This window comes from Streptomyces sp. NPDC058231 (assembly GCF_042882275.1).
Taxonomy (GTDB): domain Bacteria; phylum Actinomycetota; class Actinomycetes; order Streptomycetales; family Streptomycetaceae; genus Streptomyces.
The window spans coordinates 1-53231 of the sequence record NZ_JBHVWN010000054.1 but is presented as its reverse complement, the minus strand read 5'-3'; the positions used below and the strand labels follow the sequence as shown (position 1 = coordinate 53231).

Here is a 53231-nt window from a genome sequence, read left to right as displayed (position 1 = left end):
ACTGCGCACACGGGCTACGCAATGCGTCGGGCACTCGATCTCCAAGCTGACGCGCTGCGTGACGTCCTCCGCGACGTGTAGCAGCGTGCCCGTTCGCATGACTGCACCAGAGGCCTCGTCGCGAAGTCAGTACGGTCGAGGGATCTCGTGCGCTTCCAGCGCAGCGGTGTAGCGCGCGAGCAGCGCGTCGAGGCCGTCCAGGAGAAGGCCGGCGGCCTCTCGAGTCGAGCTGTGCTTCACCCCGACGAACGCCTCCTGGGCCAATCCGATCGAGGCGCACTTCGGGCCGCTGCGGCAGTTCACCCCGGCCAACTCGAACCACCCCAACCACACCGTTCAGACCCGCGCGCTGCACCGCCATCTGCGCTGGCGCAATGCCAACGCCCGCCACCCCGACCTCCTGGCCGCCCAACGCCGCAACCGAGCCCGCATCCGCAGCGAGAAGGGCCTCCGCTGGGGCGGCCGACCGTTGGCCGCGGCCTGAGGCTTCCCGCCACGACGGCCTACTCGGCCAACTCCTCGGGAGAAAGACGAGTGATCTTCTTTCCCGCCTCGGTCTCGACCAGGGTCAACGCGCCAATCCAGTTCCCGTCTTCGGGATACTCCCAGTTGGCCGCGTCTTCGAGAATCGCCGGAAGCTGATCACGAGGCACCAGCTCGCCGGGCTGGAACCCGCTTTCCCCGGCGGGGGAGGTCCACGGCGTGAGTCGGTGGACCTCGATCCACCCACGATCGATGAGAGCGAGCAAGATTCCCGCCAGCTCGTTGACCGGTCGAGACTGGTCGGCTTCGTCGAGATCGCCCCAGACACCAGCCAGGATGTCAATCTCATAGGAATTGACCATGAAGGCTTCTTCGGACTCGGTCAATGTGTCCCACTCTTGCTTGCTCACTCAGCAATCGTCGCAGAGCCGGGGCACGACAGGCTCCCCATACCGCTGACCAGACCATCCCAACTCGGAGCTCACCCTGACCGCCCGGACCCGGTGAACCTTCGCGGTCACAGCACTAGTTGGCCGGGATGCAGCTGGGCACCTGGTGCACCAGCGTGATGGCCAGCGCCTTCAGCGGGCTGCTCTCCGTGTCCACGATGAACAGCAGGTGGTCCCCGGTCTGCATAGCACTGGGTTTGATGTCGCGGACCCCGTTGCGGTGGAAGCCGGACGGCGGCATCACCTTCAACAGGCTGCCATGCGGGCTGTTGTCGGTGTGGCCGGTGGTATGGCAGGAGGCCGAGGGCACCATCACCTTCGCGGGGATACCGGCCTTGTCCAGCGCGGCCTGCAGGCCGGGGATGCCCTTCACATTGAACAGCTGCACGGAGACCATGCCGCCCGGCTTGGACTGCACGGCGTAGTCGGCGTTGACGATGTTCAGGCTGGTGCTCGGGGTGTTCGGAGTGCTCTGCGGTGTCTGCTCGGCCGATGTGCCGAGGCCGGTGCTCGCGGTGCTGTGCGGTGCGGGCGCGGCCTGCTGCGCGCTCGGCGACCCGGACGCCAGCGGGAGGGCGACAGCCACAGCGGCGGCTGCCGCGGCGACGCCCACGGTGAGGGCCACCCGGCGACGCGGCGTGCGGAGCCGGAGCAGAGCCCGGTGGCCTGCGGGGGCGGACAGAGATGTCGCGTGGGCGTTCAGCTCGTCGGCGAGCTGCTCCTTGAAGTGCGCGGGGGCGTTCACTGGGCGGCCTCCAGAAGGGTGTCGTGGGTGGCGGCGTGGGTCTGGCCGGCGGTGCGCAGGGCTTTGCGGGCGCGATGCAGTCGTACGCGAGCGGTGGCCGAGCTGATACTCAGCGCCTGAGCCGCCTCGCGGCTCGTGAGCCCGTCCAGGGCGACCAGGTCGAGCACCTCGCGCAGCGGGTCGGAGAGCGCGGCGTGGGCGGACGCGAACTGTCGGGCGGCCCGGTCCGCGTCGATCCGCGCCTCGATGGCGCTGACGTCCTCGTCGTCCAGCAGCCGCCGCCCGCAGATCCGGGCGACCGCCTGCTGCTCGCGGGCGGTGCCGTGGAAGTGGGCATAAATGACGCTGCGGGATATTCCGTAGAGCCATGCGATGGGTGCGCCGCGCCGGGCGTCGTAGGTGTGCGCGCCCTCCAGGGCAGCCACGAAGATGTCCGCCGTCAGGTCGGCGGCCAGGTGTGCGTTGTCGACGCGCCGGGTGACGAACCCGAGCACAGCGTCGAACTGCTGCTCGTAGAACGTGGCGAACCCGGCCGGGTCCCGCGTGGGTGGTGCTGTCGGATGCTCCGCTGGCACGGAAGGCTCCTCAAGACAGGTCAAAGGTGCGATGCCTTACACCCGGTACTAGTCCAAGGCGCCCGAAAGCGTTACATCCGCAGTCCGCCGGCCGTCCTTCGCCCCTGCACACAGACATGCCTGCCCAGCCATGGAGGGTTGAGGGTGAGCCTGCGGAACCGACGTGACCACTCCCGTGGCCTGCCGACGCCCACCATGCCGACGGGCTTCCCGGGGCCCGTGGGAAGACCGCCTTGACACGTACGGCCCCCTCCGCACTCGGACCGGCCACCCGGGGGCCGCGACGGCCCGCTTCCATAGTCGCCTGCGTGCTACCCGCGCCGGGGCGACGTGTGCAGCGCGATGACCAACTGGGCGCCGGTCGTGCTCCTGCCCAAGATCAACGACACGTCACCCGTCGCCCTGCACCGGCCTCAGCCCCTCTGGCGGAACCGGCCTTCCACTTGCCCCCAGTCAAGCGGAAGTTCACCTACCTGACGACCCGTCGCACGCACGATGGGCGCCCCGCACAGGTGCGGGACGCTCAGAGGCGCTTGGCTCGCCAGAGCCACCCGCAGCCAAACACAGTTGAGGCGAACGTCAGGGCGATGAGGGCCCAGCGCCACGCGTCGCGTGCAGGGATGTCTGCAGGGATTCCGAGGTTCCAGATGATGTGCGTGGCGCCAGGGACGATAACGGTCAGCGCGAGCCCGATCCACTTCTGATTCACCTTCCAGTGACGGGAGCGGCACACCATCACGACGGCGATTATCTGCAGGACCACGGAAAGGAAGGAAAGGAGAACGACCCCCGAAATGATAGGCAGGACACCGCCGCTGAGCAGCAGGAACAGTATCGACAGCCATGCCGGGGATCGGGGCCGGCGGGGCTCGTCGACGCGCGTGTCAGGGCTGTGGCCGAGCTCCTGGAGTGCTGTGGCGACGATCGTGCGCGGTTCGCCCATTTCATGGAGGATCTCGCGGATGCTGCCGGGCCGTTCGGCGAGCGCGACCTGGATGTGCTCGCCGAGGTCGGCTATGAGTTCTTGGCGCACGGCCGGAGGCAGCGCCGTGCTCTCGCGTTCGACGGCCGCGAGGTAGTCCTGGACGAAGGTGCTGTCCGTCTTCATGGGTGTGCCCTTCCGAGATCGCGCCGATGCCCGGTGATCGGCGCGAGGACGTGATCGACGGTGTCGCGAAATCCTGGCCAAAGGGCGGCGAGGGGCTCAGTTTACGAGGTTCGACTTCGACGAGATCGGCGCGCCCAGGACTGCCGCGCTCGAAAGGATCCGCCGCTTCCTTGACTCCTACCCCCAACTGGCAGTCATACGACGAGCCGATCCCACTCGCAGCGACTTGACCCTTGAACGAGCGGGGTAGCTCCCGCGCCTGGTACAGCACGGAAGTACAGCAACCGTCACCGCCCAGCAGGGTCCTTCGGCGCCTTGAAAGCGTCCACTGCGGCCGGTGCTGACCCATCCGCATAGAGCTACGGATCGGAAGGCTTCTGACATCCACAGCTGACATCAACGACGCCGGACGGAGGCGTACACCAGCGTCTCTGTCCGGCCGTCACACCAGTCGAGGGCAGCAGCTGGAGCGGGCTCGGATCGAACTCCTAAGGCGGTGCTCAATCCCGTCGCGGTGGGCCGAGTCGTCGCACCCTTACCGGGCCGTCTCTGGGCCGTCGGAAGGCAGCCGGCGGTGACCATCGACGACCCCTTCAACTGCGCTCCACGCTGCTGCTATAGAGATCGGCCGAGGGTGCTGCCAGCCCCCGCAACTTCCGCGCAACAAGAAGCAGGAGTGGGAGGAGTACCTCAGCGAGGTCACGGCCTTCGAGCTGAAGGCGCTGCTGCCGGTGCTGTAACCGCAGTTCAGCGCTCTTCGAGCGAACGCAGGCGGCTTCGGGCAGACGGTTTCGTACCGTCGGCCCGAAGCCGTTTCGGCGGCCCGGGCCGTCCGGCGCCGATCCGCAGCTCCGCCCTTGCCGGTCAAGTCCCGGCGCCCGCCCGCCGGTTCCGTCGATGACCGGCCCGGGGCACCGAGCCGTGGCCCCGCACCGCCCCGCCGTTCCGGTCAGGCGCGCCGGGAACGCCGCGCGTCATGTTCCCGATCGTCCGGACCGTGCGGGGATGCACCCCGCGCCGGTGCTGGCGGGAAGGTGCCATGGCAGCTTCCCGCCAGCACCGTGCAACTCACGGGCAACACCGCCGCCCCAGACTCTTCGCAGCACACCGGTACCCCCGACCGGCTGACGAAGAGAGGGCTTTCATGACCAGAGCACCCGTATGGCGAAGGGCGAGCCTGCTGCCCGCCGGGCTCGCGCTCGTCCTGCTCCCGGGCGGACAGCTCGTCCACGCGGCCGACGCGGCCGGGCAGCCCCGTGCGGCGGCGGCCGGCTCCGCTGCGGTCTCCGCCGCGCGGACCGTCACGCTCGTCACCGGTGACAAGGTGACTGTCACCACGCTCGGTTCGGGCAAGAAGGCGGTCTCCGTCGACCGGGCCGCGGGTGCGACCGGAGCGGTCCGCACCGACGTCGTGAACGGGCACATCAACGTGGTGCCGGCCGAGGCGCAGCCCTATCTCGACGCCAAGGTGCTCGACCCCAGGCTCTTCGACATCACCGAACTCCTCGCGCAGGGCCTCGCCGACGCGCGGGGCGGGTCCGGCCGGCAGGCCACCGAGGGGCTGCCGCTCATCGTCACCTACGGGGCCAGGGCGAGGAGCGCCGCGAGCACCCCGCCCGGCACCGCCGAGGTCCGCTCCCTGCCCAGCGTGGACGGCATGGCGGTACGGGCCGCGAAGCCCGGCAGCTTCTGGTCCTCCGTGACCGACGGCGCCGCGGGGACCGCACGTTCCCGGTCCGCGCTGCCGGAGAAGGCCGCATTCACCGACGGGATCGCGAAGGTCTGGCTGGACGGCAGGGTCACCGCCGACATGGCCGAGTCCAACGCACAGATAGGCACCCCCGAGGCGTGGGAGGCCGGACTCACCGGCAAGGGCGTGAAGGTGGCGGTCCTGGACACCGGGATCGACGCCGACCACCCCGATCTCCAGGGCAGGGTCTCCGCCTCCAAGAGCTTCATCGAGGGCGAGGAGGTCGCCGACGCCAACGGCCACGGCACCCACACCGCCTCCACCGTGGGCGGCAGCGGCGCCGCCTCGGACGGCAAGGAGAAGGGCGTCGCCCCCGACGCCGACCTCGCCGTGGGCAAGGTGCTGAGCAACGAGGGCTCCGGCTCCGAGTCGCAGATCATCGCCGGGATGGAGTGGGCGGCGAAGGACATCGACGCCAAGGTCGTCTCGATGAGCCTCGGTTCGCAGGAGGCCAGCGACGGCACCGACCCGATGGCCCAGGCCGTCAACACCCTCTCCGAGGAGACCGGCGCCCTCTTCGTCATCGCCGCCGGCAACACCGGCACCCCCACCTCGATCGGCTCGCCCGGCGCCGCCGACGACGCGCTCACCGTCGGCGCCGTGGACTCCGCCGACCAGGCCGCCTACTTCACCAGCGCCGGCCCCCGGCTGGGCGACAACGCCCTCAAGCCCGACGTCTCGGCGCCCGGCGTGGACATCCTGGCCGCCCGCTCCTCGCTCGTCGAGGGCGAAGGCGCGTACCAGACCATGAGCGGTACGTCGATGGCCACCCCGCATGTCGCGGGCGTCGCCGCGCTCCTCGCCCAGCAGCACCCCGACTGGGGCTGGCGGGAGCTCAAGGACGCGCTCATGTCCACCTCGAAGGAGCTGGACGCCTCCGCGTACACCCTCGGCTCCGGCCGGGTCAGCGTGCCGGACGCGATCGACGCGAAGGTCACCGCGACCGGCAGCGCCGACCTGGGCTTCTACGGCTGGCCGTACGAGGGCAACAAGCCCGTCACGCAGACCGTGACCTACACCAACTCCTCCGACGCGCCCGTCACGTTGAAGCTCTCCGCGAGCGGCGCCGCCGACGGCGTCGTGACGCTGGCCGACTCGACCCTCACCGTTCCGGCGCACGGCACCGCGCAGACCACCGTCACCGGGGACGGCGCGAAGGCCCCGGTCGGCAACACCTCCGGGCAGATCCTTGCCGAGGCCGACGGGAAGGCCGTCGCCCACACCGTCTTCGGGCTGGTCAAGGAGGAGGAGCGGTACAACCTGACGGTGCACGTCAAGGACCGGGACGGCGCCGGGGTGCCCGCGTCGCTCGTCGTGCAGACCCTGGCCGCGGGCGGGGACATCTTCCCCGCCGCGGTCGGTGAGTCCGGCACGCTGGAACTGCGCCTCAAGCCCGGCTCGTACGCCGTCAGCACCTTCCTCGACGTGCGCGGCAGCCACGGCGAGGACTCGCTGGGCCTCGGCTACCTGGCCGACCCCGAGATTAAGCTGGACCGCGACCGCGAGATCACCCTCGACGGCCGGACCCTGCGCGAGATCAGCGCGAAGGTCGCCAAGCGCACCGAGACCCGCCAGCTCCTCATGGAGGCGGACCGCTCGGCGAACGGCTCGGAGTACAGCGCCGTCGCCCAGGTCCCGCTGACCTACGACAGCATCTTCGCCGCGCCGACCGCAAAGCCCGCGAGCGGCAGCTTCGAATACCGCACGGTGTGGCGCCTGGGCAAGCCGCTGCTCGCCGCGAAGGCCGGCAGCACCGAGATCGGCGAGGCCACCGTCCAGAGCGGCTCGAGCCGCTTGGACGGCACGCTCAGGACAGGGCTGTTCGACGCCGGCAACGGTGCCCCGTCCGCGTACGAGGGCAAGGACGTCAAGGGCAAGGCCGTCCTCGTGCACGCCGACAAGACCATCGACTCGACCGAGCTCGCGCAGCACGCGGTCGACGCGGGGGCCGTCGCCCTCTTCGTGACCGACGACGACCGGGGCCGGCTCATGGCCTGGTTCGGCACCGCCGACTACACGGACCGTGAGATCCCCGTCGCGACCGTGAACGCGGCGGACGGCGCCAAGCTCGCGAAGGCCGCCGCCAAGGGCCAGAAGCTCCAGCTCACCGGTACCCCCTACACGCCGTACGTGTACGACCTGTCGGAGGGGCACCCCGGCGCGATCCCGGCGAAGGACCTGACCATCGCCACCGGCGCCAAGGACCTCGGCGTCGTCGACACGACGTACTACGCGCCGAAGCAGCTGCCCGGCGGGGAGTTCCGCTACTCGATCACCGACACCTTCCCGATCGGGTTCGGCTTCCCCGAGCAGATCTCCTACCCGGGCAAGCGCACCGACTACGTGAGCACCGGCAAGGGCCTGAGGTGGCACGAGTCGCTCACCGCCGGTCCCGGCTACTCCCTGGAGCAGCGCGGCGGACTGGTCACCTACCCGGGCGGCAAGCACACGAAGCTCAACTGGTTCAAGCCCGTCCTGCACCCGTGGCTCGGCACCGGTCTCGGCTGGGGCCAGACCCGTGCCGGCAACAGCCTCGCCTTCAACACCCCGGGCTGGGGCGACTCAGGGCCGGACCACACGGGCTTCGGCGACGTGTGGAGCGACGACTCGCTGACCCAGACCACCGAAGTCCTCGTCGACGGCGTGAGCACCGGGAAGATGACCAGTTCCGGGGTCAACCTGTGGGACGTGGACCCGGGCGAGCACACCTTCAAGGTCGTGACCGACACCACCTTGGACCCGAAGGTGTGGGGCACCGGCGTCAAGGGCCACTCGGCGTGGGAGGTCAGGTCCGCCGAGACGCCCGATGACCGGTACACCTACCTGCCGATGATCAACCTCGGTTTCGACGTGGACACCGCGCTCGACGGCACGGTCAAGGCCGGCAAGCGACTCCCGATCGGCATCGACGCCGAGTACATCAAGGGCGCCTCGGACACCGGGACGATCAACACCGGTGCGCTGGCCGTCTCTTACGACCAGGGGAAGACCTGGACCTCGGTGGACCTCGCCAGGAAGGGCACCTCGTGGACGGGCAGCCTCTCGGTTCCGCGCGGTGCGCAGACCGTCTCGCTGCGCGCCTCCGTCCGTGACGACCAGGGCGGTGCGGTGACCCAGGTGATCACCGACGCGCTGAGCGTCAAGTGACCGGAGCCTGAGCAGGACCCGCACACGGCGGCGCCGCCTCCCCCGGAACCGGGGGAGGCGGCGCCGTTCCGTGCCGAAAAGGCAGGGGACGCACCGCGTGCGCATCGGGTAGTGTTGCCGACCCCAGCAGGGGGACATACCGAGGAGGTGAGACCCATTACCGCTGCATCAGGCTGGGTGCTCACCTCTCGCGATTGCGTGGCCGGACCGGCATAGGCGACCGCGGAGCACCCATCGGCATTCCGAAAGGCTCCGCTCCATGTCGCTCAACCCGGCATCACTGTCTCATCCCGCCATCGTCAGCAGACTTCGCGCCGCCGGCTGTGTATTCGCCGAGGACGAGGCGGAGTTGATCCTCTCCACGGCCGCGGATCCGGCCGAGACCGCCGCCATGGTCGAGCGGCGGGCGGCCGGACACCCGCTGGAACACGTCCTCGGCTGGGCCGAGTTCCGTGGTCTGCGGATCGCCGTGGACCCCGGTGTCTTCGTCCCCCGCCGCCGGACCGAGTTCCTCGTCGACCAGGCCGTCGGCCTGGTCCGCGGCACGGACGGACCGGTGCTGGCCGTCGATCTGTGCTGCGGTACCGGTGCGCTGGGTACCGCGCTCGCCGCGTCCCTCGGCCGCGTCGAACTGCACGCCTGCGACGTCGAACCCGCCGCGGTGCGGTGTGCGCGCCGCAACGTCGCCGGTGCGGGGGAGGTGTACGAGGGCGACCTTTTCGAGCCGCTGCCCGGGTCGTTGCGCGGCCGCGTCGAGATCCTGCTCGCCAACGTGCCGTACGTGCCCAGCGAGGACGTCGAACTGCTCCCCGCCGAGGCCCGGGTCCACGAGCCGCGGGTCGCGCTCGACGGGGGCGGTGACGGTCTCGACGTGCTGCGCAGGGTGACCGCCGAGGCTCCCCGGTGGCTGGCGCCGGGCGGGCACCTGCTGGTCGAGACGAGTGAACGCCAGGCCGCCGGGGCGGAGGAGACGGTCGCCCGGAGCGGCCTGGTTCCGCGGGTGGTCACCTCCGACGAGCTGTACGCCACCGTCGTCATCGGCACGAAGCCCGGACCCGGGAACGACAGGTGACCGTGGCGCGGGGAGCCGTGCCGCTGCTCCCGCGCGCCGAGTGCCGCCGGACGCGGTCACGTCCGGCGGCGACGGAGGCTCAGCCGAAGAGCCAGCGGGTCTGGCTGAACGGCTCGCCCTTGCCGAAGCCGAACGCCTTGCGCGGAGCCACCTCGAACACCTCCGCCCGGTCGCCCGCCACGTTCGTGAACGCGCCGGCGTGGACCTCGAAGTGCCAGTCCGCGCCGTATTTCGCCTCCCAGAGTTCCGCCAGCCTGACCAGCCGGGCCTCGTCCGTCACCGGAACGGCCCGTCCCTCGACCACCACGTCGAGCCCGCGCGACAGTGCGTTGTCGCCGGTCGTCACCACGACCTCGGGGTTCTTCGCCAGGTTCCGGGCCTTGCGCTCCAGCGGACCGGTGCAGAAGTGCAACGCACCGTCCGACCAGAGCCCGATCAGCGGGGTGACATGCGGCCGGCCGTCCGGCCGGACCGTCGACAGCCAGAACACCTCCGCCCGGGTCAGCACGTCCACCGCCCGCGCCCACGGCAGGGCCGTCGCGCTCCTGTCGCTGTAGTCGGGGTGCAACTCGGCGAGAGGTCCGTGTCCGGACATGGTGCCGTCCTCCTGTACGCGTCCTGAAAGCGATCGTGCCTGCCAAGTGCGGACCGCGCACCCGCTCCGAATTCATCGGCGCGGGGCTAGGCTCGGAATGCTGGGACAGGGATCGGGCGGCGAGCAGGAGAGCACGGAATGACGACGGTGCCGGGGCGCAGAGGCAGTACGTTCACCCGACTGCTGCGGCACGGCTTCACCGATCCCTCCGCTGCCGAGCGGCTGCTCGATCTGCCCGGTCTTTCGTCCGTGCGCGCCGATCCGGTGCTCCTCGAGGCGCTCGGGGCGACCGCCGACCCCGATCTGGCGCTGCGCGGACTCGTCCGGCTGGTGGAGGCGGAGGACGCCGACGAGCGGCAGATCCTGCTGGACACCCTCGTCACCGCCAAACCGCTGCGGGACCGGCTGCTGGGGGTGCTCGGCGCTTCCGAGGCGCTCGGTGACCACCTGGCCCGGCACCCCCGTCACTGGCAGGCCCTCGTCACGTACGAGGCCACCGATCTGCACCCGGGCGTGGCCGAGTTCGAGCACGAGCTCGCCGAGGCCCACGACCCGGACTCGCTGCGCGTCGCCTACCGCCGGTGCCTGCTGGCCATAGCGGCCCGTGACGTGTGCGGCACGACGGACGTCGCCCAGACCGCCGCCGAACTCGCCGACCTGGCGACCGCGACCCTGCGTGCGGCGCTCGCCATCGCCCGTACGGCCGCACCCGCCGACGCCGCCCTGTGCCGGCTCGCGGTGATCGCGATGGGCAAGTGCGGCGGACACGAACTGAACTACGTCTCCGACGTCGACGTCATCTTCGTGGCGGAGCCGGTCGACGGCGCGGAGGAGAGCAAGGCGGTCCAGGCCGCCACCAGGCTGGCCGCGCACATGATGCGGATCTGCTCGGAGACCACGGTCGAGGGCACCATCTGGCCGGTCGACGCCAATCTCCGGCCGGAGGGCCGCAACGGACCGCTGGTGCGGACGCTCTCCTCGCACCTCGCGTACTACCAGCGCTGGGCCAAGACCTGGGAGTTCCAGGCCCTGCTCAAGGCCCGGCCGGTGGCCGGCGACCCGGAGCTGGGCGCGGAGTACGTCGACGCGGTCTCCCCCCTGGTGTGGCAGGCCGCGGACCGGGAGAACTTCGTCGGCGACGTACAGAAGATGCGCCGCCGCGTCGTCGACAACATCCCCGCCGACCGCGTCGACCGCGAGATCAAGCTGGGCCCCGGCGGGCTGCGGGACGTCGAATTCGCCGTCCAGCTGCTCCAGCTCGTCCACGGCCGCAGCGACGCGGCCCTGCACAGCGGCTCGACGCTGGACGCACTGCGGGCGCTGGCCGCGGGCGGCTACGTCGGGCGGGTGGACGCCGCGCATTTCGACGACGCTTACCGGTTCCTGCGCGCCATGGAGCACCGCATCCAGCTCTACCGGCTGCGCCGCACCCACCTGGTACCCGAGGACGAGCCGGATCTGCGGCGGCTGGGACGCTCCCTGGGGATGCGTACGGACCCCATCGCCGAGCTCAACCAGGCATGGCGGCGGCACGCCTCCGTGGTGCGGCGGCTGCACGAGAAGCTGTTCTACCGGCCTCTGCTGGACGCCGTCGCCCAGCTGGCCCCCGGCGAGACCCGGCTCAGCGCGAAGGCCGCCGGGGTACGGCTCGAAGCGCTCGGATACGCCGACCCGGCCGCCGCGCTCCGCCATCTGGAGGCGCTGTCGTCCGGGGTGTCCCGCAAGGCCGCGATCCAGCGCACCCTGCTGCCGGTGCTGCTCGGCTGGTTCGCGGACTCCGCCGACCCGGACGCCGGGCTCCTCGGCTTCCGTCAGGTCTCCGACGCGCTCGGGAAGACCCCCTGGTACCTGCGGCTGCTGCGCGACGAGGGCGCGGCCGCGGAGAATCTCGCCCGGGTGCTGTCCGCCGGCCGGCTCGCCCCCGACCTGCTGCTGCGCGCTCCGGAGGCGGTGGCGATCCTCGGTGACCCGCAGGGACTGAAGCCGCGCACCCGGAACCACCTGCAGCAGGAGGTGCTGGCCGCGGTGGGGCGGGCGGAGGGCGCCGAGTCCGCGGTCGCGGTGGTCCGCGCCGTCCGGCGGCGCGAACTGTTCCGTACGACGGCGGCGGACATCATCGGCTCGTACGGGACGGAGGAGAACCCCGCGGAGCCCGACCCGGGCGCCCTCGTCGACCGGGTCGGCAACGCGGTCACCGACCTCAACGCGGTCACGGTCGCGGGCGCGCTGCGGGCCGCGGTACGCGAGCGGTGGGGCGACACCCTCCCCACCCGGTTCGCCGTCATCGGCATGGGCCGCTTCGGCGGCCATGAGCTCGGTTACGGATCCGACGCCGACGTCCTCTTCGTGCACGCGCCGCGCGAGGGCGTCGACGAGCAGGAGGCGGCGCAGGCCGCCAACACGGTCGTCGCCGAGATGCGCAGGCTGCTGCAGCTGCCCACCGCCGACCCGCCGCTGATCATCGACGCGGATCTGCGGCCGGAGGGCAAGAGCGGACCGCTGGTCCGTACGCTGAAGTCCTACGAGGCGTACTACCGGCGCTGGTCGCTGGTCTGGGAGAGCCAGGCCCTGCTGCGCGCCGAACCGATGGCGGGCGACGCGGACCTCGGCCGCGAGTTCACCGATCTGATCGATCCGCTGCGCTACCCGATGGAGGGGCTGGGGGAGGACGCGGTCCGCGAGATCCGCCGCCTCAAGGCCCGTATGGAGTCCGAACGGCTGCCGCGCGGCGCCGACCCGACGCTCCACACCAAGCTGGGGCGGGGCGGGCTGAGCGACGTCGAGTGGACGGTTCAGCTGATGCAGATGCAGCACGGCTGGGCGGAGCCGGGGCTGCGCACGACCCGTACCCGGGAGGCGCTGGCCGCGGCCTGTTCGGCGGGCCTGATCCCGGGCGAGGACGCGCAGACGCTGGACGAGGCATGGGTGCTGGCGACCCGGGTCCGCAACGCGGTGATGCTGGTACGCGGTCGCCCCGGGGACACGTTCCCCTCGGGGCCGCGCGAACTGACGGCGGTCGGCCGGTACCTGGGGTACGAGCCGGGGCACGTGGGCGACATGCTGGACGACTACCGGCGGATCACGCGGCGGGCGCGGGCGGTGGTGGAGGAGCGGTTCTACGGGGCGTGAGGGACCCACCGGGTTCCGGCCCCGGCTCCCGTACCTCAGGGGGCGGTGTCAGCGGCGCCCGGAGGCCTCGGTGGCCGGGCGCGGGGCCCTGACCGGTGTCCTCGTCCCGAGCCCGGCCAGTCGTGTCTGCGCTCCCGGTGCGGCGACCCGCTTCGGGAGATGGTGCGGCAGCGCCCCGTACCAGGCGTACGACACCGTGTAACCGAACGCCAGGCACGTCATGCCGCCCGCGGCGTCCAGCCAGAAGTGGTTCGCCGTCGACACGATCACGATCAGGGTGGTGGCCGGGTACAGCAGACCGAGGATCCGCGCCCAGGGCGCCGAGGCCAGCGCGAAGACGGTGAGCCCGCACCACAGCGACCAGCCGATGTGCATCGACGGCATCGCCGCATACTGGTTCGACATGTTCTTGAAGTTGCCCGAGGCCATCGAACCCCAGGTGTGGTGGACCAGCACGGTGTCGACGAAGTGCCCGCCGCGCATCAGACGCGGCGGCGCCAGCGGATAGAGGTAGTAGCCGAGCAGCGCGACGCCCGTGGTCGCGAACAGCGCCAGTCGCGCAGCCGCGTAACGGCCGGGATGGCAGCGGAACAGCCACACCAGTACGCCGATGGTGACGATGAAGTGCAGGGTGGCGTAGTAGTAGTTCATGGACACGATCAGCCATGTCACGGAGTTCACGGCATGATTGACCGTCCGCTCGACGGCGATGCCCAGGAAACGTTCCACCGACCAGAGCCAGTCGGCATTGGCGAGTGCCGCCGCCTTCTGTTCGGGGACGGCGTTGCGCACCAGCGAGTAGAGCCAGTAACTGACCGCGATCAGCAGTACTTCGAACCAGATGCGTGGCCTGCGGGGGGACCGCAGCGAACGCAGTCTCGTCGTCCTGCTGCTCCACCTCGCCGCGGGGGCCGCCCCGCCCTCGATGGGTGACGCGGTGGCCGCCGTTCGGCCTTCCTCTGACTTCACGCTCAATTCACCCATAGGCGTCGATTCTGCCAGAAATGTCCCTCTGCCCGATCATCCTCCGGTCGGGTTCCGGCTGCACATCATGCACCCTACGGGTGGGCGTGCGAACCTTCGGCCACCATGGGCGCGGAGCTCGGACCGGGGCCGGGACCTGCGGCGGTTGAACCGCGAACCACCAGCTCCGGCATGAAGACGAACTCGCTGTGCGGGGCCGGCGTGCCACCGATCTCTTCGAGCAGTGTGCGCACCGCCGCCTGGCCCATCGCCGTCACCGGCTGCCGGATGGTGGTCAGCGGCGGATCGGTGAATGCTATGAGGGGCGAGTCGTCGTAGCCGACGACCGACAGGTCGCGCGGTACCTCCATCGACAGCCGCCGGGCGGCCCGGATCGCGCCGAGCGCCATCATGTCGCTCGCGCAGACCACTGCCGTGCACCCTCGCTCCATCAGCGCCGAGGCGGCCGCCTGGCCGCCCTCCAGGGTGAACAGCGAGTGCTGGATCAGCCCCTCCACCTCGTCCGAGGTGAGGTTCAACTGCTCCTGCACGGTGGCGCGGAAGCCCTCGATCTTGCGGAGTACGGGTACGAAGCGCTTGGGCCCGACCGCGAGGCCGATCCGCTGGTGGCCCAGCGACACCAGGTGCGTCACCGCGAGCCGCATCGCCGCCCGGTCGTCGGGCGAGATGAACGGTGCCTGCACCTTCGGCGAGAAGCCGTTGACCAGGACGAAAGGCACGCCCTGGGCGCGCAGTTGCTCGTAGCGCTGCATATCGGCCGACGTGTCGGCGTGCAGGCCGGAGACGAAGATGATGCCGGAGACGCCACGGTCGACGAGCATCTCGGTGAGCTCGTCCTCGGTGGAGCCGCCGGGGGTCTGGGTCGCGAGCACCGGCGTGTAACCCTGCCGCGTCAGCGCCTGGCCGATGACCTGGGCGAGCGCCGGGAAGATGGGGTTCTCCAGCTCGGGCGTGATCAGTCCGACCAGTCCCGCGCTGCGCCTGCGCAGCCGTACGGGCCGTTCGTAGCCGAGGACGTCGAGCGCGGCGAGGACGGATTCACGGGTGGCTGCAGCAACACCTGGCTTGCCGTTCAGTACACGGCTGACCGTAGCCTCGCTGACCCCCGCCTGAATTGCGATATCGGCAAGCCGTGCGGTCATGGAAGTGGACTGTACCGGGCGCGTGTCGGATTGCCCACCATGCACAGGAATCGGACGACCGGACCGGTACGGCCAGGTGGGGCAACCGTACGTACGGACGATCGCTGCCGGCCGTCGGCCGCGCGTGGGGGCGGGGCGGCCGCAACGTCTTGCAAGACCTTGCGAGGCTTTCCTGCGGGCTGCAATCGGATCGTCGCGCTGCGGAATCGGAGGGGCCGGCCTTCTCCTGCCAGGGATGGGGCGCTTCCGTCAAGAGGCTTGACGGCAACCTTGAGGACACGCGAATGTAACGATTGTCGAGGCTTGCAGAAATCTTCCGCAAAGTCTTTCGGCTTTCTTTCATCCTTGTTACGTTCACGTCGACCCGGCGCCGCGACGGAGCGGTACGGCAGTTGAAGGAGTTCACAGATGCGACGTGGCATAACGGCCACCGCCCTGGTCGCGGCCCTGGCGCTCGCGGCGACCGCCTGCGGCAGTGACGACAAGTCCGACGGCACCAGCAAGAGCTCGGGCGAGCTTTCCGGGACCGTGACGTGGTGGGACACCTCCACCGCGGGCAGCGAGGACAAGGTCTTCAAGAAGATCGCCGAGGACTTCGAGAAGCAGCACCCGAAGGTCGACGTCAAGTACGTCAACGTGCCCTTCGGTGATGCGCAGAACAAGTTCAAGAACGCCGCGCAGTCCGGCTCCGGTGCCCCCGACGTGATCCGCTCCGAGGTCGCCTGGACCCCCGAGTTCGCGGACCTCGGCTACCTCGCGCCGCTGGACGGCACCCCCGCCCTGCAGAAGGCGGACGACTTCCTGAAGCAGGCCGCTGCCTCCACCAAGTACAACGGCAAGACGTACGCGGTGCCGCAGGTCATCGACTCCATGGGCATCTTCTACAACAAGAAGATCTTCAAGGAGGCAGGCGTCGAGGTCCCCAAGACCGTCGACGAGCTGAAGACCGTCTCCAAGACGATCAAGGCCAAGACCGGTAAGACCGGAATGTACCTGCGCGGCGACGACGCGTACTGGTTCCTGTCCTTCCTGTACGGCGAGGGCGGCGACATGGTCGACGCCTCCAGCAAGACCGTCACCATCGACAACCCGGCGGGCGTCAAGGCGATGAAGGTCGTCAAGGACCTCGTCGACTCCGGTGCGGCCAAGACCGACGCGACGGACGGCTGGGAGAACATGCAGTCGTCCTTCAAGGACGGCAAGGTCGCCATGATGATCAACGGCCCGTGGGCCGTCGCCGACACCTACGCCGGCAAGGAGTTCAAGGACAAGACCAACCTGGGCGTCGCCCCGGTCCCGGCCGGCTCCGTCGCGCAGGGTGCCCCGCAGGGCGGTCACAACCTGGCCGTCTACGCGGGCTCCAAGAACCTCGACGCCTCGTACGCCTTCGTCGACTACATGACGTCCGCGGACACCCAGGCCAAGGTCACCAAGGAGCTGAACCTCCTGCCGACCCGTACCTCCGCCTACGCGAAGCAGGAAGTCGTCGACAACGAGATCGTGGGCTTCTTCAAGCCGGTCGTCGAGTCGGCCGTCGAGCGCCCGTGGATCCCGGAGACCGGCAGCCTCTTCGCGCCGCTCGTCACCGAGTACACCAAGGTCCTGACCGGCCAGACCACGCCGGAGAAGGCCACCAAGGCCACCGGTGACTCCTACCGCAAGCTCCTCAAGGGCTGGAAGTAACTCAGGAAGGCAGGCCGACTGATGGCTGTCCACACCAGCCAGTCGGTGGCGAAGGCCGCGGGCGACGATGTCGCCCGCGGCCGGAGCCGCGGTACTGGTACCCCCCCGCCACCGAGCAGGCTCCGGCGCGCCCTGTCGACGCACTGGTACGCCTGGACCATGGTCGCCCCGGTCGTCGTCGTGATCGGCGTGATCATCGGCTACCCGCTGGTCCGGGGCGTCTACCTGTCGCTGACCGATGCCAACGAGCGCAACGTCGCACGGTCCATCGGCGTCAACCACATGCCCGCGACCTACAAGTTCGTCGGGCTGGACAACTACGCCGACGCGCTCACGGGCGACCAGTTCCTCGGCACGCTCGGCTGGACCCTGGTGTGGACGGTCTCCTGCGTGAGCATCACGTTCGTGCTCGGCATGGCCCTCGCCAACATCCTCAACCGCCGGATCGCCGGCCGCTCCGCCTACCGGATGGCACTGATCCTGCCCTGGGCCATCCCCGGCTTCGTCTCCGTCTTCGCCTGGCGCTTCCTCTACAACGAGGACCGCGGGCTGCTCAACAAGATCCTCTCCGGCGCCGGCATCGACGGCATCCCGTGGCTGAACGACCCGACCTGGGCGAAGCTCTCCGTCATCGCCGTCAACGTCTGGCTCGGCGTGCCGTTCATGATGGTCGCCCTGCTCGGCGGCCTGCAGTCGATCCCCAGTGAGCAGTACGAGGCCGCCGAGATGGACGGCGCCACCGCCTGGCAGCGGTTCCGCCACATCACGCTGCCCGGGCTGCGCCCGGTCTCCACCACGGTGATCCTGCTGTCGACCATCTGGACCTTCAACATGTTCCCGGTGATCTACCTGCTGACCCGCGGCGGACCCGGCGAGGCCACCCAGATCCTGGTCACCCAGGCGTACAAGTTCTCCTTCGAGATCAGCCCGCGCGACTTCGCGCAGTCCTCCACCTGGGGCGTGCTGATCCTCGTCCTCCTGATGCTCTTCGCCGCGGTCTACCGGCGAGTCCTCCGCACGCAGGGAGATACCTGGTGACCACCGCCCCCGCATCCACCGCGCGCCACTCGGCGCCCAAGGTCCGGCTCCGCGGCCAGCGCTCGCCGCTCGCCTCCGTCGGACTGCACCTCACGCTGATCGTGGCGTCCGTGATCGCCGTGTTCCCCGTGCTGTGGGTCCTGCTGACCTCGCTGAAGCCCGCCGCGTACGCCACGACGACGGACTTCTTCAAGGACACGACGTTCGAGAACTACACCGGCCTGATCAAGGACACCGAGTTCCTGACCTGGTTCGGCAACTCGCTGCTCATCGCCGGCCTCACCACGGTCCTCGGCGTCTTCGTCTCCGCCACCACCGGCTACGCCGTCAGCCGCTTCCGGTTCCCCGGCAAGCGCGGGCTGATGTGGACGCTGCTGATCACCCAGATGTTCCCGGTCGCCGTCCTCATCGTGCCGATCTACAACATCATGTCGAGCCTGGGACTGCTCAACCAGCCGGCCGGCCTCGTCATCACCTACCTCACCATCGCGGTGCCGTTCTGCGCCTGGATGATGAAGGGCTTCTTCGACACCATCCCGCGCGAGATCGACGAGTCGGGCCAGGTCGACGGCCTCACCCCGTTCGGCACGTTCTGGCGGCTGATCCTGCCGCTCGCCAAGCCCGGGCTGGCCGTCACCGCGTTCTACTCCTTCATCACCGCCTGGGGCGAGGTGGCCTACGCCTCCGCCTTCATGGTCGGTGACGAGAACCTCACGCTCGCCGGCGGACTGCAGAAGTTCGTCAACCAGTACGGAGCCCAGTGGGGGCCGATGACCGCAGCCTCCGTGCTCATCGCGATACCCGCGGCCCTGGTCTTCCTGTTCGCCCAGAAGCACCTGGTGACCGGCATGTCCGCCGGAGCCGTCAAGGGCTGACGCGCGCAGCGCGACCGTACGACCGCACGCACCAAGTCACGGCGGCGCCGGATCCCCGACCCGGTCCCGGCGCCGCCCCCCACCCAGACACCCCAGGGACGACATGACCCAGCACCTCGCTGCCCCCTCCACCGGCACGTCCGACGACGCTCCGGGCCACCGCACCGGCTGGTGGCAGGACGCGGTGATCTACCAGGTCTATCCGCGGAGCTTCGCCGACGGCAACGGCGACGGCATGGGCGATCTCGCAGGCGTACGCGGCAGACTCCCGTACCTCAAGGACCTCGGCGTCGACGCGGTCTGGCTCAGCCCGTTCTACGCGTCGCCGCAGGCCGACGCGGGGTACGACGTCTCCGACTACCGCGCCATCGACCCGATGTTCGGCACGCTGCTGGACGCCGACGCGCTGATCAGGGACGCCCACGACCTGGGACTGCGGATCATCGTCGACCTGGTGCCCAACCACTCCTCCGACCAGCACGAGTGGTTCAAGCGCGCCCTCTCCGAGGGCCCCGGCTCCGCGCTGCGCGAGCGTTACCACTTCCGCCCGGGCAAGGGCACGGACGGCGAGCTGCCGCCCAACGACTGGGAGTCCATCTTCGGCGGCCCCGCCTGGACCCGGACCACCGACCCGGACGGTACCCCCGGTGACTGGTACCTGCACCTGTTCGCGCCCGAGCAGCCCGACTTCAACTGGGAACACCCCGCCGTCGCCGACGAGTTCCGCTCCATCCTGCGGTTCTGGCTCGACATGGGCGTGGACGGCTTCCGGGTCGACGTCGCCCACGGTCTCGTCAAGGCCGAGGGGCTGCCCGACCTGGGCTCCCACGACCAGCTCAAGCTGCTCGGAAACGATGTCATGCCGTTCTTCGACCAGGACGGGGTGCACGAGATCTACCGCTCCTGGCGCACCATCCTCGACGAGTACCCCGGCGAGCGCATCGCCGTCGCCGAGGCATGGACCCCGACCGTCGAGCGCACCGCCAACTACGTGCGCCACGACGAGATGCACCAGGCGTTCAACTTCCAGTACCTCTCCACCGCCTGGGACGCCGCCGAGCTGCGCAAGGTCATCGACGTCTCGCTCGACGCGATGCGTCCGGTCGGCGCCCCCACCACCTGGGTGCTCTCCAACCACGACGTCACCCGGCACGCCACCCGGTTCGCCAACCCGCCCGGCCTCGGCACCCAGATCCGCACCGCGGGCGACCGCGAGATGGGGCTGCGCCGGGCCCGCGCCGCCAGCCTCCTGATGCTCGCGCTGCCCGGTTCGGCGTACGTCTACCAGGGCGAGGAACTCGGCCTGCCCGACGTCACCGACCTGCCCGACGAGGCGCGCCAGGACCCGTCGTTCTTCCGTGCCGAGGGTCAGGACGGCTTCCGTGACGGCTGCCGGGTGCCGATCCCGTGGACCCGCGACGGCAGCTCGTACGGCTTCGGCACCGGCGGCAGCTGGCTGCCCCAGCCCGACAGCTGGGCCGGGCTGAGCGTCGAGGCGCAGACCGGTGTGCCGGGCTCCACCCTGGAGCTGTACCGGGCGGCGATCGCCGCCCGCCGGGTGCACCCGGGACTGGGCGCCGGAACCGCGGTGGAGTGGCTGGACGCCCCGGAAGGGGTGCTCGTCTTCGCCCGTCCCGGCTTCGTCTGCACCGTCAACACGACGGGCCGGCCGGTCCGGCTCCCGGTCCGCGGCCAGGTCCTGCTGTCCAGCAGCCCGGTCGTCACCGACGGCGCCGAGATCGAGCTGCCCGCGGACACCACGGTGTGGTGGACGGTGTGACCGTCCCCTCGCCCAGGATCGGCGCCGCGCCGAGGCTCTCCGACATCGCCGCCCAGGCGTCGGTCAGCGAGGCGACCGTCAGCCGGGTGCTCAACGGCAAGCCGGGCGTCGCGGACACCACACGCCAGCGGGTGCTCGCGGCGCTCGACATCCTGGGCTACGAACGCCCCGTACGGCTGCGGCAGCGCAGCGCCGGGCTGATCGGGCTGGTGACGCCCGAGCTCATCAACCCGATCTTCCCGGCGTTCGCGCAGTCGGTGGAACAGGTGCTGGCCGGGCACGGCTACACCCCGGTGCTCTGCACCCAGCTGCCCGGCGGCGCCACCGAGGACGAACTCGTCGAGCAGCTCGTCGAGCGCGGCGTCGGCGGGATCGTCTTCCTCTCCGGTCTGCACGCCGACCTGTCGGCCGACCCCGCCCGGTACGCCGCACTCACCGAGCGCGGCGTACCGTTCGTCCTGATCAACGGGTACAACGAACGGATCAGCGCCCCCTTCGTCTCGCCCGACGACACCGCCGCCGTGCGGATGGCCGTCGGACATCTCGCCGAACTCGGCCATCGCAGGGTCGGACTGGCCATCGGGCCGCAGCGCTATGTGCCCTCCCGCCGCAAACGGGACGGTTTCCTCGACGCCGCGGTGAACCTGCTGGGAATGGACCGCGCCGACGCCGAACTCCTGGTCTGTTCCACGTTGTTCGGCGTCGAGGGCGGCCAGGTCGCGGCCGGGGCGCTGCTCGACAGGGGATGCACGGGCATCGTCTGCGGCAGCGACCTGATGGCGCTGGGCGTGGTGCGTGCGGCCCGGGACCGCGGTCTCGACGTGCCGCGGGACGTCTCCGTGGTCGGCTTCGACGACTCCCAGCTGATCGCGTTCACCGATCCGCCGCTCACCACGGTGCGGCAGCCCGTGCAGGCGATGGCCGCGGCCGCGGTCGGGGCGCTGCTGGAGGAGATCGGCGGCAGTCCCGTGCAGCGTACGGAGTACGTGTTCCAGCCGGAGCTGGTGGTACGGGGTTCCACCGCGGCGGTCCGTACCGCCTGAGCGGCCGTGGCGTACGGGGAGGTCCTGGGTCCGGAGGGGGGATCCGGGGCCTTTCCCCATGACCGGGCGCGGGGGAGGAACGCGGGGGTACAGGAGAGGCACCGGGAGTCGGCCCTGAATGGGCCGGCGGGGAGTGAGCGACTCCGGGTGCCTCTCTTGTCCGTGACCGGTCCGGCCGGCCGGGCGCGTGGGGCCCGTCTGCACGGGACCCCCGGCCGGCCGGACCGGAGTCGGGAGCAACTTAACAGCGCTGCAATGTTTTGCGTAAGGCCTTGCAGGAAGAAACCTGCAGTATTTCGCGGATGTAAGCGGGCGGTGTCCAAAGGGTTGACCGGAACCTGACGGGCTCGTACGGTCTCCCAGCGGCAAGGTTTGCATTCTTGCAGCAAGAACCTTCAGGAGCCTTGAGGGCAGGGCGCGTTGCCACGTGAGGCTGCACCGTCACCCCGCATTTCCCCCACAGCAGGAGGAAAGACATGGCACGCAGACCACTGTCTGCAGCGCTCGCCCTGATAGCCGGCGCCGCCGCCCTCGTGGCCCCCACCACGACCGCCCAGGCCTCCACGCCGGGCAACAAGGACGTCACCGCGGTCCTGTTCGAGTGGAAGTTCGACTCCGTGGCCAAGGCGTGCACGGACTCCCTCGGCCCGGCCGGCTACGGCTACGTACAGGTCTCGCCGCCCCAGGAGCACATCCAGGGCAGCCAGTGGTGGACCTCGTACCAGCCGGTCAGCTACAAGATCGCCGGACGGCTCGGCGACCGCGCCTCCTTCGCCGCCATGGTCGGCGCCTGCCACAGCGCGGGCGTCAAGGTCGTCGCCGACTCCGTCATCAACCACATGTCGTCCGGATCGGGCACCGGCACCGGCGGCTCCTCGTACACGAAGTACAACTACCCCGGTCTGTACTCCTCCGCCGACATGGACGACTGCACCGCGCAGATCAGCAACTACCAGGACCGCGCCAACGTCCAGAACTGCGAACTCGTCGGGCTCGCCGACCTCGACACCGGCGAGGACTACGTCCGCGGCAGGATCGCCGGATACCTCAACGACCTGCTCTCCCTCGGCGTGGACGGCTTCCGCATCGACGCCGCCAAGCACATGCCGGCGAGCGATCTCGCCAACATCAAGTCCCGGCTCACCAACCCCGGCGTCTACTGGAAGCAGGAGGCGATCTACGGGGCGGGCGAAGCGGTCTCGCCCAGCGAGTACACCGGCACCGGGGACGTCCAGGAGTTCCGCTACGCCCGCAGCCTCAAGCAGGTCTTCAACAACGAGAACCTCGCCGAACTGAAGAACTTCGGTGAGGGCTGGGGCTTCATGCCGTCCTCGACGACCGCGGTCTTCGTCGACAACCACGACACCGAGCGCGGTGGCGACACGCTGAACTACAAGGACGGCGCCAACTACACCCTCGCCAACGTCTTCATGCTGGCCTGGCCGTACGGGTCGCCCGACGTGCACTCCGGCTACGAGTGGACCGACAAGGACGCGGGTCCGCCCAACGGCGGTGCGGTCAACGCCTGTTACGCCGACGGGTGGAAGTGTCAGCACGCCTGGCGCGAGATCTCCTCCATGGTCGGATTCCGCAACACCGCCCGCGGCGAGGCCGTCACCAACTGGTGGGACAACGGTGGCGACCAGATCGCGTTCGGCCGCGGCGCCAAGGCGTACGTCGCGATCAACCACGAGAGCTCCTCGCTGACCCGCACGTTCCAGACGTCACTGCCCGCCGGTGACTACTGCGACATCCAGTCCGGCAACGGCGTCACCGTCAACGGCTCCGGCCAGTTCACCGCGACGCTCGGCGCCAACACCGCCGTCGCACTGCAGGTGGGCGCCCGCACCTGCACGGGCGGTGGCTCCACCACGAACCCCGGCACGGGTGCCTCCGGCGCCTCGTTCGGCGTCAACGCCACCACCCAGCCGGGCCAGAACATCTACGTGACCGGTGACCAGTCCGCGCTCGGCAACTGGAACACGGACAGCGCGCTCAAGCTGGACCCGGCGGCGTACCCGGTCTGGAAGCTCGACGTGGGCATGCCCGCCGGAACGTCCTTCGAGTACAAGTACCTCCGCAAGGACGCGAGCGGCGCCGTCACCTGGGAGAGCGGCGCCAACCGCACGGCGACCGTGCCCTCGTCGGGCACGGTGGCGCTGACGAGCGACGTCTGGCGGAGCTGAACCCGGCGCCCGGACCGGGGCGGCTGACCGAGTCGTCCCGGTCCGGGGGCCGGTGCCGCATCGGGGCGTCGCGGCGTCCGAGGAGACGCCCTGGTGGACCCCCGCCCCCGGCCCACCCCACGAGACCGTCCATCCCGAGAACCCCGTAACCCTCGCAATCAAGGAGACCCTGCCCCGTGTCCCGTACCTCCCTCAGACGGGGAGCCGTCGCCGCTCTGTGCGCGGCGCTCCTCCCCGTCGTCCCGGCGGCAGCCAGCTCCGCCGCACCGAGGCCCCCGGCCCCCCCGTCGGACGCAAGGCTCGCCGCCGAACCGGCCCGGCACGATCTGACCCGTGAGCAGTTCTACTTCGTCATGCCGGACCGGTTCGCGAACGGCGACACCTCCAACGACCGCGGCGGACTGACCGGTTCGCGGCTGGAGACCGGCTACGACCCCACGGACAAGGGTTTCTACCAGGGCGGCGACCTCAAGGGCCTGACCAGCCGGCTCGACTACATCAAGGACCTGGGGACGACCGCCATCTGGCTCGCCCCGATCTTCAAGAACCGCCCCGTCCAGGGCACCGGCAAGGACGCCTCGGCCGGCTACCACGGCTACTGGATCACCGACTTCACCCAGGTCGACCCGCACTTCGGAACCAACGCCGACCTGTCGAAACTGATCGACCGGGCCCACGCCAAGGGCATGAAGGTCTTCTTCGACGTCATCACCAACCACACCGCGGACACCGTCGACTACACGGAGAAGACCTACGGGTACAAGCCGAAGGGCGCCTACCCGTACCTCGACAAGGACGGCCGCCCGTTCGACGACAGCAAGGGCCTGGCGAAGGTCGACGCCGACTCGTTCCCGTACACACCGAAGAACACCGGGAGCAAGGTCCCGTCCTGGCTCGACGACCCGACGATGTACCACAACCGGGGGGACTCGACGTACGCCGGCGAGTCCACCACGTACGGCGACTTCTCCGGGCTGGACGACCTGTGGACCGAGCGGCCCGAAGTCGTCTCCGGCATGGAGGACATCTACGAGAAGTGGGTCCGCGACTTCCGGATCGACGGGTTCCGGATCGACACCGTCAAACATGTCGACCTGGACTTCTGGACCCAGTGGGCGACCGCCCTCGACGCCTACGCCGCCCGGCACGGCCGCGACGACTTCTTCATGTTCGGCGAGGTCTACTCCGCCGACACCGCCATCACCTCCCCGTACGTCACCCGGGGCAGGCTCGACGCGACGCTCGACTTCCCGTTCCAGGAGGCCGCCCGGCAGTACGCCTCGCAGTCCGCGCCGGCCTCGAAGCTCGCCGCCGTCTTCGGTGACGACTACCGGTACACCACCGACAAGGCCAACGCCTACGAGCAGGTGACCTTCCTCGGCAACCACGACATGGGCCGCATCGGCTCGTTCCTGAAGCAGGACAACCCGAAGGCCGACGACGCCGAGCTCGTCCGGCGGGCCGAGCTCGCCAACGAGCTGATGTTCCTCAGCCGGGGCAACCCCGTCGTCTACTACGGCGACGAGCAGGGCTTCACCGGCGCGGGCGGTGACAAGGACGCCCGGCAGACCATGTTCGCCTCGAAGACCGCCGACTACCTCGACGACGACCAGCTGGGCACCGACCGCACGCACGCCTCGGACGCGTACGACACCGGCCACCCGCTGTACCGGAACATCGCCGCGCTCTCCGAGCTGACCAAGGAGAACCCGGCGCTGCGGGACGGCGTGCAGACCGAGAGGTACGCGGAAGGATCCGTGTACGCCTTCTCGCGGACCGACCCCAAGCACTCCAACGAGTACGTCGTCGTCGCCAACAACGGCACGGCTTCGAGGACCGTCGAGCTGCCCACCGCGTCGGCCGGCATGAACTTCCGTACGCTGTACGGTGGTTCCGGTACGGTTCGAAGCGGCTCCGACAAGCGGATCACCGTCACGGTGCCGGCGCTGTCCAGCATCGTGCTGCGGGCCGAGAAGCCCCTGGCCGCTCCGGCCACCAAGCCCTCGATCACGCTGAAGGCGCCGGCCGCCGGCGCGACCGGGACCGTCGAGATCTCCGCGGACGTCGACGGCGGATCGCTGAACCGGGTCGTCTTCGCCGCCCAGACCGGCAACGGCAAGTGGGCCACCCTCGGCTCCGCCGACCACGCGCCGTACCGGGTCACCCAGCACCTGGACAGCAAGGTCGCGGCCGGAACGCCACTGCGGTACAAGGCTGTTGTGGTCGACCGCACCGGACACGCCGCGAGCGCCCTCGACTCGACGACCGCGGGCCAGGCGCCGGCGGAGACGAAGCCCGTCGCCGTCGAACGCGACTACGCCGTCGTCCACTACAAGCGCGCGGACGGCGACTACGACGGCTGGACGGCCGAGTCGGGCGGAAGCTCCGCCCCGTTCACCGGACGTGACGCCTACGGCGCCTTCGCCTGGATCAAGCTCGACGAGGGCACCTCGTCCGTCCCGTACACCGTCGAGAAGGACGCCGCCGCGGACGGGCCGCAACGCACCGTCGACCTCGCGAAGACCGGGCAGGTCTGGATCGAGCAGGGCAAGGACGGCCAGGCCGACGAGGCACCCGAGGGCGCCTACCCGGCGCCGGACCCGACGAAGGCGGTCCTGCACTACCACCGTGCCGACGGCGACTACGACGGCTGGGGGCTGCACACCTGGACGGGCGCCAAGGAACCCACGGACTGGGCCAAGCCGCTCCAGCCGGTGAAGAAGGACGCCTACGGCGTCACCTTCGAGGTGCCGCTCACCGACGGGGCCACCTCGCTCAGCTACATCCTTCACAAGGGCGACGAGAAGGACCTCCCCAGCGACCAGTCGCTCGACATCGCCACGTACGACCACGAGGTGTGGATGATCGCCGGACAGCCCGGCTACCTGCTGCCGCAGACCGGCGGTGTGCCCACCCCCGACCTCACCAAGGCCGAGGCACAGTGGATCGACTCCGACACCGTCGTGTGGAAGGTGAAGACCACCGACGCCACCAGCCAGCAGCTCGTCTACGCGAAGGACGGCGGGATCTCCGTCGTCGACGGGGCGCTGTCCGACGAGGGCCGGTGGCTGCGGCTCACGCCGTCCGCACTGACCGACGCCCAGAAGGCGAAGTACCCGCACCTCAAGGACTATCCGGCGTTCACCGTCGACCCACGGGACCGGGACAGGGTCCGTGAGGCGCTGCGCGGCCAGCTGATCGCCACCCAGCGCGCCGCCAACGGCGCCCTGCTCGCCGCCACCGGCGTACAGAGCGCGGGCGTCCTCGACGACCTCTACGGGAAGAACGCGGGCGCCGCGGCGCTCGGCCCGGTCTTCGACCACGGCCGTCCCACCCTCTCCGTCTGGGCCCCCACCGCGCAGACCGTCGCCCTGGAACTCGACGGGAGGAGCGTCCCGATGAGGCGTGACGACCGCACCGGCGTCTGGTCCGTCACCGGCACCTCGAAGTGGACGGGCAAGCCGTACCGCTATGTGGTGAAGGTGTGGGCGCCCACCGTTCAGAAGATCGTCACCAACAAGGTCACCGACCCGTACTCCACCGCCCTGACCACCGACTCCGCCCGCAGTCTCGTCGTCAACCTCGACGCGCCCGGCCTCGCGCCGAAGGGCTGGTCCGGGCTGAAGAAGCCCGCCGCCGTCCCGCTGCGTGACGCCCAGATCCAGGAGCTGCAGATCCGCGACTTCTCGATCGCGGACCCCACCTCCGAGCACCCCGGTGAGTACCTCGCGTTCACCGACACCCGGTCGGACGGGATGAAGCACCTCAAGGAACTCGCCGACTCCGGCACCAGCTACGTCCACCTGCTGCCCGCCTTCGACATCGGCACCATCCCCGAGAAGAAGTCGGCCCAGCAGAAACCCGCCTGCGATCTGTCGGTCTACGCCCCCGACTCCGAGGAGCAGCAGGCCTGTACGGCGAAGGCGGCCGCGCAGGACGGGTTCAACTGGGGCTACGACCCACTGCACTACACCGTCCCCGAGGGCTCGTACGCCTCCGACCCGAACGGCACCCGGCGCACGGTCGAATTCCGGCAGATGGTGCAGGGGCTGAACGGCGCCGGGCTGCGGACCGTCATGGACGTCGTCTACAACCACACCGTCGCCTCCGGCCAGGACGACAAGTCCGTCCTCGACCGGATCGTGCCCGGCTACTACCAGCGACTCCTGGACGACGGCACCGTCGCCACCTCCACCTGCTGCGCCAACACCGCTCCCGAGAACACCATGATGGGCAAGCTCGTCGTGGACTCGATCGTGACCTGGGCCAAGGAGTACAAGGTCGACGGCTTCCGTTTCGACCTGATGGGACACCACCCCAAGGCCAACATCCTCGCCGTCCGCAAGGCACTCGACGCGCTGACCCCTGCCAAGGACGGCGTCGACGGCAAGAAGATCATCCTGTACGGGGAGGGCTGGAACTTCGGTGAGGTCGCCGACGACGCCCGCTTCGTCCAGGCCACCCAGAAGAACATGGCCGGCACCGGCATCGCCACCTTCTCCGACCGGGCCCGCGACGCCGTCCGCGGCGGCAGCCCGTTCGACGAGGACCCCGGCGTCCAGGGCTTCGCCAGCGGCCTCTACACCGACCCCAACTCCTCGACCGCCAACGGCACCCCGGCCGAACAGAAGGCCCGGCTGCTCCACTACCAGGACCTGATCAAGGTCGGCCTGACCGGCAACCTTGCCGACTACACCTTCACCGACTCGTCGGGCCGCACGGTCAAGGGCTCCGGCATCGACTACAACGGGGCACCCGCCGGATATGCGGCGGTCCCCGGCGACGCCCTCGCCTACGCGGACGCCCACGACAACGAGTCGCTGTACGACGCCCTCGCGTTCAAGCTCCCGGCGGCCACCTCGGCCGCCGACCGGGCCAGGATGCAGGTCCTGGCGATGGCGACCGCCACCCTGTCGCAGGGCCCGTCGCTCTCCCAGGCCGGCACGGACCTGCTGCGCTCCAAGTCACTGGACCGCAACTCGTTCGACAGCGGCGACTGGTTCAACGCACTGCACTGGGACTGCCGCGACGGCAACGGCTTCGGCCGCGGCCTGCCGCCCGCCGCCGACAACCAGGCCAAGTGGCCGTACGCCAAGCCGCTGCTGGCGTCCGCCGCGCTCCGCCCCGGCTGCGCGCAGATCGACGGCGCGTCCGCCGCGTACCAGGACCTGCTCACCATCCGCAGCACGGAGAAGGAGTTCGATCTCGCCACCGCCGAGCAGGTGCAGTCCGCGCTGTCGTTCCCGCTCTCCGGGAAGGACGAGACGCCCGGGGTCATCACCATGCGCCTCGGAAAGCTGGTGATCGTCCTCAACGCGACCCCCGGCACCGAACGCCAGCAGATCGACGGTCTCGCCGGAAAGGACTACGCCCTGCACCCCGTCCAGGCCGCGGGGGCGGATTCTACTGTCAAGAAGTCCTCGTACGAGAGGAGTTCGGGAAGCTTCACCGTCCCGGGACGCACGGTGGCCGTGTTCTCCCTGCGGTGAGCCGCGCCCGACTACGTTGAGGGCAACCGCCGGGGAGCGAGTCGCATCACGCTCCCGGGCGCGTCCCTCCCACACCTCGGCCGGTCCCGGTCCCCTTTCCCGTGCGCGCATGCCGTACGGGGGAGGGGACCGCCCCGACTCGTCACGGCCCGCCGCAGGAGAACGGGGCGCCCGGCGCTCCACCGGCGGGAGCAAGGATCGATCGTGCCGCGTGCCGGACAGTGACAGTGACGGTGACCATGGTGGGAAACATTCCCGAGGAGACAGCGAGTTTCGTCGGACGCGAGGCGGAACTGGCCCGCCTCGAACACACCCTCCGCACGGACCGGCTGACCACACTCACCGGCCCCGGCGGGGTGGGCAAGACCAGGCTCGCGGTCCGTGCGGCCGCACAGGCGGCCCCCGCCCACCGCGACGGGGTCCGATGGGCGGACCTGGCCCCGCTCCAGGGCGACGAACTGCTCGTCGCCACCGTCTCCGACGCGGTCGGGCTCTCCGACCACACCCTGCGCATGCCCATCGACGCCCTGTGCGAATGGCTCTCCGACAAGGAGCTGCTGCTCGTCCTGGACTCCTGCGAGCACCTGCGCCCCACCTGCAGGCATCTGCTCGGCGAGATCCTCACCACCTCGCCCGGCCTCACCGTGCTCGCCACCAGCAGGCAGCCCCTCGACATCAAGGGCGAACAGCTCGTCGAGGTGACCCCGCTGCCGGTCGACGGGGCGGCCGACGCCCTCACCCTGTTCCGGGACCGGGCCCGGGCCGCGGACCCGGGCGCCACCTTCGACACCCCGTGCGACGCCGCGGCCGCCGCCGAGATCTGCCTGCGCCTCGAAGGCATCCCGCTCGCCATCGAACTGGCCGCGGGCGGCATCGGCCGGCACACCGTCGAGCAGGTCGCCGCACGGCTCGGCTCCCGCTTCGACGTGCTCACCGACGCGTCGCTGTGGCCACCGCGCCACCGCACCCTGCGCACCACGATCGGCTGGAGCCACGAACTCTGCACACCGTTGGAACGGCTGCTCTGGGCCCGGCTCACCGTCCTGCGCGACGACTTCGACGAAGCGGTGGCCCGCGAGGTCTGCGCCGAGGGGCCGCTGACCGAGGACGCGGTGGTCACCGCGTTGCGCGGGCTGGTCGCCAAGTCCGTGGTCGGACGGGACGGGGAACGGTACCGGATGCTCGACACCATCCGTGAGTACGGGCGGATGTGGCTCGTCGAACTCGGCGAGGAACGGGCCGCCGCCGACCGGCACGCCGCCTGCTTCCTCCGCCTGGCCCGCAGAGCCCACTCGGGCTGGACCGGCGACGACCAGATCGCCTGGTACGACCGCATCGCCGCGACCCACGCCGACCTGTGCGCCGCCCTCGAACACCTCCTCGCCCACGATGCCCCTGCCGCCCAGGAGATGGCGGGCCGGATCGGCTTCTTCTGGTGCTGCTGCGGACACCTGCCCGAGATCCGCCGGTACGCCCGGCGCGCCCTTGACGCCGGACCGGGTGAAGGACCGCACCGCACCCGCCTGCTGTGGGTGCTCGGCGTCACCCTGATGCTCCAGGGCGACTATCCGACCGCCCGGCGCGTCGGCGAGGAGTGCTCCAGGGCGGCGGCCCGCGACGGAACGAACGAAGGCATCCTCGCCGCCGCCTGTCTGCGCGGTCTCACCGACCTGATGACCGGCCGCCCGGAACGGAGCCTCGCCGGGATCGCCCGGGTACTGGAGTCGAGCGAGGCCGCCACCCCGGTCGAGACGGCCTACCGGCTGCGCTGCCACCTCATCACCGTCTTCGCGCTGACCGGCCTGGGCAGGCTCGAAGAGGCGGCGGAAGCGGCCGTGGTCCTGCGCGCGGCCTGCGAGGCGCGGGACGAGTGCTGGACCCGGTCGTACGTCGACTACCAACTGGCGCTGATCGCCCTGCTGCAGGGCCGTCCCGAGGCGTCCGCCGCCCACGCCCGGTCGATGCTCGCGGGCAAGCACCGGCTCCGCGACAGCTTCGGCATCGCCCTCGGTCTGGACGTCCTCGCCGCCGCGATCGCCGCCCAGGGCGAGGGTGCCCGCGCCGCCCGGGTGTACGGCACCGGCCACGCGTACTGGCGCATGGTCGGCTACCCGCAGCGCGGTACGCCCGAACTCGCCCCGGTCCGCGAGGCCTGCGAGCGCCAGGCCCGCGAGGCGGTCGGGGACGACGCCTACCGGCGCGCCTTCGAACAGGGCCGGACGGACGGCGCCGAGGCGGGCCTCACCGAGGCGCTCCAGACGGAGCCGCGCACCCGGCGACGCGACGCCCGGGGCAGGCGGTGAGTCAGGGGCGGGCGGAGATTTCGCTTGTGCGGTGATGCCGGTCGACGAAAGGGTGGGGTCCGACAACGGTCCGTACCGCACTCTGGAGCGCTTGATGCCGCAGATCACCGTCGACTACTCCGCCGAACTCGACGACACCTTCGACCGCCGCGGCTTCGCACTCGCCCTGCACCCGCTGGTCGCCGAGACGGTCACCACGAAGATCGCGGCCTGCAAGACCCGTTTCCGGCGGGTCGACGAGTCAGTGGTGGCCGACGCCGCCACCGGCGACGCGATCCTGCACGTCTCGATCGGCCTGCTGCCCGGTCGCACCGATGCGATCAAGGCACAGCTCACCGAGTCCGTGCTGGAACTGCTGACCGCGCACCTCAAGCCCGCCGACGGTCTCGTGGTCCACACCTCGGCCGAGACCCGCGACCTGGACCCGTCCTACCGCAAGCGCTGACCGCGCGGGCCTCAGGACATCCGCTGCGAGGGCACGGCCGGTACGGCGGGCGACAGGGCGGAGATCCGCGACAGCAGCTCTCCGAACGGCCCGTCGGCCGGCTCCTCCGCGAGGACCCGCAGCACGATGCCCGCCATCTCCGTGTCGTACGCCGCACTCACCGAGGCCAGCGCCGCGAAGTCGTGCACCAGCTGCATCTCCAGCTCCGCGCGCGGAATCCGACGCCCGTCCAGCCAGATCAACGCCGTCGACTCGGCGAGCGACACCCATGACCGTACGACCAACTCCAGGCGCGCCGGGGGTTCTTCCACCCTCAGATGGGAGAGGATCTGCTCGTACGCCGCCTGCCGTACCCCGTCGATCAGCACGTTCGCCGTCGACGACCCGGCCGCGGGACCGCCTCGCATCAGTGCGGAGAACCCCGGCCCGTGCTCGTCCACGAAGTCGAAGAACCGCCCCATGACCCGCAACAGCCTCGCCCCCAGCGGCCCTTCGTGGGGCTCCAGGAACCGCGCCGCCAGCTCGTCGGCCGCCCGCCGCAGCGCCGCCTCGTACAGGCTCTGCTTCCCCGGGAAGTAGTGGTAGACGAGCGGCCGCGAGATACCGGCGGCGGCAGCGATCTCGTCGATCGAGACCTCGTCGGGGGAGCGGCGGCTGAACAGATCCAGCGCGACCCCGATCAGCTGCTGTCTGCGCTCATCGACGCCCATCCTGCGCCGCACCCCGGTCGTCATGGCACCAGCGTACCGACCGGGCCGGGAAGAGGCGGGCCCGGCGGTGGTGCCCGGTCACAGCACTAGAGGTCCAGCACCAGTCGCTCCCCCCGGCACCGGGACACGCAGATCAGCATCGAGTCCTCGCGTTCCGCGTCCGTCAGGAGTTCGTCGCGGTGGTCGATCTCGCCCTCCAGCACCCGCTGTTGGCATGTCCCGCAGAAGCCCTGCTCGCAGGAGTACGAGACATGCGGAAGCTCCTCGCGGACGGCGGACAGCACCGACCGGCCCGCAGCGACCGGGACCGTACGGCCGGTGCGCCGGAGTTCCACCTCGAAGGCGCCGGAGTCCGCCGATGACGGGGACGTCGCCGCGAAGCGTTCCAGGTGCAGGGTGCAGCCCGCCGGGAGGGCGGCCGTGACCGCCTCCATCAGCGGCTCCGGGCCGCAGCAGTAGACCGCGGTGCCGGGCGCGAGGTCCGTGAGGGCCGCCGCCGTGTCGGGGCGGCCCGATTCGTCGGCGGGGACGATCGTCACCCGGCCGCCCTCCGCGCCGAGCTTCTCGATCTCGTCCAGGAACGGCATCGAGACGCGGGTCCGGCCTCCGTAGACCAGCCGCCAGTCGGCGCCGGATGCGGCGACCGACCGCAGCATGGGGAGGATCGGCGTGATGCCGATGCCGCCCGCGACGAAGACGTACGCGGGGGCGTCGGCGACGAGCGGGAAGCGGTTGCGGGGGCCCCGGACCTCGATCTCCTCGCCCTCGTGGAGCTGGGCGTGGACCTCGCGCGATCCGCCCCGGCCGTTCTCGGCCAGACGGGTCGCGACCGTGTACGTGCCGGGCTCGGCCGGGTCGCCGCAGAGCGAGTACTGGCGCACCAGGCCCGACGGAAGGACGAGGTCCAGGTGGGCACCGGGCTGCCAGGCGGGGAGATCGGGTCCCTCCAGGCGGAGTTGGACCACCCCTTCCGCCGGCGTGGTCCGCTCCGTGATCAGCAGGCGGCGGGCGGTGGTGGAGCGGCGGTCGGAGCGGCCCGAGACGGGTTCCTCCAGGGCGGGCAGCGGCCACAGCGGTGACTTCTCGATGCGGCGGTGCAGGGCGCGTTTGGCGAGCAGCGCGGCGCCGGTGACGAGGAGGACGGTGCGCAGACGCGGGCGGGGCAGGGCCATGGGTCAGTCGGCTCCCGTCGTACGGGCCTCGGCGGCCAGGGCCGCGGGCGATTGGGCGAGATAGGCGATGGCCTGCGCCGTACTGCCCTCCTGGGAAGGGTGGTAGGAGTGGCTCAGGTAGCGCGGGACGGAACGCAGCAGGGCGGGCGTGGAAGGCAGGGTGCCGCGCCTGCCGCTGTCGTAGAACGCCTTGAACGACGCCTTGCCGTCCAGCAGGCTGGGGTCGTTCTCCATGAAGAAGCGGACACCGCGCTGCCAGAGGAAGACCAGGGTGGAGAAGGCCAGCCCCCAGGTGCGCACCCGGCGCCGGTAGCCGCCGTCGACATGCATGAAGACCTCGAAGGCCACCGAGCGGTGCTCCACCTCCTCCGCGCCGTGCCAGCGCAGCAGGTCCAGCATGGTCGGGTCGGCGCCCTTGCGGTCCAGGGCCTCGGAGTTCAGGATCCAGTCGCCGAGGAACGCGGTGTAGTGCTCGATGGCCGCGATGATCGCCACCCGCTCCATCAGCCACCACCGGCGGGCCCGGCCGGGCGGCAGCGTCCGGTCCCCGAGCAGCTTCTCGAAGAACCAGTCGACCTGCGCGGTGTACGGGGTCGGGTCGAGCCCGAGCTTCTTCAGGTGGGGGAGTACGTCGTCGTGGGCCTGCGAGTGCACTGCCTCCTGGCCGATGAACCCGATCACGTCGCGCCGCAGCCGCTCGTCACGGATGTACGGCAGCACCTGCCGGTACACCTGGATGAACCAGCGCTCCCCGGCCGGGAGCAGCAGGTGGAGCACGTTCATCGTGTGTGTGCTGAACGGGTCGCCCGGCACCCAGTGGAGGGGCGTCCGGTCCCAGGCGAACGAGACCTTGCGGGCCTTGAGCTCGGTTCGCTCCGACGCGACCGCCGCTGGCTGGGTGTTAGACATGCTGTCAATGTACTGACGGGTACGTGGTGCGAACAGGGGCGTGCAGCGATTTCCTGGTCGCTGACCGTTGGGTGACGAAGGGCATCGCCCGCTGTGTTCGTCCCGGCGACCACCGGTGGCTCGCCCCGGACCGTGCCCGGTCGGCGGCGCGGCCGAGCCGGCGTGCACGCGTCGGGCCCGTGGCGGTCCTCCTCGGCGGAGGGCGCCACGGGCCCAGTTCATACTGCGGTTCGGATCGGATCAGCGGGAACGGTAGTACCGGTCCTGGTCGTAGCCGAAGCGTCCGCGGTCACGGTACTCGTGGCCCCAGCGTCCGTGGTGACGGTGGTGGCCCCAGCGTCCGTGGTGACGGTGGTGGCCCCAGCGTCCGTCGTCCCCGTGCCGACCGTCCTTGGCCTGCACGGAGTGGGCGACGCCGACAGCGTCGGGGGCGGCGGCCTGAGCTGCGCCGGCGCCGCCCAGCACGACGACGGCGGCCACACAGACGGCGGCAGCGAAGCGTGGAACATGCATAGAACTCTCCTGTCGCAGCAGGCGGCGAAGCGCCTGCTCGGATCTGACCCCGTAACCGTCGCCCCCCGACGACCGTTGACGACTGCGCCACGCGCTCCAAGACACCCGATCTGCTGCAATGCCGCTGATCGTGGAACCGAGCCCTGTAGGCAATCCGTGGACCTTCATCTGCCTCTCCCGCGCCCTCCCGTCCCCGTCGCCGTCCGCCCCTCGGCACCCCGCCCCACCTGCTGGTTCTCACCGAGGTATCGGGGCGTGCCCGTCCTGCGGCGACTGCGCGCCCCGCTCCGCGGGCCCGCCGGACGGTCTGCCGCCGTGCGCCATTCGGCCGAGCGGAGGATCACGGCGTGCGGCACGGGAGGGGCACGGCGGCGTGGTCAGCGCAGGGCGCCGACCCGGCTGCCGTCCGCCAGTACGCCGTTCAGCCGGGCCCGGTCGCCCGCCCGCGCCGGTACCGCCAGCAGATGCCCCCGGGCCCGGCCCGCCACCCCGCCCGATGTGGTGAGAGAGGCGAACTCCGTGCTGCCCGCCGCCAGTACGTACCACCGCCCGCCGTGCGACTTCCACAGCACACCCGCGAGCACCCGCGGTGCCCGCACCCCGCAGGCCGGTGAGTTCTCGGCCCGCGCCGCGACCGCTCCGGGCGGCACCGCGCCTCCGGCGGCGGACTGCGCGGACGGGGCCTGGAACTGGGCGAGGACCCTGCTCCCCGTCCCCCGCCAGGTCTCCGCGCGGGTGCACAGCCACTGGGCGGACCCGTTGCCCTCGGGCAGCCACTGCCGGGCGTACGGCCAGGAGTTCACCGACCGCACGCCGCGCGAGCGCATGGCCGTCAGCAGGCAGGCGGTCCGCGCCCAGCTCTCCCGCTCCGCACGTCCCGACACGTCGTGCGGCGCCGTGGGCGGCCCGGAGGTCAGCCGGGCCGGGGCCAGTTCACCGAGATCGGTCAGCAGCCTGGTGGACGCCCCCTCGCGCACCTCGACGGTCGACCAGGTCCGGCAGCCACCGTCCGCCGCCGGCACCGGCAGCGCATCGGTGACGCCGTCCCGGTCGCGGTGGAGCGGCCGCGCGGCCCGGCCGGGGACCAGCAGATCCCGCACGGACGCCCTGCGCACCCACGGCGCCGTCAGATAGCGGACCGTGCCGGCCCCGCGGGTCACGACGAGCGCGCCGGCGGAAGCCGCGTCCGCGCTGTCGACCCGCGCGAAGTCGAGCGCCGCGCCCTCGGCAGGATCGGCGTCGCGTGCCTCCGCGTACCGCACGACGCGCAGCCCGTCGTAGAACAGCACCACCGCGGTCCGGCCCACCTCTCCCGCGTACAGCAGCTGTGGCGACCCCATCGGCGGCCCGACCGGTGTCGCGGGCGTCGTCGACGACCGCACGGCGCGGCCGGGGCGCGCCCAGACGGCGAGTGCGCGACGCAGCAGCCGGGTGTCGTCGGTGCGGTCGCCGCGGGTGGGCCAGGCGGTGAAGTCGGTACGGGACGAGCGCAGCCAGTACGCGGGCGGCACCCGGCGCAACGCCGCCGGTTCCAGGGCCCGTTCGGCTGCCGGGTTACGGGCGTACAGCGGCGCGGACGTCATGTCCCGGCCCCAGCCGTTGCCCGGCAGCCCCAGCAGCGCCCCGCACACCAGCAGTGCGGCGACGCCCGCGAGCGCGGCCCTGACGTGCCGGTGGCGGCGCAGCAGATCCGGCGGGCGGGCCTGCAGCGAACAGGGGTCGAACTCGGTGGAGTCCAGGAGCGCGTACGGCGCCGCCACCGCGTCCGCCTCCACCAGCGCCGCGCGCGGGTCCGCCACCCCGGCGGCGGCGAGCACCCGTCGCACCTCCCCGTCCCTGAGTCCTTCCAGGCCGCGCAGGACGTGGGCGGCCCGCGCCGGGCCGGAGAGTGCCGACAACGCCTGCTCCAGGGCGAGTTCACCCGCCCCGCCGGAGTGCGGGAACAGCCGCAGCCCCCACACCAGGGGGAGCAGTGGCGGCAGCTGGGACCGACGCGGCCAGGCCAGGCGGCGCAGCGGCCGGCCCGCCTCCAGGGCGGTGCGCAGCACCCGCTGCCGGACGTGCGCGTAGCCCGGGTCGACCGCCGCCCCGTCGGCGGGGCGGCGGGGGAGCGGGATCGCGTCGTCGGCCGCGAGCGCCGCCCGGCGCCCCAGCGGCAGGGACCGCTGGGCGAGGGAGTGGGCCGTCAGGACGCGGCGGCTGCGGCCGATGGAGGGCGGCAGGACGAGATAGCCGAGCCGGACCAGTCGCGGATAGTGCTCGACGAGCGCCGCCCCGGCCTGCTCCACATCGACCGGGGCGACGGCGGACGGTACTTCTGGCTGTGGGCGCACATTCAGCTGAACGAGCGATTCGTGCGATGGTCACCCCGGCGCGCTTCGGCGCGCACCCGCCGCGCGGTCCCGCGGGCGCCCTCACGGCGGACCTCGACCGCCGCCCGCCACCGGGCTCGGCCGGCGTACGGGCGGCAACAGGCCTGTGTGGTAAGAGGGTTGACGAGGCCGACCGGGCGTTGAGCGGGGTGCGGCCGGTTCCTGCCGATCCGGCCGTTCAGCCGCGCGAAGGGGTGCGAAGGGGCACGATGGCCGGATGGTGACGCAGCCGCAGACACGACGGGGACAGAGGTCCGGAGCCAGGGCCGCCGCAGCCGTACTCGCGGGCCTGGCCCTTCTCACCGCGTGCGGAGGGGGAGGTCGCGACGACGGTCCGGACGTACCGCCGACCGCGACCGGCACCCTGGAGCAGCTGGCCTCGAAGGCCCACTGCAAGCCGAACATGCAGACCGACGCGCAGGAACTGCGGCAGGCCAACTGCACCACCGGGGACGGACGTTACGTGCTGGCCACCTTCGCGACCGACCGCGGCCAGCGCGAGTGGATCAACGAGGCCAACGACTACGGCGGCTCGTACCTGGTCGGCCGCAAATGGGTGGCCGTGGGCGAGGAGGGCGTGGTCGCAGCACTGCGCGGCCGGCTCGGGGGGACGGTGGAGACCGCCTCGCAGCACCACTCGGGGAGTGGGGCCGATGGGGGGAGCGAGGGAGGGCACTCCGGTCACCACATGAGCTGACCGCGCAGGCAGGGGAGGAGGCGCTGCTGCCTCCGTGCGTGTGGGGGGATGGGCGACGTGCCGGGTCAGCGGCACCTACGCCCGCCGTTGATGCAGCTCACCACCTTCTTCATCAGCTTGTCGTCGAAGACGTTGATGAAGTCACCGTGATCGGTGACGGGTTTGTGCAGCTGCTCCGGGAAGGAGTCGACGGCGAAACCGGGGCCCGGCGGCACGTCGTAGACGATGCGCTGGACCAGCTGGGGAATGGCCTTGAAGCCGTTCGGGCAGCGGCCGTCGCCCTGCGCGAACGCGACATGGGTCCGGTGGTTCGCGGAGTCGGTGTTCCGCCCGTCCCAGCAGCTCTGGAAGGCGAAGGAGCGGACCACCTGGCTGCCGTCCGGACAGATCGGGTATTTGTCCTTGAGCTGACGGTTCTCGAATCCGGTGCAGCTCCACGAGGCATTGGCATTGGCGTCGCCGTTGGTGAGCGCCTTGGCGTCACCGGTGATGATCCGCAGGAAACGCGGCATCGCGGTGACCCTGGCCGTGGGATTCCCGACGAATTTCAGCGTGACCTGGGACGGGGTCTGGATCTCTCCGACGTTCTGGTCCTTGCCGCCGCCGTCCGCGGCCGCGTCGTTCTCGGCCGTCCCGTTCTGCAGGCGGAGCACCGGCCAGTAATAGGTGGACCTGTCACCCTGATTCCGGCAGCTGGTGTCGCCATTGGCCAGATCGTCATCGCCGGCAAAAGCGTCGTTGGCCTGGTTTCCGACGTAATCGTGCATATGGTGAGCGCCGTTGCTCACTCCGGGAGCGACGATGACATTGTCCGGATTGAATTTGCCGTTCTCGTTACGTCCGCATTCGGTCGTGAACGTGCCGCGTGAGGCGCCACGGCGCTGGCGGGGCTTGTTGACATTGGGCTGCACGGACTGGATGTCGACGAAGTCCGAGGCCTCGGGACCGTTGCCCTGCTGCTGACCCTGGTTGTCGTCACCCCCCTGGCCGTTGTCCAGGCCGCCGTCCTGTCCCTGGTCACCGGCCTGGTCACCACCCTGGTCGCCGCCGTTGTCCTGGCCGCCATTCCCGGCGTTGCCGTCGTCGGCGCGCAGGCTGCACGGGGCCAGCCCTTCCAGTCCCTGCGGACGGTCCGCGGTGCGCTCGACGGCGGTGGCGATACGGCCGATGCTCGCCGTGCGTCTGGCCCTCAGCGGGCCGAGTACGGCGTTCTCGGCGAGATTCGGATCACGGGATATCGCGTCCTTCCGGTCGGCGAACTGCCGATAGGCATCGGTGATCTGGGTATCCATGGCGGCCAGTTCGCGGTCGACCTCGCCGCGTGCCTGATCGGGCACCTCGGGAAGTTCGTTCCCCACGTCGGGGCAGTCGATGGTGGACATCTGGGTGCCCGCATTCCAGGTCCGGCCGGGAGGAGAGCCGGACGATCCTTCCCCCGCCGAAGCGTAGACATTGATCGCGGCCAAGCCACCCCCGCCCAGAATCAGTGCGGCCGAGGCGACTATCGCCCGGTTGGCCAGCGTCGAACGTTTGCGTGATGTGCGTCCCATGGAACTCCTCAGGCTTCGAGGGAGAAGCGTGACGTTCCATACGGGTGTGGTTCGCGATGCGTTCAGTGAAAGGGGAAGTTCGTGGAAATCTCCATTCGCGCAACGGGCCACCGGGGGTGCGGGGGCGAACGCGGCGAGCTGCGGGTCGACGGGTGCCCCGGTCATCCGGTTCGCCGGCGAGCGGGTCGACGACCCGCAGGACGGGCGTCGCAAGCTGGTCCGGGTGACCCCGAGCGGTGCTGACGTGCTGGTCCGGTCCGCCGAGGGCTTCGACCGGCTGCGTGCCGAATGGGTCCGGGCGCTCGGCGCCGACCGGCTGCGGGCGCTGGAGTCCGACCTGCGGGTCATGGCGCCCGCCGACGCCTTCCGGCTCGACGCGGCGGCGTGGCTCGACGGCTGAGACACCACCTGGCTTATCCAGGGGATAGATGGGACGTATTTTGTGGACACCCTTCCCGTGAATCTCATAGTGCGGCAGCATGCGCAGGTCGGCACCCGAGAGATCCGACCAATGTGGTCGGGAAAGGGAGGGAACCATGGCACGACGCACCCGCCTGCTCAGTGCGTTCGCACTGGCGGCAGCGGCCGCGCTCGTACCCGTACAGGCCACCGCCCAACAAGCCGCCGTGGCGCCGGCGCCCGGGGAGCAGTCCGGGCGCCAGGCGGCGGCAGCAACCGGCACCCCGTGCGCGGCGCCCGTGAAGCCGGCCTCGCAGATGGCGGTCGAGCCCTGCGACAGCCCCGAGCGGATCATCGAGAAGGCCGCGAACATCGTCCCCACCCCCGGCCAGCTCGCCTGGCAGCAGCGGGAGGTCACCGCCTTCACCCACTTCGGCATGAACACCTTCACCGGCCGTGAATGGGGCTCCGGCACCGAGGACGAGAAGCTCTTCGCCCCGAAGAGTATCGACGTCGACCAGTGGATGCGTGCCTACAAGGCGGCCGGCGTCGAGCAGGTCATGCTCACCGCCAAACACCACGACGGGTTCGTCCTGTACCCGTCCCGCTACACCGACCACTCCGTCGCGCTGAGCCCCGGCAGCCCCGATGTCGTCGGCGCCTACGTCAAGGCCGCCCACAAGGCCGGGCTGAAGGTGGGGCTCTACCTCTCGCCCTCCGACGGCGCGGAACTCCCGCACGCCTGGCACGCCCAGTGGGTCGAGTCGATCCGTCAGAAGCAGGCGGAGGGCAAGTCGCTGAGCCTGCCCGAGCAGATGGCGCTGGAGGACGGCGACCGGGCACCCGCGGGCGAGGGCAGGTTCGGCAACGGCAGCGCCGTCACCGAGCGGACCATCCCCACGCTCGTCCCCGGCGACGACCGCGCCGCCGCCGTCAAGCACCACAAGCTCCCCACCTTCACGGTGGCGGCCGACGACTACGACGCGTACTACCTCAACCAGCTCTACGAACTCTTCACCCAGTACGGGCCGATCGAGGAACTCTGGCTGGACGGCGCCAACCCCTGGTCCGGCTCCGGCATCACCCAGAAGTACAACGTCAAGCAGTGGTTCGACATGGTCAAGGCGCTGTCGCCGAACACCGTCGTCTTCCAGGGCCCGCAAGGCGTCCGCTGGGTCGGCAACGAGGGCGGCACGGCCCGCGAGACCGAGTGGAGCGTCACCCCGCACGCCACCGACCCGTGGACCGGACTCGGCAGCCTGCCCAACGACTCGACCGACGCGGACATAGGCTCCCGCGCCAGGATCCTCGACCCGGCCACCAAGTATCTGCAGTGGTACCCGGCCGAGGCGGACGTCTCCATCCGGCCGGGCTGGTTCTACCATCCGGACCAGCGGCCCAAGACCCCGGCGCAGTTGATGAACCTGTACGAGAAGAGCGTCGGCCGGAACGCCTCACTGCTGCTGAACGTGCCGCCCGACCAGGACGGCCGGATCGACGACGCGGACGTCGCGTCACTGACGGCCTTCGGCAAGGCGGTACGCAGCACCTACGGCACCGATGTACGGCGTACGCAGGGCCCGGGGCCGTACACCTTCGACCGGGTCGCCGTCCGCGAGGACATCCGGCACGGGCAGCGGGTCGAGAAGTTCGCCGTGGAGGCCAGGATCGACGGCAGCTGGCAGCGGATCGCCGAGGGAACCACCATCGGCAACGAGCGCATCCTGCCGCTCGCCTCGCCCGTCACCGCGACCGCGGTACGGGTCAAGGTCCTGGAGTCCCGGGCCGCACCGCACCTGGGCGCGACCACACTGCACCTGAGCTCGGCCGGCTGAGCCATCGGCCGGGGGCGGGACCCCCGGCGGAGGCGGCAGGCCCCGGCCGACCGGTGACATACCCGGAGGGCCGGGGCCCGCCCGTACGGAAGCCGTCAGGGCGCGTACTTGTAGCCGACGCGCCGTACCGTCTGGATCGACCGGCGGTGATCCGCGCCGAGCTTGCGGCGCAGCCGGGCGATATGGACGTCGACGGTGCGCCCGTCACCCACGTGACCGTACCCCCAGACGGTGGTCACCAACTGGTCCCGGGTGTGCACCCGGTGCGGGTACGCCACCAGGTGGGCGAGCAGTTCGAACTCGAGGAACGTGAGGTCGAGGACTTTCCCGTCCACCGCCGCCGTGCGCTGCGCGTTGTCGATGTGCACCGCGCCCGCCGCCGGGGGCGCCGGCGGCTCGGGAACGATGCGCTGCGCGGCCGCTGCCGCCGCGCCGATGACGGCGGGCTGCTGGTCGGCCGGTACGAGGACCAGGTAGCCGATCATCGGCGGCTGGCCCGGCAGGGCCGGAACGGTGTGCTGGGGGGCGGGCAGCCAGGTCGCCCCCGGCGGCAGGAAGTCGGCCACGTCGGCCAGTTGGACGACCTCGTCGGGGGCGACGGCGCGCAGCCGGTGGCGGTTGGGGGAGACGGAACGGGCGGAGGGGGTGGCCGCAGCGGTCGCCGTGGATGCTGCGGTGGCAGCGGCGGCGGAGAAGGTACGGGCGTTCGCCATGGGTGTCAGCTCTTTCGCGCGAAGGAGTCGTCGAGGGACGGACTTGCGTCGTGCGCGCGGACCGAAGACCGGGGTGAGCGGCTTTAGAGGGCCTGCGCGTTCCTCGCGCGGCAACACACCCGGTCGAAGTCATGATGCTGACGGGAAGGCCAGAACGGCTCAAGGTCGCTGCGACCTGATGAGGTGTACTGGAAACCGGCCATGGACCCATTAGACCAGACAATGCTCCGGTGCAGCAGGCTTCTCCCACCTGTCGATACGGACCGTTTGCGTGACGCCAGCCCGCCCCGTGGCCACCCCGGCCCCTTCCCTCGTCCCCCGCCGGCGGTGAACCGCCCGATCGGACTCAACCGACCAGCCGCTTGCGCCAGTCCGGGCCGGTCAGTTCGATCGACTGCCCGGGCGACCCGTCCCACTTCACCGTCAGCCCCGCCGCCGTGAGCGCCGCCGCGACCTCGTGACCGATCGCGGTGGTCGTCGCCTCCGACCCGTCGAACCCGCCGTAGTGGAGCGAGAGACCGTGCCCGAGCGCAACGGCCTCCGTGCACTGGGAGTGGAAGAAGACGAAGCCCCGCGCGTCCTCGTCGCCGTCCGCGTGGATCTCGCCCAGCCCGCAGGAGCGGCAGCAGGCGAAGTCCTCCCGCGCCGTGATGCCGCTCGCGTCCAGTGCGGCGAAGGCCCGCTCCAGCCGGTCCGCGTCCGTCACATCGGTCCACTGTTCCTGCTCGTCGACCCGCGCCCCCCACAGTCGCTCCACCAACTGCCGGGCCTGCGCCGTCGTCACCGGACGGACACCGTCCTCGGCGAGGTGGTACTCGGCCAGCTCGGTCAGTGACTTCACCGTGCCGTAGCCGCCGCGCAGCGCCAGGCGGATCCGCTCCGTCAGCTGCTCCTCGATCTCCGCGGGCATCGGGGGCACCGGTTCGGCGGCGGGCAGGCCGGCGCTCTCCCAGACGATTCCCGCATCCCACTGCGGCTCCTGGCGTGCCCAGCGGGTCATCACCTCGGCGATCCGCTCCGGGGAGCCGGCGGTCACCCGGAAATGCCGTTCCGGACCGCCGTCGCGGTACTCCAGCTGATAGTCCCCGCCGTTTTCGTGCCAGGTCTGCACGAAGTGGCCCGGCCGGTCCGGCACCCGCTGGACCACCAGGAAGCGGTCCGCCTCCCCACCGATCCGGTGCGCCAGGTCGCTCAGCGCCCACGCCGGAATGCGGGTGTGGGTCTGCCGGTTCTCGGTCTTCACCTTGATGTCGAGCATGGGCCGATCCTGACACGCGGCACCGACAGCTCGCCGGGCACGCCGAAGGGGGCGGCCACCGTCCCCGGCGGGCGCCCCCTTCCTTACCGTGCCGTGGCGGATCAGGCCTGGTCGGCCTTCTCCAGCGCCGTGCAGCAGGTGTCGACGATCAGCCGCGTGACGACGTACGGGTCGACGTTGGCGTTGGGGCGACGGTCCTCGATGTAGCCCTTCTGGTCCTGCTCGACCTGCCACGGGATACGGACCGAGGCACCGCGGTTGGAGACGCCGTAGCTGTACTCGTTCCACGGGGCGGTCTCGTGCAGACCGGTGAGGCGGTCGTCGATGCCCGCGCCGTAGTTCTTCACGTGGTCCAGCGGCTTCGAGCCCTCGCCCAGCGACTCGCACGCGGTGATGATCGCGTCGTAGCCCTCGCGCATCGCCCTGGTGGAGAAGTTGGTGTGCGCGCCCGCGCCGTTCCAGTCGCCCTTGACCGGCTTCGGGTCCAGGGTCGCGGAGACGTTGAAGTCCTCGGCGGTGCGGTAGAGCAGCCAGCGGGCGACCCACAGCTGGTCGGAGACCTCGAGCGGCGACAGCGGACCCACCTGGAACTCCCACTGGCCGGGCATGACCTCGGCGTTGATGCCGGAGATGCCCAGCCCCGCCTTCAGGCAGTTGTCGAGGTGCTTCTCGACGATCTCGCGGCCGAAGATCTCGTCGGAGCCGACACCGCAGTAGTAGCCGCCCTGCGCGGCCGGGAAGCCGCCCACGGGGAAGCCGAGCGGCCGGTGGCCGTCGAAGAAGGTGTACTCCTGCTCGATGCCGAAGATCGGCTCCTGGCCGGCGAACTGCTCGGCGACCGGACGCAGCGTGGCGCGGGTGTTGGACTCGTGCGGCGTCATGTCGATGTTGAAGACCTCGCACAGGACGAGGATGTCGTCGCCGCCGCGGATCGGGTCCGGGCAGGAGAAGACCGGCTTCAGCACCCGGTCGGAGGCGTGGCCCTCGGCCTGGTTGGTGCTGGATCCGTCGAAGCCCCAGATGGGCAGCCCCGCGACGTCTCCCGAGGGCTCGCCGGCCATGATCTTCGTCTTCGAACGGAGCTTGGCGGTCGGCTCGGTGCCGTCGATCCAGATGTACTCAGCCTTGAACGTCACGGAAGCCATCCTTTGGGGGTGCTGCGGTGCTGCGGTCTGCGGTCCGGTCTCTGCAGCGCAGCTTCGCAAGACGCGATTTCCCGTCCGTTGCCCGAATGTGAACCCCGTGTTACCGAGGTTTGTTGCGTTGTTCCCGGTCCTTGAGGAGCTCTCCGAAACCGGCGGCGCGGATCCGGCGCACCAGCTCCTCCTCGGTGCTGCCCAGTGTCACGGCCGCCCGCGCGAGCTGCCAGTCGGCGGCGGCGAGCGTGTTCAGCAGGTGGCCGCGTCGTATCTGCGCGTCGGACAGCCGGAAGGTCTTCAGATACGCGACCTGCCCCTGGGGGCCGGTGATCGTCTCGCCGATGTGCCTGCCGCCCCCGCTCCGGTCGAACGGCGGCAGGAAACGCCACAGCGTGAACGGGCCCATCCGGTGGACCCGGTCGAAGGAGTACGCCGTGTCCAGCAACTCGCGTGCGAACAGGGCGTCGTGCGCCCGGCTCCACTCCTGCTCCTGCGCCCGCGCGGCCGCCCGCAGACCGGCGAGCGTCCCCATCCGCGCACTGTCGGCGATCCGCGCCCCGAACTCCGGTACCGGACCGCCGTACAGCGCGTACTGGTGGACGAGTTCCCCGTACAGATCCTCGACGAGCGAGGAGTGCAGAAGCCGGTAGTCGTCCGGGTGCGGCAGCACGAAGGCGGCGGCGAGGGCATCAGCCGCGTACACCATCACCCCGCACTGGCCGGGATGGATCTCGAAGACCCGCAGGGCGTCGTCGAGCCCGCGCACCGACCTGCCCGTGTACGCGTCCTCGGCGCGCGGCGACAGCCCGTCGCGCAGCGCCTGCCGTGACCACTCCTCCCAGGCGACGGACGGTCCGCCGAAATGCAGCGAGAGATATCCCTCCAGCGCCAGGTGCAACGGCAGGAAGCGCAGCCGGTCGCCGGGGAGCCGCTTGGCCATGCGGTGGTGCGTGCCGCGGTGGCGCGGCAGCGCAGCGGTGACGGGCGGCCGGGCGAGGGCGCCGCTGTCACCGACGCCGAGCTGCGTCCCGTACGCGGCGCGCTGCCCGCCGCTGCCGTCCGGTGTCCGCACCGTCGACCAGTCGGCGACGAAACCGTGCGGGATGTACGACGTGTACTGCGTCCGCGGCCCGGTGTCGACGACGCTGCCGCCGAAGCCCCGGTAGATCTCCCGGTGCAGCCGGAGCCCCGCGACGGGTTCCGCGCGTACCAGTGGCACCAGCCGGATGCCGCCCCACACCTGGGAGGGCCGGACGGTGAGTCCGGTCAGCTCCAACGTGTTCACTCTCGCCGCTCTCCCTGGTCCGTGCCGGTGACGAAACGCGCGACCTGCCGGTCCAGGTACGCGTGCAGGGCGGCCGCTCCCGTGCCGCCCTCCGCGAACCGTGCGATCTCCACCAGTGCGGGCAGATCCTCGGCGTCACGGATACCGGCCGTCGGCACGCCCGGCGCGAGCCGCCGCACGTCGAATCCGTCCGCTTCGTATACGGGGTTCACGTGGACCACAGCGGTGCGTCGGTCCGGATCGATCCTGGTCCGCCACACCCGCAGCACCTCGCCGGCCAGTCCGGGCGGTGCGTTGTCCCAGCCGTCCGACACGATGACCAGCCGGTCGGGCCCGTGCTCCAGGGCGTCCAGGATCCGGGTGCCCAGCGGAGTCGGACCCCACGGCCGTACCAGCAGCGGATCGGTGGCGCCCGAAGTCCACAGCGAGGCGTAAGCACCGGGCGCGGCCAGCGCCTCCAGCAGGAAATGGCAGGCCAACGCCACGGCCAGCGGACGGCGCCGCTTCTCGGCCGACCCGGACGACGAGTAGCTGTCGTCCAGCACGGCGGCGACCCGCCCCCAGCTCCCGGCATGCGGGCCGGCGGCGCGGCGGGCGGCCCCCGCAGTGCCCGGGTCAGCTCCGCACGGTGCAGGCCGCGCCGCTCGAAGCCGAACGTCAGGACGTACAGAGCGAGCCGGGTCAGCGGCATCACCCCCAGGCCGGCCCCGGCGGGCAGCCCCGTCGCGCTGTCCGCGGTCCGCTGCTCCTGGGTGCGCAGCCGCTCCAGCCGCGTCATGCGCGGTTCCATCCGCTCCAGGAACGCATCGCGCTTCATGCCGTGCCTGGCGGCGAACCCCTCGGCGACGCTGAAGGGCAGTTCGTCGACGGCGCCCTGCTCGTAGTGGGCTCGGCGCCAGGCGTCGAGCAGCCGGTGCCGGTAGCGCGGAACCCGCCCCGGCCGGAACAGGAAGTCACCGAGCTCGTGCGGTGCTTCGGAAGTTTCGTCGCGGAGGGAGAGATGGGCGTGCCGGGCGGCGGTCCTCAGCCCGACGCGGTACTTCACCGCGTCATGGGCCAGGTCCGGCCGGGATGCCAGCCACTCACGCACGATCGCGCGGGTGCGCCGGTTGTTGACCCCGGCGTCGCGCAGCAGCCGGAACAAGCGGTAGACACGCTGCGGAGGAAGCTTCGCCAGCCGGGCCGCGATCAGCAGGCCCTCGGTGCGCTTCTCCTCCGAGGTCGCTTCGGCGGAGGTCTCCAGCAGTCCCCGCAGGATGCGGACCGCATTGTGGTCGTTGATGCCAAGGGCGAGCGAAGCTGCGTACACCTTGCGGTAGTTGACCCGTACGTACTCGTGCAGGAAGTCCAGCGACAGCTGCTGCCGATAGGCCCAGGACCCGAATTCGCGCTGACCGGTCCCGGTGATCGCGGCATTGACGAAGAGGAGGACGTCCTCGGCGGCAACGAGGTCGGCGTACGTGTCCGTGTCCCTGTCCGTCATCCCCGTCCCCCTGTGCTGTTCCGCCGCGGTGCCCGCAGATGCGGAAGCCGGCCGGGGAATGGGGGCGCGAACAGCGAAATCAGTGCTTCAGAGGCAAGTCCCGGAAGTCGCAGCCGGAGTCCCGCGGCCGGCTCCGCCAACGTAACCGCGGACCGTCGTGTGCCGCCACCCGATAAGCGGACCAGGCAGACTGGCCTCATGACGACATCACCCGCCGCCCCCCTGCGTATCGGCCTTCTCGGCACCGGCCCCTGGGCCCGGATCACCCAGGCACCCGCGCTCGCCGCCCACCCGGGCGTCGTGCTCAGCGGTGTCTGGGGCCGCCGACCCGAGGCGGCGAACGCGCTCGCCGCCGCTCACGGCACCAAGGCGTACACCGGTGACACGGGTGTGGACGAACTCCTCGCCGCGAGCGACGCCGTCGCGTTCGCCCTGCCGCCGGACGTCCAGGCCCCGCTCGCGGCCCGTGCCGCGGCCGCGGGATGCCACCTGCTGATGGACAAGCCGGTCGCGACGACGGTGGCCGGGGCCCGCGAGGTGGCCGAGGCGGCCGACCGGGCGCAGGTCGCGTCCGTCGTCTTCTGCACGATGCGGTTCGCCGAGCCGACCGCGGCGTGGGTCGCCGAGCAGGCCGCGCGGGGTGGCTGGTTCACCGCCCGCGCCCAGTGGATCGGCGCGCTGTACGCCCCTGGAGCGGAGAGCGAGTTCGCGGCCTCGCCGTGGCGCCGCGACAAGGGCGGCCTGTGGGACGTCGGACCGCACGCGCTGTCGGTCCTGCTGCCGGTGCTCGGCGACGTCACGGAACTGACCGCCGCACGCGGCCCCGCCGACACCACCCACCTGATCCTCCGCCACACCTCCGGTGCGTCCAGCACGGTGACGCTCGCACTGGACGCACCGCTCGGAGCGGCCGGTACGGAGGTCGAGTTCAGGGGCGATTCAGGGGTGACGACGCTGCCGGGCGGAGGCGACGCGGTGAGCGCGTTCCGCGCGGCGGTGGACGCACTGCTCGAGGCGGTGCGTACGGGGGTGCCGCATCCCTGCGACGTACGGTTCGGACTGCGGCTGACCGAACTGCTGGCCGAGGCGGAGGCCGCCCTGCGCCCCTGATCCGCCCGGGCCCGGACCCGTCAGCGCACGCGCTCTATCCGGGCGCGCCGGATCAGGAACTTGCCCGGCTCGCGGACCTGCTCGAACGCCGCGTCGTTCAGCAGGGCGCAGCTGCCGGACGGTGAAGTGACCGTCACCGTCGTGGACTTGCCGTTGTCCAGGTTGGTCACCTTGAGTGCGGTGCCGACCGGGAACTGATTGCTGGACGCGGCGGGGGCGCCTGACTCGCCGGACAGCGTCACGGTGGATCCGGCACAGACGACATCGCCGGTGGGCCGGCCCCCTCCGCCGGGCGGAGCGGGGGTCGCGCTCCCGGATGCGGATGCGGAGGCGGCTGCGGATGCGGGGGCCGAGGCGGATGCGGTGGGATCCGTCGCCCCCGCCTCGGCCGCCCCGCCGCACCCCGAGGCGGCCTGCTGGCGCCGGATCTCCGCGATCACGGCCTGCCGGTTGGCGATCCGGGCAGCCGACCCGGCATCCGGATTCGCCCGCTGACCGGCGATGAACCGCTCGTTGTTGCCGAGCGCCGTGGTCAGTCCGGTACAGACGACCGACGAGGCCCGGTCCGGCGGCGACTGCGCGGCCTGACTGGTCCCGGCCAGCACGGCCGCCGTCCCGCCGGCGAGTGCGGCTGCCCCGACCAGCAGGGCGAGCTTCTTCTTGCGGCTGAGGGTCTTCCTGCGTGACACGTAGGACTCCTGTCCCCGGCCGGAACGCCCGATGCGCCTGGGCCGGATGCGGTGCGTGTGTCCCTACGTACGAGCAACAGCGGCGTTCGTCTCAGCGGCCGCACCACGGCGTCGAGGAGTTCCGGCCGAACCGCTGATTCCCGCCGGACTCAGCGCCCCAGCGCGTCCCGTACCGCTTCCTCCGTGCGCCCCACGACGGCCGTTCCGTCCTCCGCGGTGATGATCGGCCGCTGGATCAGCTTCGGGTGCCCGGCGAGCGCCGCGATCCACCGTTCCCGCGAATCCGCCTCGCGCGGCCAGTCCTTGAGCCCCAGCTCCTTCGCGTCCGCCTCCTGCGTCCGCGTGATGTCCCACGGCTCCAGTCCGAGCCGGTCGAGCACGGCCCGGATCTCGTCCGGCGACGGCACGTCCTCCAGATAGCGGCGGACGGTGTATTCGGCCCCCTCCGCATCCAGCAGCTGCACCGCGCTGCGGCACTTGGAACATGCGGGATTGATCCAGATCTCCATGGGGTCGACGGTACTGGACGAGCAGCGCGAAATCCCCTCTGGGCAGGGGCGATTGTCAGTGCTGGACCGTAAAATGGAGGTAGTTCGTGAGGGTTTCACGACGGTGCCAGGAGGTTGCCCATGGCCGTTGCCGCAGTCACGACCAAGCCGCTCCACCAGCCCCTGCAGAAGAAGCCGCTCCCCGCGGGCCGGCCCCGCGAGTGGTACGTCTCCCACAACCGCCGCCTGAAGGCCATGCGCCTGGCGATCGCCCTGCTCGACACGGGCGTGTACCACCCGTCCGGCGCGGGCAACGACAGGATACGGACGACCGCCGAGCGCATCGGCATCCACCCGCCGTCCGACACGACCTGCCGCATGGTCCGTGCCCTGATCCGCTACGGACGCTGACGACCGGAGCGCCCGAGCCCTGTGCCCCCGGGACGCCGGGGGCACAGGCGCGTCCATCTGTTTCAGAACCCGCCGCAGACGGCTGTGGCGAACGCCCCGGCGGCCGAGGCGGTCCGGTAGGTGCCGTCGTCCACCGTTACCGCGCAGGCGACCTCGCCGCCCGATCTCCCCAGGGTGGCGGTGAAGGAGCCGCCCTTCAGGAAACCTCTGGTCTCCACCTCCCCCGTCCACGGCAGACGTCGCACGGTGACCCGCTCCGTCGACAGCCGGCCGTCCCGCCAGACGGGGAAGGTGAGCGTGACGCCCTTCGCGGTGCCGGTGACCTCGTACGTGATCCGGACGGTCCCCGCACTCTCCCGGGACCACGCGCCGGCGAGCACCCCCACGACGGCGGCGCAGCAGGCGGCCACCAGCAAGGCGGCGAGGAGAACCACCTGGGGCCACTGCCGCCGAGGGGGTCCGCAGGGGCCCGGGTCGCTCATGGGCCCAGCCTCGGCCTTCCCGCGCCGGTCCGCGAGCTCACGGCCCGCCCCCGGTCGCACCCTTCTCACCCGATCGGCGGGCGCGGAGTGCGCGCGACTCCACCCCGGCCTTGACTGGAACGACTGCTGAGTTCCTGGGAGGCACGATGACGAGTCGATCCGTACGAGGCATAGCGGCAGGGCTGCTCACCGCGGCCGTCGCATCAGCCGCGACCGGCTGCTCGGACGACGGCGGCAAGGTGTCCAGCACGGTGTCCGGGGCCGCGTCCGCCGCCGCGTCGGCGGCGTCCCGGGGCTCCGACGTGATGGCCTCGGCGACGGCCGCCGCGCAGGAGAAACTGGACGGCTTCAAGAACGGCGTCAATGCCAAGAAGGACGTCAAGGTCGGTGCCGTGGCCAACAACAACGACGGCCGGGCCGTCGCCACGATCACCGTGACGAACATCACCGACTCGGCCAAGTCCTACATGGTGCAGGTCAACTTCCGTGACGGAAGCGGCAATCTGCTGGACACGGCCGTGGTGACGGTCGACGACGTCGAGCCCCGTACCCCCAAGAAAGCCACGGCCCGCAGCAACCGCAGCCTCGGCGGCGACATCACCGCCGACGTGGGCAGGGCCCTGCGTCACTGACCGGACCGCTACCGGCCGCGAGGCTTGCCGCGTCGGCCGCCCTTGGGACTGCCGGAACCGCTCCGCGGGCTCCTGCCGGACGTCTTGCCGGCCGACTTCCCGGCCGCGGGCTTCCGCGGCGCTCCGCCCGTGCCGGTCCGCTTGCTCGGCTTCGGCTGCGCCGCGGGCGCGGTGCGGCCCCGGGAGCTGTTCACGGTCCGCCCGCGGACGATCCCGATGAAGTCCTCCACCATGTCGGTGGTTCGCTCCTCGGGCCACGACAGCGCGACGCGCGACTCGGGGGCGCCCGTCAGCGTGCGGTAGGTGAGGTCCTTGCGGTGGTGCAGGCGGGCGAGCGACTGCGGGACGACGAGCAGCCCCACCCCCGCCCCCACCAGCGCGACGGCGTCCGCCGTCGTCTCGGGGCGTTCGATCGCCGGAAGGCCCGGCGGATTCTCCCAGCCGAGGGTGTCGTCGAGCGGGTGCAGCACGATGTCGTCGGCCAGATCCTCCTCGGACACCTCGTCGGCCGCCGCCAGAACGTGGTCCTTCGGGACCACGACCACCGTCGTCTCGGTGTAGAGGGGGATCGCGCTGAGGTCCGTCCGGTCGATCGGCAACCGGACGAATCCCGCGTCGGCGCCGCCGCCGCGCAGCACACCGGGTGCCTCGGCTGCGGTCACCGCGACCAGGGTCAGGGGGATGTCGGGCAGCCGCTCGTTCCAGATACGCACCCATTTGGTCGGCGTCACGCCTGGGACATAAGCGAGCCGGAACGAAGGGGGTACGTCGGAGCCTGTCACTCCGCCAGGTTACCGGTCGTGGTCGGCGGTATCGCACACGCTCGCTACTCTTGACACATGAAGTCGCACCCGACCACCCAGACGATGAAGCCCGCAACCGCGGCGAAGAAGCTGGGTGTGTACCTAGAGGCCACCCCCGCCGAGTTCCAGGAGGGTGTCGTCTCGCGCAGCGAGCTGAACGCGCTGCAGGCCGATCCGCCCGAGTGGCTGCAGGAACTGCGGCACAACGGACCGCACCCCCGGCCGGTGGTCGCGGCGAAGCTCGGTGTCTCCATCGCGGGTCTCGCGCGGGGCGGAGTGACGGAGCCCCTCACCACGGAGCAGATCGACGCCCTGAAGCAGGACCTTCCCGAGTGGCTGCGGAAGGAACGCGCCACTCAGGCCGAGGTCCGCAAGGAAGCGGTGCGGATCAAGGAGAAGAAGGCGGAGCAGGGCGACCGGTCCAGCTGACCGTTCCGGCCGGCGCCGCCCCGCGGCGCCGGCCGGACGCGGTGCCGGTACGAGCCCGGGGTCTTATAAAAAACTGACGCGGCCGACGATAGTGGGGGTGTATATATCGGGGGTGGGCGGATGATTAAAAA

Annotated in this window: 41 protein-coding genes and 3 pseudogenes; 21 read left to right on the top strand and 23 right to left on the bottom strand. The window is 70.9% G+C overall.

The window, feature by feature from the left end; translation table 11 throughout:
• Positions 1–126 precede the first annotated feature (126 nt).
• Positions 127–240, bottom strand: a complete 114-nt coding sequence (locus ACFVXE_RS28625; protein WP_389675431.1) for a DUF6959 family protein — start codon at positions 238–240, stop codon at positions 127–129.
• On the opposite strand from ACFVXE_RS28625, the pseudogene ACFVXE_RS28620 reads away from it, so the two are divergent.
• Positions 218–484: pseudogene (locus ACFVXE_RS28620) on the top strand (IS630 family transposase); the annotation flags it as partial. The gene ACFVXE_RS28625 and the pseudogene ACFVXE_RS28620 overlap by 23 nt on opposite strands.
• 19 nt (positions 485–503) lie before the next feature.
• On the opposite strand, the gene ACFVXE_RS28615 reads toward ACFVXE_RS28620, so the two are convergent.
• From ACFVXE_RS28615 to ACFVXE_RS28600, 4 genes are all read right to left on the bottom strand, one after another.
• Positions 504–893: a hypothetical protein gene (locus ACFVXE_RS28615; protein ID WP_389675425.1), complete on the bottom strand. Its 390-nt coding sequence runs from the start codon at positions 891–893 to the stop codon at positions 504–506.
• A gap of 115 nt (positions 894–1008) precedes the next feature.
• Entirely contained in the window at positions 1009–1677 is a 669-nt protein-coding gene (locus ACFVXE_RS28610) for a hypothetical protein (RefSeq protein WP_389675423.1), read from the bottom strand.
• Entirely contained in the window at positions 1674–2252 is a 579-nt protein-coding gene (locus tag ACFVXE_RS28605) for an RNA polymerase sigma factor (RefSeq protein WP_389675421.1), read from the bottom strand. Before ACFVXE_RS28605 ends, ACFVXE_RS28610 begins: the two co-directional genes overlap by 4 nt.
• A gap of 523 nt (positions 2253–2775) precedes the next feature.
• Positions 2776–3360, bottom strand: a complete 585-nt coding sequence (locus ACFVXE_RS28600; protein ID WP_389675419.1) for an HAAS signaling domain-containing protein — start codon at positions 3358–3360, stop codon at positions 2776–2778.
• 659 nt (positions 3361–4019) lie between these two features.
• Between ACFVXE_RS28600 and ACFVXE_RS28595 the strand changes: the two are divergent.
• The 3 genes and pseudogenes from ACFVXE_RS28595 to ACFVXE_RS28585 form a co-directional block, all read left to right on the top strand.
• Positions 4020–4100: pseudogene (locus tag ACFVXE_RS28595) on the top strand (glutamine synthetase); the annotation flags it as partial.
• 404 nt (positions 4101–4504) lie between these two features.
• Complete coding sequence (locus tag ACFVXE_RS28590) at positions 4505–8257, top strand: S8 family serine peptidase (protein ID WP_389675417.1); 3753 nt, start codon at positions 4505–4507, stop codon at positions 8255–8257.
• Between the two features lie 259 nt (positions 8258–8516).
• Positions 8517–9329, top strand: a complete 813-nt coding sequence (locus ACFVXE_RS28585; protein WP_389675415.1) for a putative protein N(5)-glutamine methyltransferase — start codon at positions 8517–8519, stop codon at positions 9327–9329.
• A gap of 79 nt (positions 9330–9408) precedes the next feature.
• On the opposite strand, the gene ACFVXE_RS28580 is transcribed toward ACFVXE_RS28585, so the two are convergent.
• Positions 9409–9924, bottom strand: coding sequence for a pyridoxamine 5'-phosphate oxidase family protein (locus ACFVXE_RS28580; RefSeq protein ID WP_389675413.1), 516 nt, complete (start codon positions 9922–9924; stop codon positions 9409–9411).
• Positions 9925–10062: 138 nt separating this feature from the next.
• Here ACFVXE_RS28580 and ACFVXE_RS28575 point away from each other — a divergent pair, with 138 nt between their 5' ends.
• Positions 10063–13053, top strand: coding sequence for a bifunctional [glutamine synthetase] adenylyltransferase/[glutamine synthetase]-adenylyl-L-tyrosine phosphorylase (locus ACFVXE_RS28575; RefSeq protein ID WP_389675411.1), 2991 nt, complete (start codon positions 10063–10065; stop codon positions 13051–13053).
• Between the two features lie 48 nt (positions 13054–13101).
• Here the strand turns inward: ACFVXE_RS28575 and ACFVXE_RS28570 are convergent, their stop codons facing one another.
• Positions 13102–14037 (bottom strand): phosphatase PAP2 family protein, encoded by a 936-nt coding sequence (locus ACFVXE_RS28570; protein ID WP_389675409.1) that lies wholly within the window; start codon positions 14035–14037, stop codon positions 13102–13104.
• Between the two features lie 74 nt (positions 14038–14111).
• Complete coding sequence (locus tag ACFVXE_RS28565) at positions 14112–15179, bottom strand: LacI family DNA-binding transcriptional regulator (RefSeq protein ID WP_389675407.1); 1068 nt, start codon at positions 15177–15179, stop codon at positions 14112–14114.
• Between the two features lie 408 nt (positions 15180–15587).
• Between ACFVXE_RS28565 and ACFVXE_RS28560 the strand changes: the two genes are divergently transcribed.
• From ACFVXE_RS28560 to ACFVXE_RS28520, 9 genes are all read left to right on the top strand, one after another.
• A complete protein-coding gene (locus tag ACFVXE_RS28560; protein ID WP_389675405.1) occupies positions 15588–16862 on the top strand; it encodes an extracellular solute-binding protein in 1275 nt (424 codons plus the stop codon).
• Positions 16863–16883: 21 nt separating this feature from the next.
• Positions 16884–17900, top strand: a complete 1017-nt coding sequence (locus ACFVXE_RS28555) for a carbohydrate ABC transporter permease (RefSeq protein WP_389675404.1) — start codon at positions 16884–16886, stop codon at positions 17898–17900.
• The gene (locus ACFVXE_RS28550) at positions 17894–18775 is read left to right on the top strand and encodes a sugar ABC transporter permease (RefSeq protein ID WP_389675429.1); all 882 of its coding nucleotides are present in this window, start codon (positions 17894–17896) and stop codon (positions 18773–18775) included. The genes ACFVXE_RS28555 and ACFVXE_RS28550 overlap by 7 nt, the downstream gene beginning before the upstream one ends.
• 103 nt (positions 18776–18878) lie before the next feature.
• A complete protein-coding gene (locus tag ACFVXE_RS28545) occupies positions 18879–20555 on the top strand; it encodes a glycoside hydrolase family 13 protein (RefSeq protein ID WP_389675402.1) in 1677 nt (558 codons plus the stop codon).
• Positions 20540–21598, top strand: coding sequence for a LacI family DNA-binding transcriptional regulator (locus ACFVXE_RS28540; protein ID WP_389675400.1), 1059 nt, complete (start codon positions 20540–20542; stop codon positions 21596–21598). The genes ACFVXE_RS28545 and ACFVXE_RS28540 overlap by 16 nt, the downstream gene beginning before the upstream one ends.
• Before the next feature lie 476 nt (positions 21599–22074).
• Positions 22075–23784: a carbohydrate-binding module family 20 domain-containing protein gene (locus tag ACFVXE_RS28535; RefSeq protein ID WP_389675398.1), complete on the top strand. Its 1710-nt coding sequence runs from the start codon at positions 22075–22077 to the stop codon at positions 23782–23784.
• A 176-nt stretch (positions 23785–23960) separates the two neighbouring features.
• Positions 23961–29273, top strand: coding sequence for a pullulanase-type alpha-1,6-glucosidase (gene pulA, locus ACFVXE_RS28530; RefSeq protein WP_389675396.1), 5313 nt, complete (start codon positions 23961–23963; stop codon positions 29271–29273).
• Between the two features lie 239 nt (positions 29274–29512).
• Complete coding sequence (locus tag ACFVXE_RS28525; RefSeq protein ID WP_389675394.1) at positions 29513–31576, top strand: ATP-binding protein; 2064 nt, start codon at positions 29513–29515, stop codon at positions 31574–31576.
• Positions 31577–31670: 94 nt separating this feature from the next.
• Complete coding sequence (locus tag ACFVXE_RS28520; RefSeq protein WP_389675392.1) at positions 31671–32021, top strand: 5-carboxymethyl-2-hydroxymuconate Delta-isomerase; 351 nt, start codon at positions 31671–31673, stop codon at positions 32019–32021.
• An 11-nt stretch (positions 32022–32032) separates the two neighbouring features.
• Here the strand turns inward: ACFVXE_RS28520 and ACFVXE_RS28515 are convergent, their stop codons facing one another.
• The 5 genes from ACFVXE_RS28515 to ACFVXE_RS28495 form a co-directional block, all read right to left on the bottom strand.
• Positions 32033–32755, bottom strand: a complete 723-nt coding sequence (locus ACFVXE_RS28515; RefSeq protein ID WP_389675390.1) for a TetR/AcrR family transcriptional regulator — start codon at positions 32753–32755, stop codon at positions 32033–32035.
• A gap of 62 nt (positions 32756–32817) precedes the next feature.
• Positions 32818–33897, bottom strand: a complete 1080-nt coding sequence (locus tag ACFVXE_RS28510) for a PDR/VanB family oxidoreductase (protein WP_389675427.1) — start codon at positions 33895–33897, stop codon at positions 32818–32820.
• A 9-nt stretch (positions 33898–33906) separates the two neighbouring features.
• Complete coding sequence (locus ACFVXE_RS28505; protein ID WP_389675388.1) at positions 33907–34812, bottom strand: metal-dependent hydrolase; 906 nt, start codon at positions 34810–34812, stop codon at positions 33907–33909.
• 240 nt (positions 34813–35052) lie between these two features.
• Positions 35053–35325 carry a hypothetical protein gene (locus ACFVXE_RS28500; protein ID WP_389675387.1) on the bottom strand — a complete coding sequence of 91 codons (273 nt, stop codon included), beginning with the start codon at positions 35323–35325 and terminating at the stop codon, positions 35053–35055.
• A gap of 377 nt (positions 35326–35702) precedes the next feature.
• Positions 35703–37658, bottom strand: a complete 1956-nt coding sequence (locus ACFVXE_RS28495; RefSeq protein WP_389675385.1) for a hypothetical protein — start codon at positions 37656–37658, stop codon at positions 35703–35705.
• Positions 37659–37914: 256 nt separating this feature from the next.
• Between ACFVXE_RS28495 and ACFVXE_RS28490 the strand changes: the two genes are divergently transcribed.
• Positions 37915–38394: a hypothetical protein gene (locus tag ACFVXE_RS28490; RefSeq protein WP_389675383.1), complete on the top strand. Its 480-nt coding sequence runs from the start codon at positions 37915–37917 to the stop codon at positions 38392–38394.
• Between the two features lie 65 nt (positions 38395–38459).
• Here the strand turns inward: ACFVXE_RS28490 and ACFVXE_RS28485 are convergent, their stop codons facing one another.
• Entirely contained in the window at positions 38460–39944 is a 1485-nt protein-coding gene (locus tag ACFVXE_RS28485; RefSeq protein ID WP_389675382.1) for a DUF1996 domain-containing protein, read from the bottom strand.
• 28 nt (positions 39945–39972) lie between these two features.
• Here ACFVXE_RS28485 and ACFVXE_RS28480 point away from each other — a divergent pair, with 28 nt between their 5' ends.
• Together ACFVXE_RS28480 and ACFVXE_RS28475 are read left to right on the top strand one after the other, a co-directional pair.
• Positions 39973–40344: a hypothetical protein gene (locus ACFVXE_RS28480; protein ID WP_389675381.1), complete on the top strand. Its 372-nt coding sequence runs from the start codon at positions 39973–39975 to the stop codon at positions 40342–40344.
• Positions 40345–40480: 136 nt separating this feature from the next.
• Entirely contained in the window at positions 40481–42178 is a 1698-nt protein-coding gene (locus ACFVXE_RS28475; protein WP_389675379.1) for an alpha-L-fucosidase, read from the top strand.
• Between the two features lie 95 nt (positions 42179–42273).
• Here the strand turns inward: ACFVXE_RS28475 and ACFVXE_RS28470 are convergent, their stop codons facing one another.
• The 5 genes and pseudogenes from ACFVXE_RS28470 to ACFVXE_RS28450 all read right to left on the bottom strand — a co-directional run bounded on the left by ACFVXE_RS28470 (position 42274) and on the right by ACFVXE_RS28450 (position 48056).
• Positions 42274–42891 (bottom strand): winged helix-turn-helix domain-containing protein, encoded by a 618-nt coding sequence (locus ACFVXE_RS28470; RefSeq protein ID WP_389675377.1) that lies wholly within the window; start codon positions 42889–42891, stop codon positions 42274–42276.
• A 346-nt stretch (positions 42892–43237) separates the two neighbouring features.
• Entirely contained in the window at positions 43238–44149 is a 912-nt protein-coding gene (locus tag ACFVXE_RS28465; RefSeq protein WP_389675376.1) for a DUF6891 domain-containing protein, read from the bottom strand.
• A gap of 101 nt (positions 44150–44250) precedes the next feature.
• Positions 44251–45285 carry a glutamine synthetase gene (gene glnII, locus ACFVXE_RS28460; RefSeq protein ID WP_389675374.1) on the bottom strand — a complete coding sequence of 345 codons (1035 nt, stop codon included), beginning with the start codon at positions 45283–45285 and terminating at the stop codon, positions 44251–44253.
• A 109-nt stretch (positions 45286–45394) separates the two neighbouring features.
• Positions 45395–46573, bottom strand: a complete 1179-nt coding sequence (locus ACFVXE_RS28455; RefSeq protein ID WP_389675373.1) for a hypothetical protein — start codon at positions 46571–46573, stop codon at positions 45395–45397.
• A pseudogene (locus ACFVXE_RS28450) lies at positions 46570–48056 on the bottom strand (hypothetical protein). Before ACFVXE_RS28450 ends, ACFVXE_RS28455 begins: the two are co-directional and overlap by 4 nt.
• Positions 48057–48254: 198 nt before the next feature.
• Between ACFVXE_RS28450 and ACFVXE_RS28445 the strand changes: the two are divergent.
• Positions 48255–49166 carry a Gfo/Idh/MocA family protein gene (locus ACFVXE_RS28445; protein WP_389675372.1) on the top strand — a complete coding sequence of 304 codons (912 nt, stop codon included), beginning with the start codon at positions 48255–48257 and terminating at the stop codon, positions 49164–49166.
• A gap of 20 nt (positions 49167–49186) precedes the next feature.
• Here ACFVXE_RS28445 and ACFVXE_RS28440 read toward each other — a convergent pair whose 3' ends face one another.
• The gene (locus ACFVXE_RS28440; RefSeq protein ID WP_389675371.1) at positions 49187–49855 is read right to left on the bottom strand and encodes a hypothetical protein; all 669 of its coding nucleotides are present in this window, start codon (positions 49853–49855) and stop codon (positions 49187–49189) included.
• 149 nt (positions 49856–50004) lie between these two features.
• Positions 50005–50364: an arsenate reductase family protein gene (locus ACFVXE_RS28435; RefSeq protein ID WP_389675369.1), complete on the bottom strand. Its 360-nt coding sequence runs from the start codon at positions 50362–50364 to the stop codon at positions 50005–50007.
• 120 nt (positions 50365–50484) lie between these two features.
• On the opposite strand from ACFVXE_RS28435, the gene ACFVXE_RS28430 reads away from it, so the two are divergent.
• On the top strand, positions 50485–50754 hold the full coding sequence (locus tag ACFVXE_RS28430; protein WP_389675367.1) for a hypothetical protein: 270 nt from the start codon (positions 50485–50487) through the stop codon (positions 50752–50754).
• A gap of 62 nt (positions 50755–50816) precedes the next feature.
• On the opposite strand, the gene ACFVXE_RS28425 is transcribed toward ACFVXE_RS28430, so the two are convergent.
• Positions 50817–51236 (bottom strand): hypothetical protein, encoded by a 420-nt coding sequence (locus ACFVXE_RS28425; protein WP_389675365.1) that lies wholly within the window; start codon positions 51234–51236, stop codon positions 50817–50819.
• 146 nt (positions 51237–51382) lie between these two features.
• On the opposite strand from ACFVXE_RS28425, the gene ACFVXE_RS28420 reads away from it, so the two are divergent.
• Positions 51383–51868: an FxLYD domain-containing protein gene (locus ACFVXE_RS28420; RefSeq protein ID WP_389675363.1), complete on the top strand. Its 486-nt coding sequence runs from the start codon at positions 51383–51385 to the stop codon at positions 51866–51868.
• A gap of 8 nt (positions 51869–51876) precedes the next feature.
• Here ACFVXE_RS28420 and ACFVXE_RS28415 read toward each other — a convergent pair whose 3' ends face one another.
• On the bottom strand, positions 51877–52650 hold the full coding sequence (locus tag ACFVXE_RS28415; RefSeq protein ID WP_389675361.1) for a LysR family substrate-binding domain-containing protein: 774 nt from the start codon (positions 52648–52650) through the stop codon (positions 51877–51879).
• Between the two features lie 57 nt (positions 52651–52707).
• Between ACFVXE_RS28415 and ACFVXE_RS28410 the strand changes: the two genes are divergently transcribed.
• Complete coding sequence (locus ACFVXE_RS28410) at positions 52708–53100, top strand: DUF5997 family protein (RefSeq protein WP_389675359.1); 393 nt, start codon at positions 52708–52710, stop codon at positions 53098–53100.
• Positions 53101–53231 lie beyond the last annotated feature (131 nt).

What these genes read in the sequence shown, in the direction of transcription:
- ACFVXE_RS28430 (WP_389675367.1), top strand. Translation starts at nt 50,485, where the DNA reads ATGGCCGTTGCCGCAGTCACGACCAAGCCGCTCCACCAGCCCCTGCAG.
- ACFVXE_RS28545 (WP_389675402.1), top strand. Translation starts at nt 18,879, where the DNA reads ATGACCCAGCACCTCGCTGCCCCCTCCACCGGCACGTCCGACGACGCT.
- ACFVXE_RS28485 (WP_389675382.1), bottom strand. Translation starts at nt 39,944, where the DNA reads ATGGGACGCACATCACGCAAACGTTCGACGCTGGCCAACCGGGCGATA.
- ACFVXE_RS28560 (WP_389675405.1), top strand. Translation starts at nt 15,588, where the DNA reads ATGCGACGTGGCATAACGGCCACCGCCCTGGTCGCGGCCCTGGCGCTC.
- ACFVXE_RS28590 (WP_389675417.1), top strand. Translation starts at nt 4,505, where the DNA reads ATGACCAGAGCACCCGTATGGCGAAGGGCGAGCCTGCTGCCCGCCGGG.
- ACFVXE_RS28470 (WP_389675377.1), bottom strand. Translation starts at nt 42,891, where the DNA reads ATGGCGAACGCCCGTACCTTCTCCGCCGCCGCTGCCACCGCAGCATCC.
- ACFVXE_RS28520 (WP_389675392.1), top strand. Translation starts at nt 31,671, where the DNA reads ATGCCGCAGATCACCGTCGACTACTCCGCCGAACTCGACGACACCTTC.
- ACFVXE_RS28585 (WP_389675415.1), top strand. Translation starts at nt 8,517, where the DNA reads ATGTCGCTCAACCCGGCATCACTGTCTCATCCCGCCATCGTCAGCAGA.
- ACFVXE_RS28435 (WP_389675369.1), bottom strand. Translation starts at nt 50,364, where the DNA reads ATGGAGATCTGGATCAATCCCGCATGTTCCAAGTGCCGCAGCGCGGTG.
- ACFVXE_RS28500 (WP_389675387.1), bottom strand. Translation starts at nt 35,325, where the DNA reads ATGCATGTTCCACGCTTCGCTGCCGCCGTCTGTGTGGCCGCCGTCGTC.
- ACFVXE_RS28475 (WP_389675379.1), top strand. Translation starts at nt 40,481, where the DNA reads ATGGCACGACGCACCCGCCTGCTCAGTGCGTTCGCACTGGCGGCAGCG.
- ACFVXE_RS28565 (WP_389675407.1), bottom strand. Translation starts at nt 15,179, where the DNA reads ATGACCGCACGGCTTGCCGATATCGCAATTCAGGCGGGGGTCAGCGAG.
- ACFVXE_RS28600 (WP_389675419.1), bottom strand. Translation starts at nt 3,360, where the DNA reads ATGAAGACGGACAGCACCTTCGTCCAGGACTACCTCGCGGCCGTCGAA.
- ACFVXE_RS28555 (WP_389675404.1), top strand. Translation starts at nt 16,884, where the DNA reads ATGGCTGTCCACACCAGCCAGTCGGTGGCGAAGGCCGCGGGCGACGAT.
- ACFVXE_RS28515 (WP_389675390.1), bottom strand. Translation starts at nt 32,755, where the DNA reads ATGACGACCGGGGTGCGGCGCAGGATGGGCGTCGATGAGCGCAGACAG.
- ACFVXE_RS28575 (WP_389675411.1), top strand. Translation starts at nt 10,063, where the DNA reads ATGACGACGGTGCCGGGGCGCAGAGGCAGTACGTTCACCCGACTGCTG.
- ACFVXE_RS28410 (WP_389675359.1), top strand. Translation starts at nt 52,708, where the DNA reads ATGAAGTCGCACCCGACCACCCAGACGATGAAGCCCGCAACCGCGGCG.
- ACFVXE_RS28445 (WP_389675372.1), top strand. Translation starts at nt 48,255, where the DNA reads ATGACGACATCACCCGCCGCCCCCCTGCGTATCGGCCTTCTCGGCACC.
- ACFVXE_RS28535 (WP_389675398.1), top strand. Translation starts at nt 22,075, where the DNA reads ATGGCACGCAGACCACTGTCTGCAGCGCTCGCCCTGATAGCCGGCGCC.
- ACFVXE_RS28420 (WP_389675363.1), top strand. Translation starts at nt 51,383, where the DNA reads ATGACGAGTCGATCCGTACGAGGCATAGCGGCAGGGCTGCTCACCGCG.
- ACFVXE_RS28465 (WP_389675376.1), bottom strand. Translation starts at nt 44,149, where the DNA reads ATGCTCGACATCAAGGTGAAGACCGAGAACCGGCAGACCCACACCCGC.
- ACFVXE_RS28490 (WP_389675383.1), top strand. Translation starts at nt 37,915, where the DNA reads ATGGTGACGCAGCCGCAGACACGACGGGGACAGAGGTCCGGAGCCAGG.
- ACFVXE_RS28580 (WP_389675413.1), bottom strand. Translation starts at nt 9,924, where the DNA reads ATGTCCGGACACGGACCTCTCGCCGAGTTGCACCCCGACTACAGCGAC.
- ACFVXE_RS28505 (WP_389675388.1), bottom strand. Translation starts at nt 34,812, where the DNA reads ATGTCTAACACCCAGCCAGCGGCGGTCGCGTCGGAGCGAACCGAGCTC.
- ACFVXE_RS28525 (WP_389675394.1), top strand. Translation starts at nt 29,513, where the DNA reads ATGGTGGGAAACATTCCCGAGGAGACAGCGAGTTTCGTCGGACGCGAG.
- ACFVXE_RS28425 (WP_389675365.1), bottom strand. Translation starts at nt 51,236, where the DNA reads ATGAGCGACCCGGGCCCCTGCGGACCCCCTCGGCGGCAGTGGCCCCAG.
- ACFVXE_RS28570 (WP_389675409.1), bottom strand. Translation starts at nt 14,037, where the DNA reads ATGGGTGAATTGAGCGTGAAGTCAGAGGAAGGCCGAACGGCGGCCACC.